This is a genomic window from Pacificibacter marinus (assembly GCF_018860505.1).
GTDB classification, from domain to species: Bacteria; Pseudomonadota; Alphaproteobacteria; order Rhodobacterales; family Rhodobacteraceae; genus Celeribacter; species Celeribacter marinus_B.
In genome coordinates this window covers 1-44,251 of sequence record NZ_JAHKPU010000014.1, presented here as the reverse complement: position 1 = coordinate 44,251, position 44,251 = coordinate 1, and the positions used below count along the sequence as shown (strand labels likewise).

Sequence of the window (44,251 nt, the reverse complement as noted above, 5' to 3'; positions counted from 1 at the left end):
TCGCGATGAGGGACTGTCCCTTTGATAGCATTTACTGCATGTATGGATGCCCCCATTGGTGCAAGAGATTTCTGAACGGTTTGAGCGTGTGATCGGATGCGGTCATGTATCAGGCCTCTCGTTGCAGCGGTTGATACAGCCACGGGCCGGTATGGCGATGCGCGAACCAAAGACAGATCAACAAATCGAGCTCATTGGCTCCTGCAGTGAAACTGTTTTTTCTGGTCCGGATCTTTCCGATCATTTTCCCTTACTGTCCTTCGATCTCCTCACACACTCAAGTCCCGGGTTTTGATGTACGTCGCATTGCGCTTATGACATCGCTGCCGGGTTTCGGTAGTCTTCTTGCTTTGTCACCATAGCCCACAGGCCACGCGCCATTTTATTCGCTAATGCAACGGCGACCAGCATACGGGGTTTGCGTTCCAACATGGAGATCAACCAATCGTTATGAGGTTTTCCAAAGCGCTTAACGGCCTGCAGAACGGCCATTGCACCGGATATCAGCAGCCGTCGAATATCGCGTTGGCCCATCTTTGAGGTCTTACCAAGGCGAGGTTTGCCGCAAGTCGAGGTCTGCTTGGGGACCAAACCCAGCCATGCGGCAAAATCCCGACCTCGGCGAAAGCAGTTCAGGTCAGGCGCAAAGGTTTCTATGGCCAAAGCCGTGATTGGCCCCACGCCCGGCATGGTCTGAGCGCGACGTGCCGCTTCAGCTTCTTTGGCGGCGCCCTTCATCTGTCGATCCAGAGCTGCAATTTTAGCACTGAGATCTTCGATCTGGACGAGGTATACTTTGGCGAGTTCTCGAACGCCCGCTGGCAAGCCAATGTTCTCATCTTCAACTGCGTCGGCCAAGCGTTTGACCTGGATGGCACCTTGTGGCGCAACAATTCCGTGTTCAGCTAGATGGCCGCGCGTCACGCAAGAGGCGTGCTAATCACACGACGCGTTGATCGTTTGGGTGCGCTGACCGACAAACATCTGTCGTGTACGAAACAGCATGGCCCGCGCCTGCTGGGCTTCGGACTTTAGTTCTACAAATCGCATGGTTGGCCGTGATGCCGCTTCAACGATGGCTTCGGCGTCTGCAACATCGTTCTTTTGTCGTTTGACGAAAGGCTTCACGTAGTTAGGCGCAATCAATCGCACAGTATGTCCAAGCTTCTCAAACTCACGGCCCCAGCTATGCGCAGTCGCACAAGCCTACATCGCAACAGTGCATTCCGGCTGTTTGCTCATAAACGCAAGAAGCTGAATGCGTGTCAGTTTTTTTGCGAAAAATAACCGTTCCATTGGCGCAAGCCCCGTGAAGTTGAAACACACGCTTTGCAAGGTCTATGCCGATCATGGCGACTTCTGACATGGATACTCTCCCTTTGTTGATGCTTTCTGAAACACCATAGTGGCACATTACGATGCCGGTTGGTCGGGGGCATCCACGCCATCAACAAAGGAGACTGACTATGCACTGCGCGGCAAGGTTATGCGCAGCATGATCCCGAGAGTGGGACTGAAACGGACGGACGAATTCCGGGAAGATGCGGTGCGGATCGCACTGACCCGTGGGCTGACGCGTAAGCAGGTTGCCGATGACCCACTGCCTGACAGGGTATTGCGCAGCAATGTCCCGAGAAGGTGGGCGTTGGCATGTCGACGCTGAACATTGAGCATGTGTAGCGCCACTGGTCAGTGCACGCATGCGAAAGATCACAGCACATCGCGGCACGGATGTGGTGTCGAAAGAGGATTTGGGACTGGCTCAAGAGAATGATTGACTTCGACGCGAGAACCGTCTTCTCAAGGACTTGATCCGGATATGCAAACCGTCTGGGGGACGGCTTGCCCGGTGAAAGAGGGAGATCTTGAAAAAAGCCACCTATTACCCGGCAGGCGATTACGTAGTAATCTGCCGAGAGGGCAGTTTTTTGCGCCTAAAGCAATGAGATTTAGGTTTGTCGAAGAACATAGAGCCAGCTTTCCAACTAATCGCCTGTGCGATGTCGTTGGTGTCAGCGCGCGCGGCTTACGGGCGTTCCGTAACCGCCCAGCCAACCGCAGGCAGCGATCTGATATGGTGACGTTGGCGCATATCAAAGAGCAATCCCGTCTCAGCTTGGGCAGTTATGCACTGCACGGCAGGGTATTTCCGTAGGAAATGTCCCGAGAGTGGCAGGCCACGGATGACGGAAGAACTGAAAGAGATCGGTTTGGATGTCGGTCACCGCCGTATCGGTCGTTTGATGCGCCAGAATGGCATATCCGTCGTCAGAGCCCGCAAACATAAGGTGACCACAGGCAGCAATCATAAGTTCAACATCGCACCGAACCTGCTGGATCGTGACTTCAACTCTGATGCGCCCAATCAGAAATGCCTTCTCGGGACATTGCTGCGCAATACCCTGTCAGATAACAGGCAGGTGACATCAGTTACATTTGGACACGTGAAGGATGGTTGTACCTAGCGGTCATCTTGGACCTGTATTCCAGGCGCGTGATCGGCTGGGCTGTAAGCAATCGAATAAAACGCGATTTAGCAATCCGAGCGTTGAATATGGCCATCGCGTTCCGGAAACCACCAAAAGGCTGTATCGATCACACGGATCGTGGGTCGCAATACTGTTCCCACGATTACCAGAAAATCCTACGCAAGCACGGCTTCAAGGTATCGATGAGCGGCAAAGGAAATTGCTATGAGTTTAAGTTGGTCCGCGCCAGCGGATTGAATGATCTGGGAGATCATTCAAAGGCGCAAAACGCGGCAGTCTTGCGTCGGGAAAACAGTCTCCCAGACTGTTTTCTGATCCTCCTCACCTTCTTCAAAACCCCTGTCAGGCAGTGATCAAGGCTGAACTGATCTGGCGGCATCCTTGGGAGACAAGACGGAAAGCTGAGATGGCAATCTTTGAATACATCAATGGCCTCGTAAATCCGCGCCGCCGCCACTCAGCACTGGGCTGGAAAAGCCCCGTCGCTTTCGAAAAGAAAGTGGCTTAAACGAGCACTTGGGGCGGCACGAAAGCGTGACAGGTTCAAAGAAATTAAAGAGATATAATTTCAGATACTTAATGGCATCGGCTTGCCGGACCAAGCGCACATGGCTGATGTCCGTCGGCGAGGTAAAAAAGCCAACAAAGCTCTCATATTGACGCTTGATCTTTTCCTCGATGCCTTCGCTATGCTTCATCTCGTTCATGCGCGACACAACGGTCATCATGTCGGGGGCAAGAGAGTCAGCGTTTACCACGGTGGCAGGGGCAAGCTGCATCAAATCGCGACAGGTCCAAGGGCCATTAGTCGTTCGGGTGATGCGATCTGAACACACATATCGATAGAGTAATGGTGTGAAATTTAAAGAACTTGCCTCAGGTGCACGACTGTCGGGTATAAATTAACGTAGGGTAATTTACATATATGGGTACGAGTATTATGAACTTTTCTTCTAAATTTAAAACCTTCCTGATCGGTGCCGCGTTGGTATCTGGGGCGAGCTCCGCTATGGCACAGGATTTTGATGTGTCTCGACTGTCTGTTGACACAGGCGTATCCTCTTTGGGCTTTTTCATCTCTCCTAGCTATGAATACAATGAACAGCTGTCCTCGCGCTTGAATGTGTATCTTGGAGAGTTTTCAGATACTTTTGATGCCGATGGAACGTCCGTAGACGGGACGTTTGATTCATACTCTGCTTCAGTCGTTGCCGACTACCAACCATGGTCCAACGGCATTTTCATCTCTGGTGGTTTGTCATTGGGTGGCTACAAGTTAAGCGGATCAACGACGGAAATTGAATACGAAGGCACCACTTACAACGGTGATTTCGGTATCGATATTCAGCAAAAGAGCAACATAGCACCTGTTATTTCTACAGGTTACAAATACGCTGGCGATGCAGGGTTTTCCGCGGGCTTTGAATTAGGGGCCAAACTTGTTGCGCAAGAACTATCAGTTTCAGGAATTGATACGATTGCATCAGCTTCCGATCAGGCTCAATTGGAAGACGATATCGCACAAATCAACAGTGATTTTGAAGACTTCCCAGTCATTCCATTCATTGCACTGAGTGTTGGTTGGTCGTTCTAAACGGAACAGCCCCTGTGGCTCTATGACCACATAGCTATATCTGCAAGCAAGTTTGCAATACTGGCAGATAAGTTCTGCTAACAATAGAGCTGGCGCATGGCATATGCTTGCGCCAGTTATTCAATAACGTAAGACAATAAGTTTCAGATGTGAGCGTTCAAAAACGGACGTTTGTAGAATGGTCTCGAATTGGCCAAAGGCGTTGCTGTTGCTAAATCTCATTTGATCCCGTGACTCTGTCATTCACTCAGACCAAAATGCCGTACCCAGCACCTATAGCTGTTTCCAGAAAGCTGAAGCGCGGCAAATTAAGCCGTCAGCAACGACAGCTAATGGGATCACGGCGAGAGTCCCCTCAACAAGACCATAATCCACGTGTCGATCAACAGGTCGGATACATATGAGCGACTTTTGAGAACACGCCAGAACTCATTTGCGTACAGCAGCCGGTACATACATCGGGCCGCTTCCCAATGGCCAAAGATTGTATAGCTCAGTAGACGGTCGTGATTGTGCCAAATTGATGATTTGGGCTTTTGGAAATATGGGGAAATATGCTTTAAGCTGGTCAAACAAGAAAGGATCTACCGTATCAATAAGTTTGCCCTAGAGACACTGTCAATAGCTCATCAAGACGTGGTTAAAAACACCCGTCGATGGCTTGAGCAAATGGTCGTAGGACTAAATCTATGCCCATTTTCCTCTAGAGTTATCGCCCAAAACCAAGTGCATTATGCCATCTGTGATGCTATCACCGATGAACAACTTGAGCAGTTCTGTGTGACTGAATTGCAGCGTCTGCTTGGGTCTAACGAAAATGATATTGCCACGAGTTTGCTTATGTTTACTCAAGGTTTAGCAGAGTTCGATGAGTACCTTGCTATACTCGATTGGTTTCAGCAACTGTTGGAGAATGCAGAGCTGGAAGAGCATGTGCAATTAGCATCATTTCACCCTCAATATCAATTTGAGGGAGTGGCTGCGGAGGATCTTAGCCACTTTACCAATCGCTCACCCTATCCAACGATACACCTTCTGCGTCAAGATCAGATGAGTAAAGTTCTGGCTCAGGTTTCGGACCCCGAGAAGATTTATTTAGATAACATAAAGACATTGAACAAACTTGGTCGCCGACAGGTCGAAGCACTCTGCCCATGGGGTAAATAAAGACTGATTGCATGGCTATGGCTCAGTTTTGTGGTGAGCGGCAGAAAAATTCGTGTGACTGCCATCTGAGCCCTTGAAATGCTTAGGCGTTTACCGATCGCTTTGAGCGATTTGTCGCCCCGTTCACATGAACTTTTCCGAACCTTTGCGACGCATATGAAATTGCCTCTTTTGGGAATTCCATTGCCCTGCGGTTGAAAGACAGCTGTGAAAAAGCGTAAGAGGGTATGGCAAGCTGCCGACCGGATTGGCTCAGGTGCTATGAAAAGGTCGCTACCTATCATTCGCTGCGTTTCGCCTGAGATCGGCGGCGCGGCCAGTTCAAAATGTTCAAGAAAATATTGGGGCCGATTGATCTGGCCGCTCAATATGATGCCGAAGTGGTTTTGTCAGCGTTACTGCCGCCACCCCATCTCGATCGCACATAACCCGGATAAATATGACGAAAAGCTTGCCGAACATGCGAAAGGCTCGGTCTTTGTCGTGCGACCGTGAGTGACAATTGCCTGCACGTGATACGACTAGAAACGAAAATAACAAGGGAGGCCATATATGGCCGATGAAACAACGAACCAAGGAATCCCTGCGCCGGAGGGCGCCAGCGATGTCATCGATACAGAATACGAGATAGGACAGAATAACGTCGATGGAGCGCTTGGGCCGTTCGGCTTTGATATCCATAACCCGGTTTTCCTGATTTCCGGGGTGGCGGTCGTGGCATTCGTGTTCTTCACGCTTGCCTTGCCCGAAGTTTCGGCCTCGGCGTTTTCTGCAATGTTCGACTTCACCACCAAGAATTTCGACTGGTTTCTCATAGGGGCGGCGGATATCGTAGTCTTGTTCTCGCTATTGCTGATCGTGACACCTTTCGGATCTGTTAGGCTAGGTGGTCAGGATGCGACGCCCGATTACAGCTATATCGGCTGGTTCGCGATGTTGTTTGCGGCTGGTATGGGTATTGGGCTTATGTTTTATGGCGTGTCCGAGCCCCTTACGCATTTTTCGACCTCGCTTGGCGAAACGGCCTTGGGTGAAAACGGGCTGCGCTCTGACTGGGCTCCGCTTGGCGGGGCGACCGGAGACGAGGCCGGTGCGATCCGTCTGGGAATGGCGGCGACGATTTATCATTGGGGCCTGCACCCTTGGGCGATCTATGCCACAGTTGCTCTGTCGCTGGCGCTTTTCACATATAACAAAGGCTTGCCGCTGACCATCCGGTCGGCATTCTATCCCATCTTGGGCGAACGTGTCTGGGGCTGGCCGGGCCATGTGATCGACATCATCGCGGTCTTTGCCACGCTCTTTGGTTTGGCCACATCGCTGGGTTTTGGCGCGACGCAAGCAAATGCCGGACTGAACGAGCTATTCGGCGTGCCGATCGGCAAGACCACCGAAGTTATCTTGATTTCCGTGATCACTCTGGTGGCGCTGATTTCAGTGCTGCGCGGGCTTGACGGAGGCGTCAAGATACTGAGCGAAATCAACATGGGCCTTGCCGGATTGCTGGCGCTGTTTACGCTGATTGTGGGACCGACCGCGTTTCTTATCGCGTTCTTCTGGGACAGCCTTGTGGCCTATGTCGAATATCTGCCTGCCTTGGCCAATCCGTTCGGTCGAGAGGACGTTAACTTTTCGCAAGGATGGACTGCATTTTACTGGGCGTGGTGGATCAGCTGGTCACCTTTTGTCGGTATGTTCATTGCCCGTGTTTCGCGCGGCCGCACTGTGCGTGAATTCATAATCTGTGTGCTCCTGATTCCCAGCATGGTCTGTGTGATCTGGATGTCGATTTTTGGCGGCACAGCCATTCACCAAGTCATCACCGATGGCTTCGCCGGTGCGCAAGACGCAGGATTGCCACTGCAATTGTTCAAGATGCTGGGTGAACTGCCGTTGGCCTCGATTACATCGTTCATAGGTATCGTCTTGGTCATAGTATTCTTTGTCACCTCATCGGATTCGGGCAGCCTTGTGATCGATACCATCACTGCGGGCGGCAAAGTCGATGCGCCCGTGCCCCAGCGCGTGTTCTGGTGCATTTTCGAGGGTGCCGTGGCTGTTGCGCTGCTGATCGGTGGTGGGTTGGCCGCGTTGCAATCTATGGTGATCTCGACTGGATTGCTTTTTACCGTGGTTCTGTTGTTGATGTGTTATTGCATCTTTAAGGGGTTACAAAGCGAGCGGACAAAGTTGAAGTAAATCTCTTTGAATTCGAGCAACCATGCGGCCTCGGTGAGATATGCACCGGGGCCGTTTTGGGTTTGGGATCGAAAAGCAAACGCTTTTCCTTCTCGAGAATTCAGTTTTCATGTCGAAGCCGGTCATTCATGTGTGTATTGAAGTGGTCCTAATTTTTAGGACAGCTTTGCGGCTTAGCTTAGATGTAATCTCGTTGGTTTCATGCCGCCTTTGGGTTGGTTCTGTGTTGAAGAATGCGTCGTTAGGCGATCGTTTATTGAGTACTGTGTGTGGTCGCTCAGTGTTGTAGAACCTGATCCAGTCTTTGATCACGCGTTTGGCTTGGAACCCGTCCTCCAATTCATGCAGCCCCCGTGAACTGTGATCCCTGATCGGTCATAATCTCGGGCTTGCCCATTGCCTGGCAGGGTATGCGAAGAATGCACAAGAAAGGTATTTTGCGATGGCCTCGTTTAAGGCCTAGAAATAAAAACTGCGTCTCTGCGTCATTTCTGTATCCTATCTTCAAGGTTGGATACATTTTAGCACGCTGTCCAGCTTTGCTGGATCACTTCAGGTCGTCGTGTTGAGGTGCTTTAGGTCGGCTTAAGCGATATAGAGGTCTGTTCCGCGATCAAATTCAACGTAGAAGGTCGAGCCGACGCCGAGTTCGCTGACGTAATCGATGATGGCGTTATGACGCTCGGCGATTTGTTTGCTAATATAGAGGCCGAGTCCAGTACCGCCGACCTTGCGCACGTCAGAGGAATCCACTTGGCTGAACTTGCCGAACACGCGGTCTTTTGCGCCTGCCGGAATGCCCAACCCTTCGTCAACAATAGAAATGCGAATGCGAGTGCCAAGTGTCTCTACGCGCGCTTTAACTGTGCTGCCGTGAGGGGAAAACTTCAAAGCATTGGACAACAGGTTACTCAAAACTTGGACCAAACGATCACGGTCCCCAATGATTAAACATGCCTCAGCGCAGGGCTCTATGGAGACATGGATTCCGAGCTTACTTGCAATCCCTGAGGTTGAGTCCACTGTTTCGCGTAAAAGGTCATTCGCATCGATCGGCTCAAAATCGAACACAATTTCCTCGGATTCGATTTTTTGCATGCTAAGAAGATCATCGATCAGGGCGGCGAGGCGTTGTCCGTTTCGGTTCGCGAGGTTTATGATGGGCTTAAGAGGCTCGGGCAGCACTGTGAGAGCGTCGTTATTGACGAGTTCGAGCGCTCCAATGATCGATGTCAGTGGCGTGCGCAATTCATGACTTACGGTGGCCAAGAACTGTGCTTTGGCCTCCAATGCAGCTTTCGCGCGCTCGCTTTCTTCTTTGATCAGCTTCATCTGCTCAAGCCGCTCTTTGTGGCTGAGGTAGAACTTCATCGAAATATCTATAATGAAGTAAAGCACGAAGATGATCGTGAAAAACTCCAACCAGATTTGAGACTTGATCGAAGGTGTATAACGCACCAAGTCGAAAAATGCGATGAACAGAAACGCAAATCCGTATATTGTGAGCCGCAACAATAGGATACCTAACAGTTGGCTATTGTACATCGCTGCGAAAACGGATGCGGAAAAGAGGAAAAAGAGCGGTGTGAAATGACCCGTTGATGACTGTTGTAGTGCCATGTTTACAATGAAAGCACTGATCGCCAGCGCGCTTATGATTGTATTGATGAATATACGTTTGAGAATCTCTCGGCCAATGATCGGGTCCTGACCATCCCAAGATTTTGATTTTCGTCCAAGGTGTACATCAAGAAATTCGGCGAGTGCTACTAGAAGATAGGTCGCGAAGACTGAGACAACATCGAAGTAAAACGCTGCCAATACAGCCGCAGCAAGAAAGCTCGTCTGCCGTTTCCAAACAAGTTCGCTGAGAAGGGATGCGTAATCCTTGATGTTTTGCTCACGACCGACGGAACTAAACCAGTTAGTCTGGGCCGACCTAAATGTCCTTAGTCCCTGCATTTTCGCCCCCAGCGCTTTACGCCGTGTTCACGCTATAGATGAAAAGTGTTCATAGCTGAAGTGTGTTGGATTCACCCTATCGCTGTATGTGTTGGATTTACTTTAAAGTTGAAATGTGTTGGAAATCGGTCATTTGTAAGGTCAGACGTGACTTTTTTGGTTCCAATTGAAGGCAAAGGGGGAGCCACAGCAAAGACACATGGCACTTCGTAGAGCCCATGCAGCAAAATGCGTTAAACATGGGCTGCATGGACATGATGTGTTGTGGTAAATACTCAGGCGCGGAGGGTATCAAGCGACCTTGGAGCGACCATTCTTTAACGCAACATAATTTCCAGAGAGATTTGGAAACGCAATGTTAGAATGTGGAATATCGTTGATCGGACCAAAAATTGGTGTACGTGCGAGAACCGCGTCGCGCTGCTCCCAAACGTTAGAGGTCAAAAGCTGGAGCGGCTTTGTGAGCCACGGATAGCTACGTGGGCCAACCGCCAAATCATAGCCAAGATAGCGGCGATAGAACGGGGTGTGCTCAACGCGTACCGCGGCAAGGGCTAAATCGATATTATAGGCCATCGTGGCAAGAAATGGGATGCGCATTACCAAAAAATGCAATGGCACACGCTGTTTGCGTGCTGCGGGGTTGATCACAAATCGTGTCGGATCAAGAGCCGTTTCACCCGGCTTTAGATAGTCCAAAATTTCCGGGAACGTTTCCAACGAGGGCGACGAGGGCGACGTCTTGGATATCACATGCAGCCGCATCGCCGCCATAATTTCCCCATCCATTTCAACCGCGACGTGAACGCAGTTCTCGGTGTCGTCATAAGAGTCAGTCATGAGGCCGCGCTCGTTTTCGTCTATCGCTTGCTCGGCAAGATAGCCTTTGTAACGTAGGCGATATACTTTTTCGAGGTCCTGACTCTCGGTCAGAATTTTATAGCGAGAGCGTTTCAGCGCCTCTATTGCTTGATGTTTCATAGTCGGTCCTGTCGTCTTTGCGTGACTACGATATTGCACGACACACAAGTAGGTCGCTGTGGTCGCGGTAAACGGATTGTTGCCTAACGATTTCGAACCCATTTTGGGCGACAAGCGATGCGATTTCCGCTTCGGTATGGGTCCAATAGATGCCTTTTTTCTGAGCCTCTAGGATGCTTTTGTTCTGTTTGGCAATCTCGCGACCTTGCCAAAAGACGCGGAGTGCGCCGATCAGACCGAGCTCTTTTTTTACGCTTGCGAATAGATAGCTGCGCCAGTCGGACACGTTCATGTAGCGGCCGATGTCGATGAGATAGAGACGTCCACCGGGACGCAGCAACTTGCGCAGGTCGGCAAGCCGTTGTTCTTGCGCAGGCATGGCATATAATGCGTGAACGCAAATAACGAGATCAGCTGAGCCTGTCGCGTCAATGTCTTCAAGGGCGCGGTTGTCGTAGCTGATATTTTTGTATGCGGCCAGTTTGGACTGTGCCGATCTGTTCATGTTGGTGTCGGGTTCGACAAAGCATATTTCGCTATCGGGACAGACGCGGGCTGCAATTTCGGTGTAGTTTCCTGTGCCACCGCCGATGTCATAGATCACTTGAGGTGTTTCTATCGTGGTTAGAAAGGCTTCAAAATCTTGCAACAGTGCTTGATATTCAGGGTTGTGCTCGGACAGTAGGTCATAGGTCGCTGAATAGGCACTCCAATCGGCAGATATGGAACGATTTACAACTTTAGAGCGATAGTCGTTTCGGGGAGATGACATCTCAACACCAGCGTGTGACGGCATGGGGGACTCCAGGATTTGGTCGAGAATGACCTGCTACATGACATGTTTGTTAGTCGAACGTGACGCCGCAAATATCGCATTGCAAGCTAATTTGAGACAATGAAGATATTTTCATATGATTGTTTCCCAGCTTATACGCGGCAAGTCATCGATGTCAAAGCTCAATCTAAAGTTGCAATTTAAATCGAAGGCGGGGAGGTATCATTTCGTATATCCCAAGCAGAGCAGGCTATTTCCCGCGCTAACGCGGGAGTTCAGTACTGATAAATATGTCGCGAAAAAGGCAAAAGCGCCGAATTTCAATAGAAGGTTTCACTGAGCCGCCAAAATGCTGCCTCAATTTTAGGCGAAAACGAAGGAGTCGTAGAGGCGAAAACTTGGGGTTGTGATGAGCGTATTGGTAACTTTTAATGATTCAACGGTGCTGTTCGCGGAAGATGATGATTCTGCCGTCTTAGATCTCGTTGCGCATTTTCTCGGGATCGCAACGTATCACAATGATAACAATGCACCGACTGCAATACCCGCGCTTAAAGTTACTGCTAAAACGGTTGATGTCTAAAGCAGTTTCAAGCGGTCTGCGCTGTGAATGGGTTGCTATTCTCACGGCTGACAACATTTAGTGAAATGAGTAGGGGGCCTATTTCTCAGGCGTTAAACGCGAGCATGTGCAGTGGTTCGGCAAAACTGAACTGCATGCTAAGATGATGGGCTGGATACCACTCCTGTCAGAAGCGTAATGTGCCACAGTGGGTTTGATCAAAGCCATTAAAAAGAGAAATTATCCCGCTCGAAGTCAGCCCTGAAGTGCGCCTTGTCCCATTGATTTACATCAAATCTTCTGTTAAGCGGCAAAATCTTAAACAGGTGACATAGCAGCTTGCTTTCCCGAAATCGCCCATGTCGGTTCTTTGAGAATGTCGAATGGTTCGGCACAGGATCAGATAAATACAGTATGCAGGCGCGATCTATGAGAATTGCAAAGCTGACACTAACTGCCTTCTCTGTCAGCCCAGCCTGCGAACACGCGCTCTAGAAAAATGACGGCGTAATATAAAATGATGCCAAGAAATGCGAGTGCGATAAGAACCGCGAACATGAGCGGATAGTTCCCATTGGTTTCGCCTGACTTGAACAATGCGCCAAGGCCACGCCCGTGCGGGCTGACAATTTCCACAAGGTTCGTGCCGATGAACGCAAGCGTGGCCGAAACTTTTAATGCACCAAAAAACTCTGGCAGAGTTTTAGGCAGCGCGATTTTGCGAAAGATCGTGAACCGTGACGCCCCAAGCGCGCGCAAGATGTCGCGGTATTCAGGTTCCAATGTGGACAGGCCAATCCCGACAGAGACGGCGATGGGAAAGAACGAAATCATGAACGCCATTAGGATGGTGTTGAAATCGTGCTGTCCGATAAAAATGAGAGAGATGACAGGTACTAATGTCGCCTTGGGGATTGCGTTAAACCCGATCAGCAATGGATACAGTGCGTCGCGCGCAAGTTTAGAAAAACCGATGATCATGCCAATCAAGGTGCCAACGATAACAGCCAGAAACAACCCGACGATGGTACGCCAAAGGGTCTGCCATCCCATGACGAAGAAGAGTTCTTTGTATTTCCAGAACGCTGACGGCAAATCCGACGGAGACGCCATTTTGTAGTTCGGCCAGCCGTTAGCCCAGACAAGCAGTTCCCAAAGGGCCAAAAAAATTAAGATGGCAATGACAGGGGTGGAGATTTTGCGCAACATCAGACGTGCCCTTCCACATCGCGGCCTTGGGCGATTTTAATCTGGTCGCGCAGAATATGTAGCATGTCTGCGGCTTTTGGGGTGAACAAAGCGTCCAATGTGCGGTCTGCGGGTAGATCCACGTCCATCACATATTGCGTGCGCGCAGGGCGGCCTGAAAGCACGATCACTTGGTCACCAAGAAACACGCTTTCGCGTAGGTCGTGCGTGATGAGAACTGCGGTAAAGGGTTCCGCGGCACGCAAGTCGCGCATCGTTTGCCACAGGTCTTCGCGGGTAAACGCATCCAGCGCGCCGAATGGTTCATCAAGAATAAGGACATCAGGTTTGTGTACAATAGATCGGCACAGTGATGCGCGTTGACGCATACCGCCTGACAATTCGGACGGGCGTTTGCTCTCAAAACCAGTGAGGCCAACCATATCCAGTAGCTCCATCGCCCGAGCGACGCGGTCTTTGGTGGGCATCCTAGGGGCCACGATTTCAAGCGGCAGGATCACGTTGTCCAAAATGGTGCGCCATTCCAGCAGCACAGGATTTTGAAATGCCATCCCGACGGTCTTGCGCGGACCCGTTACACGTTCGCCATGCAGCCAAACCTCGCCCTCGTCGGGTTTCATCAAACCAGCCACAAGTTTGGTAAGCGTGGATTTCCCACAACCCGATGGGCCGACAACGGCTGCAAAAGTGCCTGCGGGCACAGCGATATCCAAACCGTCAAGCACGGGCAAAGGCCCGCTTGCCGTCTGATAGGCGTGCCGTGCGCCTTTAATTTCTATGAGATTTTCGATGGTATCGCCTTTGGTCAGAGATGGGGCCGCCAAAGTGGCGACCCCGTTTTTTGCTATTTCAACATCAGGCTGCCGTCATCCGGCAAGTAGCTGTCATCAAAATACAGAGCGGCATCAGGTTCCGTTTGGAACTCGTAAACCGATTTAGTTTGCTCAATCGCGTTGGCCATGCGGTCAGTATCAATGCCACCGATGCCGTTTTCCATCACGTAGTCGGTCAGGACGTTCCCATCGATTGCCATTTGCAAACGCTCGGTTTCAAGGTCGGCGTCGGCGGCAGGGTTGCGTTCCATCAGGGCCGCGATGGCCGCATCAGGTGTGGCTATGGCATCTTTCCAGCCCATCGCGACCGCGCCAAGAAAGGCTGTGACCACTTCGGGGTTTGCTTCGGCGAAGTCTGTGTTGACGATAATGGCGTTGCCATAAAGGTCGACACCATAATCGGCCATTAGCATCACTGAAATGTCGTCTTCAGGTACGCCCAGACGTTTTAGGTTCAGCGTGGATGAAAACGAAAATCCTGTGATTGCGGCAACATTGCCTTCGGCCAGCATCGGTTCGCGCGTGGGGAAGCCCACAGGTTCGACCGTGATGGCATCGACATCGATACCGGTTTCAGAGGCAAAGATGGGGAACTGTGCCCATGCGCCGTCGGGGGGCGGTGCGCCAAGGACTTTACCCTCAAGGTCGGACGGTTCCGTTACGCCAAGGGACTCACGTCCAATGATGGCGAAGGGTGGCTTGTCATAAACCATCATCACAGCTGTCACAGGCGCGTCAGGGTTCTGGTCGAGAAAGCGCATCAGTGAATTGATGTCGGCAAATCCGATGGGGAACGCACCTGTTGCAACCTTTGGAATTGCGTCCAAAGATCCAGCGCCTTCACTGATCGTGACGTTCAAATCAGCGTCGGAAAAATATCCCGCATCCAAGGCGTGAAAGTAGGGCGCGGATGGTCCTTCGAATTTCCAATCCAACGCGAATGGAATGTCGGTTTCCGCCAACAGTGGAGTGCCAAGTACAGCGATCAGCGCTGCTGGCAGTGCTTTATTAAAGAACATCGTTTATCCTTCAGTTTCAGAGTAAGTTTTTTACTCGTATGAGTATGATTTGGACAACAATACTGGTGAAGTTCCCAGATAAGGCCGCTTCGCACGTAACGGGACTTGCTTGTGCGCGCAAATATTAACCGTAAAGCGCAGATGTGCCTGATTTTTTGGCGATGCGTTAAGTCTGCAAGGCGTAAACCAGAACTTCAAATCCAATCCAGATTTGCGATACTTGCTGCGGGCCTTTTTTCTAAAAAGAGCTGATGAACATGAATACTTGGTCCTCTAATTCGTAAAACAGCCCGTCGCCGATATCCGGCTTGCAACTGTTCAAGCCGAATATTTCAGCTGCGGTTGGAAAAGCGGTCATTGGCTCAAACTTTCCCCGCATTGTTTTGACGCTTGATGACACAAGTCGTTGTGGTGGACGTTATTTGGGGAGTGATTGATATGGTCATCCATCAGTTGCCACCAAATCCAACACTTTTTTCGTTTCGTTTTTGATGACCTGCTCTGTGTTAGTATCTTCAAATATGGCGATTTTTATTGCGGCGTATAAGTGACGCAAGGCTCGCGTCTTAAAGCTGCACGCAAAAACTGATTTGCGCAGATGCATTTTATTTCCAGATAGTTCCAAAACTTGAGCCTAATTTACCGTGACAGAAATGAACCAAAATGAACAAAGAAATCAAAAATGCCATTGTTATGAATAGCAAAAATTAGAAATGACTGCCTACTATGGCAAAGGTCGATGGTTCGAACAGGTGCAAGTCAATCACATCCCAATGGGGTGGCAAAAGCCAACCTAAGGGGCACTTACTTCAGGGTGGAATTGTCTTTTTATGCTTTATCAGGGGGTCTGGCTCGTTTTTTCATGGGGCTTTGAAATAGGTCGGTGCACATCGATACCCATTTTGGTTGCCTAGATTTACCGACGCCGACGTCTGCCTGTGCCGCGACCACCTTCACCGCCGCCCGCATTGAACGATACCTCTGGTAAAGATACCAAAGCGCGCAGACCCGTGAACGGCGCTGTCGCATGGGGGATGGCATTGGCCTCGACAAAGTGTTCTTGGAACCGCGGCTCAATTGCGGTTTCGACTTTGGTGATTTGATGCACCAAGGCCTCGACCTCGCGCCGTGCGGCAACATTCAGCAGCGCGATTTGCGCGCCTGTGCCTGCGGCGTTGCCGGCAGAGACGACTTGATCAAGCTCACAATCAGGGATCATGCCCAACACCATCGCGTGTTTGGGGGAAATATGCGCACCAAATGCACCTGCCAGCACAACACGATCAACGGTGTCTGTGCCGAATTCATCCATCAACAAACGCGCACCAGCGTAAAGCGCTGATTTTGCGAGCTGAATGGCGCGGATGTCACCTTGAGTGACCTCAATCACTGGCCCGCCTTCGGCAGAGCCATCCATCAACAAATAGGCGTGGGTGCGCCCCGTTGGACGACAGCGCTCTGTGCCGGTTTGCGCGGCGGACCCGATCAAACCGCCAGCATCCACAATCCCAGCCATACGCATTTCTGCGACAGCTTCGATAATGCCCGACCCACAAATACCCGTGACGCCCGTGGTGGCAGTTTGCACGGCAAAGTCTGGGTCCGTTGACCATAGATCACAGCCAATCACCTTGAAGCGTGGGTCTTTGGTGATGGGATCAATCTCGACACGTTCAATCGCACCGGGGGCGGCACGTTGACCACTGGAAATCTGCGCCCCTTCAAAAGCGGGGCCTGTGGGGGATGAACAGGCCAATACGCGGGTTTTATTGCCCAAAATGATCTCGGCATTGGTGCCAACATCGACGATCAGCGTTAGCGGATCAACGTTTTGTGGGGCCTCAGACAAGGCCACAGCGGCCGCATCAGCCCCGACATGCCCCGCGATCAGCGGCAAAATATAGATCTGCGATTGGGGGGCGAAATTCAGACCTATGTCACTGGCTGACAGATCCATAGCAGACGAGGTCGCCAAAGCAAAAGGCGCTTGGCCCAGCGGGATCGGATCAAGCCCCAAAAGCAGGTGATGCATCACAGGGTTCATCACGACCACGGTCTCGTAAATATCGGTGACAGCCAGACCGGCCTGCGTGGTCAAATCTTGCGCCAGCGTATTCATCGCATCGCGCACAGCAGTCGTCATATCGGCCGAGCCGCCTTCATTCATCATCGCATAAGACACGCGCGACATCAGGTCTTCGCCAAAGCGAATTTGCGGGTTCATAACACCGCCAGAGGCTTTGACTTCGCCGGTCACCAAATTGGTCAAATGCGCCGCAATCGTGGTGGACCCCAAATCAACCGCGAGACCGTAAAGATCAGGCTCCGCAAATTCAGGCCAAATGCCAACAACTTTCGCAGCCCCAGCGCGCGCGGTGTGAATGGCCAAAGTGGCGTTGTTTTTACCGTCCAACAGTGCTTTTTGCAACAATGCGAGCAGGGCAAAGGGCAGGGTGATGCCGTCGAGATCAAACTGGTTTTTCAATGCGATTTTAGTGCGTTCCCAGTCGCCAGATGGGTCGTGCATATCGGCCTCAGCCACCTCAATGTAGTAAAGCCGCGTTGCTGGGTCCATTTCGATATGGCGCGTTGTGGCGGCTTTGCGCACCACTTGTTTGTGAACTTGGCTCTCGGGCGGTACGTCCAAAACGACATCGCCTGTGACGCAAGCCTGACAGCCCAAACGACGGCCCGTTTTTAGGCCCCGCACGCGATCATAGCGTTCTTCCACGGCGTTAAATTCAGTCAGAGCGTCCTCACCGGCAGTGATGCCATGTTTGGAATGATCTCCGAACGAGGGCTGCACCTGACATTTCGAACAGACGCCGCGACCGCCACAGACGGAATCCAAATCCACGCCAAGCTGACGTGCCGCTGCCAAGACGGATGTGCCGCTTGGCACACGGCCACGCTTGCCAGACGGGGTGAAAATCACCAATGGGTCTTGCGCATTTTGACTGTCTTGGGACGCGTCGCTCATGGGAATCTCTTTTCGGGGTCTATTTCAAATCATTCGGGTCGAGGTCGCGCCACTCGCCATTTTTCAGGCCCGCAATGGTCCACGGACCGATTGCGACACGGATCAAACGCAAAGTCGGAAAGCCAACATGGGCGGTCATGCGGCGCACTTGGCGGTTTTTGCCCTCTGAGATGGTCAATTCCAACCAGCTGTCGGGGACAGATTTTCGGTAGCGCACAGGCGGAGTGCGCTCCCATAGCATTTTGGGTTCAGCCACCCGCCGCGCTTTGGCAGGACGGGTCAAACCGTCTTTCAACTCAACGCCGCGGCGCAGATGATCTATGGCTGCGTCCGAGATCTCGCCCTCAACTTGAGCCAAATAGGTTTTGGCCATCTTGTTCTTCGGATTCGAAATCTTTGCCTGTAGTTGTCCGTCATCTGTGAGCAGTAAAAGCCCCTCAGAGTCTCGATCAAGCCGCCCTGCGGGATAAACCGCAGGCACTTTGACGAAATCAGATAAGGTGGCGCGCTTAGTGCCCTCGGTGCCTTTATCGGTGAACTGCGAGAGCACATCGAAAGGTTTGTTCAGTGCGATCAAACGCGCCATATCAATATCCTTTTAGGTCAATTAACGGCGACGTCGTCCGCCACCGCGACGTCCACCGCCAGAGCCGCCACCCGTCGCGGCGTCTTTGGCTGCATCAGCAAAGGACGCACCGGCTGCCACAGCATCCATGATGCGGCTAAAGCCGATCCATTGACTGCCATCAGGGTCGTGGTTCATCAACAAATTGGCCGCGCGGATGGCTTCCATTTCTTGCAAACGCACAGGGTTCATAATCGCAGAGGTCATGCCCGCGCCGATGGCCATTGGCAAAAACGCTGCGTTGATACCGTGACGTTGTGGCAAACCAAAGGACACGTTTGAAGCACCGCAAGTGGTGTTGACGCCCAATTCTTCACGCAGACGCCGCACCAAAGTGAACACTTGTTGACCAGCCGTGCGCATCGCGCCGATCGGCATCACCAGCGGATCAACCACGATGTCATGGGCCGGAATGCCAAAGTCAGCGGCGCGTTCGACGATCTTTTTGGCGACTGCAAAGCGAACATCGGGGTCTTCGGAAATGCCGGTGTCATCGTTTGAGATGGCCACAACAGGTACGTTGTATTTTTTCACCAATGGCAAAACCAATTCCAAGCGCTCTTCTTCGCCGGTCACAGAGTTCAAAAGCGGGCGGCCTTCTGAGGCTTCAAGTCCTGCTTCCAAGGCGGCGGGCACAGAGCTGTCGATACACAAAGGCACGTCTACAATCGCTTGAACCCGCGCAATCAATTCGCGCATCAAGGGCGGTTCCACAAAGTTGTTGTCCGCATAACGGGGGTCTTCGGCCATTTTGTTGGAAAACACAGCGCCTGAGTTGATATCAAGGATATTCGCGCCACATAAAACCTGTTCCAACGCGTCGCGCTCGACTGTGGAAAAATCGCCAACCTCTAATTCAGCGGCCAGTTTTTTACGCCCTGTCGGGTTGATACGTTCACCGATCACGCAAAACGGCTCGTCAAAGCCAATCACGACGGTTTTTGTTTTGCTCTCAATCACAGTGCGGGTCATGTGGGTCGTCCTTATAGGGGGCTGCTGGCCGCAGGTCTGGGCCAAATCTATTTACAGGCGATTACGCAGTTGGCGCAACGCCGTCATTGTCTATGAGGGTTTTCAGCGTCTCTTTGTCAAAAATCGCATCAAGCTCTGTGGCTTTGGCATCTGCGGCAGCTTGAAGATCGCCCTCTACCGTTCCACCAGATACATCACGCCATTCGGCCATATAAGCATCGCCATCCGTGGCGCCAATGCGCATGGCAACACGGTCTATGGCTTGTTCGAACCGTTCTGGCAAAACTGCGCGGGCGGCTTTGCGACCACGGCCCACGCGGACTTGTGCGGGGATGTCGCGCCAATAGATAATTGTAAGCTCAGACATAGGGGGCCTCAAACATAGGATTGCGTTGGCGCCAAGGCTTAAAGAAAAGGGCGGAGCTGCGCCAGACCCGTGAATGCCTGTGTGGCTGGAAAAATTCTCAAGAAGGTTATGAGTGAAAGCGGGATCAAGCAGTGCAGATCACGAAAAAGGTGAAGACTTGAATGGTTTACTAGGCTTGCAGCGGGCGGGATTTTGCGCATAAGATCAAACCAACTCAAAATGGAGGGCGTGTGATATGGCGCCCAAGCGTCCCAATGGTGCGGGCGTGTTCCCCAAAGCGGTCGAGCCTCTCGCACCTGCAATAGTCGACCCGGCGCAGCTTTATGCCGCGCTGGATCTTGGCACAAATTCGTGCCGCATGTTGATTGCCCAACCCAAAGGCAGTCAGTTTCATGTGGTGGATAGTTTTTCGAAATCCGTCCAGCTTGGCGCTGGATTGGAACAGACGGGGCGTTTGTCTCGGTCTTCTATTTCGCGCACCTTACAAGCCTTGAAGGTCTGCAAGAAAAAACTTGAGAAACATGATGTTAAGCGGATGCGCCTTGTGGCGACCGAAGCTTGTCGCCGTGCTCGAAATTCTCGTGACTTCTTACGCGCTGTGCGCCGCGAGGTCGGGATAGATCTGGAAATCATCAAACCCGAAGAAGAAGCGCGCCTTGCGGTGATTTCTTGCGCGCCTTTGGTGTCTACCAAGACGGATCAGCTATTGGTCGTGGATATTGGTGGTGGCTCGACCGAGTTGGTTTGGATTGATCTTTCCTCTGTGCCACGTATCGAGCGTCCGCGCGCGATCATGCGGTTGCACCGTGGATTTCATAATGCGGACAGCCCTTTCCCACACGCAAAAGTCGTCGATTGGATATCTGTGCCCTTGGGGGTCGCGACATTGAAAGATCAGTTCCGTGATGTCGAAGACGATTCTGCGCGTTTCGCGCTGATGTCTTGGCTGTTTGAGGAAAAACTGGCCAGTTTTGCGCCCTATGCCAATGATGCCTGCCGCGAGGGATTTCAGATCATCGGGACTTCTGGGACTGTCACCACCGTTGCTGCCTCACATTTGGGCTTGCGGCGTTATGATCGCAATAAGGTCGATGGCTTGCGTATGACGTCAGAACAGATTGATCGCGTGATCCGTGACTATCTTGATCTTGGACCAGAAGGGCGCCGTCGTGACCCGCGTATTGGGCGGGATCGGCAAGAATTGATCATGTCTGGCTCTGCTATCTTACAGGCGCTGTTGCGGATTTGGCCGACAGACCGCTTGTCTGTGGCTGATCGTGGGCTGCGCGAAGGGTTGCTGTATGCGCAAATGAGCATGGATGGCGTTTTGGAAGAAACGGTTCCATAGTCTAGATAACGTTTGGAATGCATCACATAAAAAACGCCCCGTAAGTGGGGCGTTTTAAAGTAAAATATAGAAATAATTCTATGGAATGATGCGCGTGTATTTCGTGCCTTCCACTGTGGCGCCTGCAATCAGTCCAGCTTGACCAAAGACCACAGCAATCACGGGAGACAGAGAGGTCGTCGTCTCAGCCGACAAGTTTTCCCCCCGATTGTTAAGCGCATATTCGATATCTGCGCCAGCAGCCCAGCCTGGTGAGCCGCGGAATGTTTGCAAGGCATCATTGGTCATGAAAAACAGCACATGCGCGTATTGTTGGGCCCCAATTTGAAGGCCGATTGAAGCTTGTGTCGAAGAGTAATAGTCAACGGTAACATCATTAACGCGCAAAACACCGCGCCCGTAAGAGCCGCCAAGGCCAAAGCCCGCCTCGGTCACCAGTGGCATCACCAGCATACCAACAGATTTCTCACGCAAATCTTTGGTATTGGGGTAGGTGTTGTAAAGGTATTGTAGCGATGAATCCGCACGCGCGTCGATACGCGGACCGCCATTCCCACTTAGCCCATTGTTACAAGCGGTTAGCAGGCTTGTTGCGCCCAAGCCGATCATGAATGTACGGCGGTTGGCCTTTGATGGTGTTGACTTATTCGTCTGCGCCAATGGTTTGATCATGGAGCTGCCCTTTTTTAATTTTGGTGCCTGCGTTGGCGACACTGTATCCTGATGAATAAGGCTCTTTGGCCTCTTTGTTGACAGAATACAGCGAGTACACAGGCTTTGTCATCGTCCAATCGACATTTGGGCGAAGTTCGGCAGATATTCCCCTGTTTTCAGGATGATTTGCCTCGATATCCGAGCCTATTTCGCCAAAAGTCGCGCCACGTCAGGGGCGAAATAGGTTAAAATCCCATTACAGCCCGCACGCTTAAAGCACATCAAGCTTTCCAGCATAGCTTTTTCGCGATCAATCCAACCATTTTGAGCGGCGGCAGCGATCATCGCGTATTCGCCTGACACTTGATAGGCGAAGGTTGGCACGCCGAAACGATCTTTGACTGACCGGCAAATATCCAAATAGGGCAGCCCCGGCTTGACCATGACCATGTCAGCGCCTTCCATCAAATCGCGCTCGATCAGGCGCAGGGCCTCATCTGCATTTGCAGGGTCCATTTGATATGTCTTTTTGTCGCCCTTGAGCGCACCAGAGGCCCCAACAGCATCGCGAAACGGTCCGTAAAAGGCCGAGGCATATTTGGCCGAATAGGACATGATGGTCACATTGCTGTGACCTGCCACCTCTAACGCACGGCGAATGGCGCCAATGCGTCCGTCCATCATGTCAGACGGGCCGATGATGTCTGCGCCAGCATCAGCCTGCGCCACAGCCATTTTCACCAAAGCTTCGACCGTCAAGTCATTGACGATCTCACCATTCACAACGTATCCATCGTGGCCGTTGATGTTGTAAGGATCAAGCGCCACATCTGTCATGATCGCAAGTTCAGGAACTGCCGCTTTTATCGCACGAATGGCGCGGTTCACCAAATTATCAGGGTCCCAAGCGCCGCTGCAGTCTTCGGTCTTAAGGTCTTGCTCTATATAAGGAAAAAGGCAAATAGCAGGGATGCCCAATGCATAAGCCTCAGCAGCGGGCTTGACCAGTAAATCTACAGTTAGCCGATCAACGCCCGGCATGGACACAATCGGCGTGCGCATATTGTCACCCTCTTGTACGAAAACCGGCCAAATCAAATCTTGCACCTCAAGGGCATTTTCACGCACCAAGCCGCGCAAAGATTCCATTTTGCGGGTGCGGCGCAGGCGTGTCAAAGGGTAGGGAGCAAGGGTGCGGGGCATTGGCTGTCCTTTGGTGTAAGTCACAGATATATTGTATTGTATGAGGTGGCATGGATTTTACCTCTCATCAAGGGTAGGAATCGCCGCAACCGCAGCATAAAGTCGCGCTAGCTGCTAAAAACACGCTTAACGATCAGAAAGAATTGCCGTTTTGAACCTCTACCAAACCATTTTAGAAGTGATCGATATGCGGTCTTTTTCGAACCTGTGGTACTGGATCGCTTTGGCGGTCCTGTGGTCCACCGCCTCTCACTATGTGTTAGGAGTGCCTTTCGACTTTGCGCAGCGCGCTGCAAAAGATGGCGATCATAAAATGCAGGATCTTGAAGTTTTGGTGCGCATCAATGTGGGGCGCATTTTAAACATTGCAGAAGTGTCTGGTTTGTTCATGGTTGGCTTTGCCTGTACGGCTTTGACCACCCTGTTTGCCTTGGGCGTGTTTTACGGGGTTGAATTTGCCCAGGCGATTTTCTTAATGGCCCTGCCTATGAGCCTCGTCGGGCTGATAAATATCAAGACGGCTTTGAAAGTTAGAGATGAACATCCCGTGGGCGATGCGCTGTTCTTTGTTCTGCGACGCCATAGGTTCATTATTCAATTGATTGGTATGATTTCTATTTTCATAACGGCGATGTGGGGCATGTTCCAAAATATCGTGACGGGCCCCTTGGGCGGATAACACGCGGAAAGCATTCATGAGCAACAGCAACCATATTCAAGTTGGCGGCGCGCCCGAAGGTTTTGACGCCTATCTGTTGGCACGCGAAGTTGCCAAATCAGATGGCCCTGTCATTCATATTGCGCGTGATGACAAACGACTTGCGGCAATGCGCACAGCCTTGCGGTTTTTCGCGCCTGACATGCCTGTTCTGGATTTTCCCGCTTGGGATTGTCTACCATTTGATCGGATGTCACCCAATTCTGACATCTCGGCGCATCGGATGGCAACCTTGGCCGCTCTCGCGCATGGTGCCGCCCCCAAGCGATTTGTACTGTTGACGACTTTAGCGGCCGCAACCCAGCGTGTACCGGCGCGCAGCACTTTGGCTGAGGCTGCATTTACAGCACGTGTTGGCGAGCGGATCAACGAGGCCAATTTGCGAGCCTTTTTGGTGCGTATGGGCTTTACGCAAGCGCCGACGGTGGTGGAACCTGGCGATTATGCGATCCGTGGCGGTATCATTGATGTGTTTGCACCAGGGCAAGACTTGCCAGTTCGGCTAGATTTCTTTGGCGACGAACTTGATGGTTTACGCAGGTTTGATCCAAGCAATCAGCGCACAACGACAAGCTTGAAAGAAATCACTTTTACGCCTGTGTCTGAAGTGATTTTGGATGAAGCCTCGATCACGCGTTTTCGTCAAAATTACAGAATTGAATTTGGCTCTGCCGGATCGGATGATCCTGTGTATGAAGCGGTTTCTGCCGGTAAAAAACATGCGGGGCTAGAGCATTGGTTGCCCTATTTCCACGCGCAGCTTGAGACCTTATTGGATTACGCTCCCAAAGCGACAATTTCTCTTGATGATCAGTCAACTGCGGCACGTCTTTCACGTTGGGAAGGCATTCAGGATCAGTACGAAAACCGTGCAGAAGCGCTGAAGAGCAAGGGCCGTATGGATAGTGTTTACAAACCCTGTCCGCCTGAGCTTTTGTATCTCAATGATGCCGCTTGGGAGGCCGAAATCGAAGGCCGCCGCGTGCTACAGTTCCATGCTTTGCCGCAACCAACGGGATTGGGTGTCATCGATGCTGGTGGCTTTATCGGGCGGAGTTTTTCACCCGAAAGGCAACTTGAAAATGTGAATCTTTTCGATAGCTTGGCGCAGCATATTAATGTAAAACGCAAAGAGGGTCAGGTGATTGTTGCCTCTTGGTCAGAAGGTGCGCGAGATCGAATTTCGACGCTTTTGCAAGATCAAGATCTCAACGGTGCCGTTGAAATTGGCGATTGGCGCGATGTGCCCGAGGGGATCGGTGGCGTCTATTTGGCCATTTGGCCGTTGGACGAAGGGTTCGAGGCTAAGGTCGATGCGGGACGCGTCACGGTTATTTCCGAGCAAGATGTGCTTGGGGATCGGCTTATTCGCCGTCCAAACCGCAAAAAGCGCGCTGAAAACTTCCTGACAGAGCATTCCAGCATGTCTGTTGGCGATTTGATCGTTCATGTTGAGCATGGCGTTGGGATTTATCAAGGGCTTGAAGTTGTTTCGGCGCTTGGGGCTGCGCATGAATGCTTGCTGCTTGAATATGCAGGCGGGGACCGTCTGTACCTTCCTGTTGAAAATATTGAGCTTTTAAGCCGTTATGGCCATGACGAAGGCATGTTGGATCGTCTTGGTGGCGGGGCTTGGCAGGCCAAAAAGTCACGCATGAAAGAACGCATCCGCGAGGTTGCCGAAAAACTCATTCGTATCGCTGCCGAACGCCATCTGCGCAAAGCGCCGATCATGTTGCCGCCCGATGATATGTGGGAAGCTTTTTGTGCGCGTTTTCCCTATTCCGAGACCGAAGATCAGTTGCGTGCCATCGAAGATGTGCTTGATGATTTCGAAGCGGGGCGTCCGATGGATCGCCTAATTTGTGGCGATGTGGGCTTTGGCAAAACCGAAGTGGCGATGCGTGCGGCCTTTATTGCGGCAATGTGCGGCGTTCAGGTGGCAATGATCGCGCCGACAACATTGCTGGCGCGTCAGCATTATAGATCTTTTGCGGAACGGTTCCGTGGTTTCCCGATCAACGTACGGCCAATGTCGCGTTTTGTGTCGACCAAAGACATGGCACTGACGCGGGCTGGAATTGCCTCAGGTGAAGTTGATATCGTTGTTGGCACCCATGCGGTTTTGGCCAAGAATGTGAAATTCCACAATATTGGCTTGACGATTGTCGACGAAGAACAGCGCTTTGGTGTCACGCATAAAGAGCGCCTCAAGTCATTGAAAACAAATATCCATGTCTTGACGCTTTCTGCGACTCCGATCCCGCGTACATTACAAATGTCGCTCACTGGTGTGCGTGATTTGTCGATCATTGGCACGCCGCCTGTCGACCGTCTGTCGATCCGCACTTATGTGTCTGAATTTGATACGGTGACGCTGCGCGAAGCCTTGTTGCGTGAACATTATCGCGGCGGGCAGTCCTTTTTCGTGGTGCCGCGCATTAAGGATATTCCCGAAATTGAAGAGTTCTTGCGTAAAGAAGTGCCAGAAGTCAGCTTTGTTGTTGGTCACGGGCAGTTGGCTGCGGGCGAGCTTGATGATCGGATGAATGCCTTTTACGATGGAAAATATGATGTGCTTTTGGCGACCACCATTGTTGAAAGTGGCATTGATATTCCGACGGCCAACACAATGATCATTCACCGCGCCGACATGTTCGGCTTGGCGCAATTGTATCAAATTCGTGGTCGTGTTGGTCGTGCGAAAACCCGTGCCTATGCCTATTTAACCACAAAACCACGCGCGCCTTTGACGGCTACAGCCGAAAAGCGACTGAGGGTTTTGGGAAGTCTGGATACATTGGGTGCTGGATTTACACTGGCCTCTCAAGATCTTGATATCCGCGGTGCTGGGAATTTGGTCGGCGAAGAGCAATCCGGTCAAGTCAAAGAGGTCGGGTTTGAGCTTTATCAAAACCTACTGGAAGAGGCGATTGCCAAGATCAAATCGGGTGACGAGGCTGTTGATTTTGATGATGACGGCCAATGGGCGCCGCAGATCAACTTGGGCGTGCCGGTATTGATCCCTGATACTTATGTGCCTGATTTGGACGTGCGTCTTGGATTGTACCGCAGGCTTTCTGGTTTGCGTACCAAGGTTGAGCTGGAAGGTTTCGCCGCAGAATTGATCGATCGGTTTGGGAAATTACCCAAAGAGGTCAACACTTTGCTGGTGATTGTTAGGATCAAAGAAAAATGCCGCGACGCTGGCATAGCCCGCCTTGACGGAGGCCCAAAGGGCGTGACCATTCAATTCCACAACGACAAATATGCAAGTCCTGTTGGTCTGGTGAGCTTTATTCAGGCGCAAAAAGGTCTGGCTAAGGTCAAGGACAACAAGATCATCGTGCGTCGTGACTGGAAGCGTGACAGCGATAAAATCAAAGGCGCTTATTCAATTGCACAAGATCTGGCAAAATATGCCAAAGAAGTGTCGAAATAGTCTGCTCAAAGTTTGAGTATCTGATTTTGACTGTGGTTGGTGTTTTATCAAGCGGTTGGCCCGCCAAGACCCTGCAACAGTGATCCATGCTTTGTGTCTTGGCGAGAAAAATTCACATTCACTGAACTGTGGCGTCGTCGACTTGCTCCATCAACTCGTCAATCACATTCAGCCAGAGTTCGCTATTTTGTGCCCCAGACACGGCATGCTGCTGCGCCACAACAAACAATGGCACACCGGTGATGCCGCGCTCACGCCCGTGGATATCGCGTGATTTGATCATGTCGACGTCTTCTTGCGTGTTCAGCAATCGGGTCACGACAGAGGCATCCATGCCAATAGAATCCGCAATATCTGCGAGCGTTTCCATATCGCCAATGTCACGGCCATCGACAAAATAAGCCTCGAACAGGGCGTCGACCATCAGTGTTTGCTTTGCCTCAAGACCAGCCCAGTGAATCAAACGATGTGCGTTTAATGTGTTCGGCGTCTTCTGGATTTTACCCAAGTCAGCGGCGGGCAATTCTGCCGCAAGCGTTTCGACGATAGGGCGGTAGGCAGATGTCGCGCCAGCAGTTCCGCCAAATTTGCCTTCAAGATAGGCGCGGCGATCCATGCCATCTTGGGGCATGTCTGGGTTCAATTGAAACGGGTGCCATTCCACAACAAAGGGATGGTCTGGACGTTGTTCTAATGCGGCCTCAAGGCGGGTTTTGCCGATGTAGCACCATGGACAAATGGGGTCTGAAAAGATGTCGAGTTTGATCATGTGAGTGTGTCCTGTGCGGCTCATTTGGCTTCGATTTGTATTTGATCATAGCTAACGACTTTTTGCAAAAATGGAAGCTGAATCCAGAAAAGGAAAATATTCTTCCACCTCACGATTTCACCCAAGTCGGATGTTCTCATTGACCTATATTTAGATATTCACAGGGTTTGCAACTTTGCAAACTTGTCGATATTCCCTTTATGTACTTGAATCGTTCCAATTTCGACCGTGTGAAAAATCTCAAAATGCCGCTGCAAGTGTTACAGTGCGCTGCGCGTGACGCGCCGCCTGTATTGTGTTTAACTCAATGCAATCAAAGAGTTCATCAAGGTTACGATCATGGCATTTTATTCTGACCGCTCATTTTCTTCCTTCCAAGGTCGCGCTCTAGGGCGTTCCAGCGCGTCTATACTGTCACCACGCTTTCGTTTGCCAGCTGTGACGCTTGTCTTAGGTGCTATCGCGTCATTAGTTATTGCCGCAGGGGCATTGGATTGGATGCCGACCGGATCATCTTTGTCGAACGAGTTGAGCAATATTGAATATCTTACAGGCACGACCGACCTCACCGAGTAGTCGGGTGTCACCCAGAATAGGGCCAAGCAAGATACCCCATCGAGCAGTGTTTTCCCAAGACGACTGGCGTTTGGTCCCAAGAACCCCCGAAGATGCGAACAACAGCATCCGGGGGTTTTCTTTTGTTTTGAATTTGGAAAAAGGCCTTAATCGAGGCATCAAGATATGCGCAAATCGCTTGCTGATTAAGGGATTTTCTAGCGATGAAAATTGCCACCAAGGCCGCGATGTTTTCGGTTCAAAGGCGTGATTATTTGACGACTGCGACAGTGGTTTTAACTGCGGTTTTTGCGACCTTAGCTGTCGTCTTGACGCCAATGCGCGCTGCGCCGCAACCAGAGATCGCGACGCATAGGGTGAAACACCAGAATATTTTAACCATTTAAAGCCAGCCTTGGACGGTGCGCGATGCACCTGAAATATCTTCGCCAACCCCCGCGACGGTGCCGCAAGAGGCCAAGGTGGTGAGTAGTATCAAAGCAAGTATGGTTTTCATCAGTCTTTCCAATACCAAACGTCAGGTTGCCAGCCGGGCCAATCGCCATAGATGGGCAAGGTTTCGGGGAATTTTAACTCTTTTACATGGGCAAGACGAGAGGTTTTCCATTGATAAAATGGGATAACATAGCGCCCAGAGGTCAAGACGCGATCCAAGGCGCGCGCAGAGGCGACAAAGACCTCATTGTCGGTAGACGATAGCATCGTATCAACCAATGAATCGATCGCCTCTGACTGGATGCCTATGATATTGCGTGAGCCTACGGTGTTTGCGGCTTGCGACCCCCAATAGGACTTTTGCTCATTGCCCGGCGATAGGCTCATGCCGCGCCGTATATTGGTCATGCCAAAATCAAAGGAGGATACCCGCTCAAGATATTGCGGACTATCGACCACTGAGACAGTTGGCGTGATGCCAATCTGCTTGAGGGCTGTGACGTAGGTATCTGTGATAGATTGGTTTTCGTCATCACCCACTTTGAGTAGAATCTCAAATGTAAACGGAGCACCTGCGGCGTTCTTCATCTCGCCGTCTTGTATGGTCCATCCGGCCTCTTCAAACAAACCCATCGTGCGACGCAGTGTTTTGCGGTCATTTTGCGTGCCATTGGTTTGTGAAAAGCTGTAGCCCTCCACGGCGCCTGGTAATAGGTCGTCCGCAAAGGGTGCAAGCAATTCTGCCACTTTGCCCGTTGCTGGGCCGTCTTGCATGCCCAGAACTGAGTTCGAGAAATACGATGTGATGCGGTCTTGTTTGGAGCCAGTCTGGACTTCATTGATATATTCGAAATTGAACGCCTCGATCAAAGCCTGACGCACCCGCCAATCTTGGAACTGGGGCAGGCGGATGTTCATCGCGAGCCCCGTCATGCCTGACGGACGTTGATGCGGGATGATGGATTTGACAACATCGCCGCGCTCAACAGCAGGGAAATTGTATTGATCTTCCCATGTTTGCACGTTGAATTCGCGGTGCGCGTTTAATTCACCGGCTTTAAAGGCTTCGATGACAAGGCTGGAATCTGTGAAAAATTCCCAACGAATGGTGTCGAGATTGGCCTGACCACGCATAAAGGGCAGGTCTTTGCCCCAATAATCAGGGTTGCGGGTCAATTCGACAAAGCTGCCAGCTTTGAAATCGGAAATCACATAGGGTGCCGATCCAATGGGAATAGTGTCAAAGCCAGATTTGGTGAAATCCTTACCCTCCCATTGGGCTTTTTTCAAAATGGGGCGCATTCCAACGAGCAAGGCCAATTCACGGTTGTCGGTGTTGAAGGTGAACTTGACCGAATGAGGGCCTGTTTGCTCCAACGTTTCAATCTGCCCCCATAAAGACGCATAACGACCATGGCCTTCGGTGCCCAGTTTTTCATAAGACCACATGACATCTTCGACAGTCACAGGGCTGCCGTCCGAAAACTTCGCCTCTGGACGTAGGGTGAATTCGGCCCATTCACGATTCGCGCCGACATCAATCGATTCGGCCAAAACGCCGTAAAGCGCGAAAGGTTCACCGTAAGAGCGTCCCATCAAACTTTCCGCCATCATATATCTTAACTGCCACGGCGTCGTCCCTTTTTGGATGAAGGGATTCAAACTGTCGAAGGTGCCGCCTTCGCCGGTGACGATTTTTCCGCCTTTTGGCGCATCGGGATCAGCGTAGGGTAGGGACACGAAATCTTGTGGTAACGCTGGGGCACCATACATAGCGATGCCATGTTTTGGTTCAGCCAAGGCCATCGACCCCGCAAAACACATCGCCAATGCGGTCGTCGAAGTTAGAATTTTACCGAAAAACTGCGTCGCCATTATTGAAACAATGCCTCCATCCCTGTGGTTTTATTACATCTTAGCTTAGGCCTCTTGGGACGGGGTATCAAACTTTTAGCTTGGATGGCAGCGAAGATACGCGTATAAAGAGGTCACTGCTCGATAGGTTTCTTGCCTGTATGAAACCTGCCTCAATAACTTTGCGCCCGCCTTGTGCGGGCGTTTTTTTTTGCTCGTTTTTTATAAATCCCCAAGCTGGCTTGAGTCATTTTCGCATGCAGCACGGCTTACCTAGCCAATGAAGTCCACCGCAGATGTCATCCAATTGAACACACAACCGATTCTTCCGCATCGCTTTCGATTCCCCTTTGCTTTGCGTGTGCAGCATCTATTCTGGCCCTGACGCATGAAATTGATGCACGACAGGAGGAGTAAAAGGATGACTTTAAGCGGTAAAACAGCGGTGATCACCGGATCAAATTCTGGGATCGGCCTAGGAGTGGCAATTGAACTGGCCAAGGCCGGCGCGGATATCATACTCAATTCATTCACAGATCGCCCTGAAGATCACGCGATCGCCACAGATATTGCGACCCAATATGGGGTGAAAGCACGCTACATCGCGGCGGATATGTCCAAAGGGGCTGAGTGTCGTGCCTTGATCGAACAGGCCGGCGTTTGCGATATTTTGGTCAACAATGCTGGTATTCAACATGTGGCAGCGATTGACGAGTTTCCAAGCGACAAGTGGGACGCGGTTATCGCCATCAATATGAGTTCCGCATTTCACACCACAGCGGCAGCCTTGCCCATTATGCGGGCTGCGGGCTGGGGGCGGGTGATCAACATTGCTTCTGCGCATGGCTTGACAGCCTCTCCATTCAAATCGGCCTATGTTGCGGCCAAGCATGGGGTGGTCGGGTTGACCAAAGTCACAGCCTTAGAGACGGCAGAACAAAACATCACAGCCAATGCGATTTGCCCCGGTTACGTTTTGACGCCTTTGGTCGAAGCGCAAATCCCGAACACGATGAAAAAATACGGCATGGATCGTGACACGGTCATTCGCGAAGTGCTGTTGGAACGTCAGCCGTCAAAAGCATTCGCGACGGTGGAGCAGCTTGGCGGGACATGTGTGTTCTTAGCTTCTGATGCAGCCGCACAGATGACGGGAACAACTCTGTCCATTGATGGCGGCTGGACCGCACTATGACGGAACTATGACCGGTTTCATCTGACTGATGTTGCGCCGCACTTTAAGCTTTGGGCGGCGTAACACCATCTTTGCCGTTTGGATAGACAAGCCCAGCTGAGATCACCAACTTTGCGGCATCCTCAACAGTCATATCTAGAATTTTAACTTCGGATTTTGGAAAGAACAGCAAGAATCCCGAAGTCGGGTTGGGGGTCGTGGGCACGAAGATCGAGATCAGCGGATCACCGTCATCTGCGATGGCCGCAACTTCGCCCTTGGCCGTCGTCGAGACAAAACCAATCGCCCATGTGCCTTTGCGCGGATATTCGACCATACAGGCTTGGTCAAAGGATGTTTCCGTCTGCGCGAATACCGTTTCTGCGATTTGTTTCAATCCATTATAGACCGAACTTACCACAGGCGTGCGATCGACCAAAGACTCTGCCCATTTGATGAACGAACGTCCCAAAAGGCCTTTGGCAAGCCAGCCAACCACCACAGTAAAAACCAAAAAGATGACGACCCCAATACCGCGCACGTTAACGGGCAATTGGTTTAACGGATCATCATATCCTAACAAACGATTGATCAACTCGCCGGGGTGGTATGCGCGGGGCACGAAATTGAGCACCCAGCCATCGAACCAGCCAGTGACAGTCCAGATCAAATAGGCAGTCAATCCAATTGGTGCGACAACCACCAGCCCTGTAAAAAACGACGCCCTAAGGGCCGCAAGCATCGTGCGGCGGGGTACAGGGGCGGATGGGTGTTCGTCGAACGGGTTGGTCATAATCTCAAAACATACCTAAAGGGCGTGATCGCCAGTTAAATGGAACCTAGGCACACAACATGACAGACACAATGATAGGTGGTGCCTAAATTTCCATTTAGGGGCGAAAAAATGAGCTTATGCACATAAAGCGCGCGCAATCTGTGACGCCAAGCGAGCGTTGTTGCGCACAAGGGCGATATTCGCAGTCAACGAACGCCCCTCGGTCAGTTCAAACATGCGTTGCAACAAAAACGGCGTGACCTGTTTGGCGGCGATGCCCTGCGCTTCGGCTTCTGATAGGGCTTGTTCGATATAAGGCGTGATTTCATCAACTGAAATCTCATCAGCCGAAGGGATCGGGTTGGCAATAAGCTGACCACCGGGAAGCCCTAACATGTCGCGCATCACGGCAGATTTCGCGATGTCTGCGGCTGTATCCAAGCGCAAAGGGGCTGTGAATTCAGAAGCATGCGACCAAAAAGCGGGCAGGGAGTCCTGACCATAGGCGATGACAGGAACGCCTTGGGTTTCAAGCACTTCCAAGGTCTTTGGAATGTCCAAAATCGCTTTGGGACCAGCGGCCACAACCGTTACAGGGGTCTGCGCCAATTCTAAAAGGTCAGCCGAAATGTCAAATGTTGTTTCAGCACCGCGGTGCACGCCGCCAATGCCGCCTGTGGCAAAGACTTTGATACCTGCCAGATGCGCAGCGATCATTGTTGCGGCCACGGTGGTTGCGCCGGTGCCGCCTGTTGCAATGCACACGGCCATGTCTGCGCGCGACAGTTTGGCGACGTTTTTGGCTTGGCCAAGGCTTTCCAGTTCTGCGTCTGTCAAGCCAACATGAATAACGCCATCCAGCACAGCAATGGTCGCAGGTGTGGCCCCTTGTTCGCGCACATCAGATTCCACAATACGCGCAGTTTCAACGTTTTGCGGGTAAGGCATACCATGCGTGATAATGGTGCTTTCCAGTGCGACAATAGCTGTGCCTGCCTCTTTTGCGGCTTGGACGTCTGGCGATAAAACGAGAGGAAGAGTGGTCATATATCGGTGTCTCCTGAGACATAAAGCGCAGCTGCATCAATTGCTTGATTGAGGGCATTGATGTGGTTTGCGCCTGCAAGTTCGGCTGCAATATGGGCGGCCATAAAGGTGTCGCCTGCGCCTGTGACGCGGGCAACCATAACGGGGGGCGGTGTTTGGGTGATAACAGTATCGCCTGTGGCCATCGTGGCGTCTTTGCTGCCGTTGGTGACCAAAACGCGGTGTGCGCCTTTGGCGATCAATGCACAAGCGCCGTCACGCGAGTTGTCAAAACTTTGGTGGCACAGCAGGCCTGCCTCTTCCAAATTCACGTAAAGCGTGGCTTTGGGATGTTTGAGCAAAGGCAAAAGGCGTTCGGCTTTGCCGGGACTGGCAGGGGCCACGCGCAGGTCGGCGTGGCGAAACAGCGGCGAGGTGGCGATGTCGCGCAGCAAAGCGGTTGTGAGATTGCCATCCAGCGCAACTGGCCCAGTATAAGGTGCGGCCTCGGATCCAAGTCGCCCGTCAGACAGGGCGCGCAGGATCTTATCGCCGGCGGCTTCTAGTGAGTGCGCATCAGCGATGGCAGCGATCAATCCATTTGCGCCCTCGACCGCCATATATATATCTGTCGGCAAATCGTCTGAACGATATATATAGTCTGTACCAATGTCGCGCACTTGTGCCGCTTTGATCAGCTCGTCACCCTGTGCATCTCGGCCAACGGCCGTCAACAAATCAGGGCTCAAGCCGAAGCGCGACAAGGCCATGGCGATATTCATCGCAACGCCGCCTGGCACACGAATGATCCGTCCTGGCACGTCCGATCCGACCCGCATTGAACGATCTGACCGTCCGATAACGTCCCAAAGGACTGAGCCGATACAAAGAATATGTGTTGTCTGTGTCATGCCGCGTATTGCAGCGATTTTTGACCAAATGGCAAGGGTTTCGCTGCGGCGCGCATTGGAAAACCAGATTGCAGGTCATTTATGTGCCGTTGAGCGCTAAAAAACATCTAAAATCACAAGAAACAGGGCTTATTCTCTTGCGCTAGCAGAAAAGCCACCCTATTAGCTGCGTCACTTCACAGGCGGAGGCGGGCCCTCAAGGGAGAAATCCTTGAACGGTCCACCGGTTGGGGCATTTGCTCTGAAGACCCTCCGCTCAGGTATAAACCGGAAAAGGAACATGAATATGGCTCTTCCAGAATTCACTATCCGTCAGCTGCTTGAAGCTGGCGTTCACTATGGTCACCAAACTCAACGTTGGAACCCGCGTATGCAGGAGTTCATCTACGGTGAGCGTAACGGCATCCACATCTTCGATCTGACACAAACTGTTCCAATGCTTGACCAAGCGTTGAAAGTTGTGCGCGACACAGCTGCCAAAGGTGGCCGTATCCTTTTCGTTGGTACAAAACGCCAAGCTGCTGGTTCTGTTGCTGAAGCTGCTGAAAAATGCGCTCAGTACTACATGAACCACCGTTGGTTGGGTGGCACGCTGACAAACTGGAAAACAGTTTCACAGTCTATTTCGCGTCTCAAAATGATCGACGAAAAACTTGAGTCTGGCGCTGAAGGCCTGACCAAGAAAGAACGCCTTGGCATGGAACGTGACCAAGCGAAATTGCAAGCCTCTTTGGGCGGTATCCGTGACATGGGCGGCGTGCCTGACTTGATCTTCGTGATCGACGTCAACAAAGAAGACCTCGCAATCCTTGAAGCCAACAAGCTCGGCATTCCTGTTGTTGCTGTTGTCGACTCTAACTGCCCACCAGCAGGCGTTGACTACGTGATCCCAGGCAACGATGACGCGTCACGCGCGATCACATTGTACTGTGACCTCGTTGCGCGTGCGGCTCTTGACGGCATGACAGAGCAAATGGGCGCTGCTGGCGTTGATTTCGGTGCCTTCGAAGAAGCACCAGTTGAAGAAGTTGTAGCTGAAGCGTAATCGCTTCAAAAACGTTACACACATGTTACGGGGGCAGGGTACACCCGCCCCCGATCCCATTTCAATTCTAGGAGAACCGGCATGGCAATCACTGCTGCAATGGTTAAAGAACTGCGCGAAGCAACAGCTGCAGGCATGATGGACGCTAAAAAAGCACTTGTTGAGTGTGATGGTGACATGGAGGCCGCTGTTGACTGGCTTCGCACCAAAGGCTTGGCAAAAGCCGCTAAAAAATCTGGCCGTACAGCAGCTGAAGGCCTTGTGGCTGTTGCTGTATCCGGTGGCAAAGGCGTAGCAGTTGAAGTGAACTCTGAAACTGATTTTGTTGGTAAAAACGCTGAATTCCAAGCTATGGTTGGATCCATCGCAAATGCTGCTTTGACTGTGAACACAGTTGAAGAGCTTTCTGTCGCTGATCTTGGTGGTAAATCTGTTGCCGAGACGATCACTGATAAAGTTGCGACAATCGGCGAAAACATGGGCTTGCGCCGCATGGCTGCGCTTGAAGGTGACGTTGTTGTGTCTTACGTGCACAACGCGGCGACTGACGGCATGGGCAAAATCGGTGTTCTTGTGGCACTTAAAGGTGGCGATGAGGCATTCGGTAAACAGGTTGCGATGCACATCGCGGCTGTGAACCCTGCGTCCTTGTCCGAAGCTGATCTTGACGCGGCTGTTGTTGAAAAAGAAAAGCAAGTTCAGATCGATATTGCACGTGAATCTGGCAAGCCAGAAGCTGTGATCGAAAAAATGATCGTGGGCCGTATGAAGAAATTCATCGCGGAATCCACATTGCTTGGTCAAGCTTTCGTTGTGAACCCTGACCTGACTGTTGCACAAGCGGCAACTGAAGCAGGCGCAGAAATCACTGGCTTTGTACGTCTTGAAGTTGGCGAAGGCATTGAAAAAGTTGCTGAAGACTTTGCCGCAGAAGTTGCGAAAACAATGAACAGCTAAGGCATTTTGCTTTAACGTTTATGATTGTATAGGGAAGGGGGCGCAGATTTGCGCTCCCTTTTCTTTTTGAAAAGTCCGAATAGAGGCTATGTTTGCGTTGCTAGGCCATCATCCACCGTCACAAAAAGAAAAACGCAGTCCCCCGAAAGGAACTGCGCTCAAATCACCCTGCTGCACAAACTGTCGGGATGAGGGTTATGTGCAGCTTCACGATCTAAAAGGATCACTTTTGTCTCAATAAACAAGTGACCCAATTGTGCTGGCGGACCAGCAAGACTGGGTAAGCTAAATATAGGCGATCTCCAGTCCAACACCTCAGAAGACAAACCTTCTTTGATAAGGTGATTAATATTCTAACATTGACGCTAGGTAACGAAAGTGGGGAAAACCATACCTTGAGTTCAAAGAAAGCCTAACCGTCACAATAAAAACTAAAGTCTGTAGAACTGGTTCAACAATGACGCTTTTAAAATGGCCTGAGCTGTTGTTTCGACGTCCAAAGCATCACGCGCGAGCTTGAGGTGCTTTTCGACTGTAGCTGTCGTAAGGCCCATGATCTGCGCCACATCGGCAGATGTTTTCCCATCTCCGACCCATTCCAAAACTTCACGCTGGCGTGTTGTGAGCCGTCTTAGGTCAAAGGGGAGCGAAATTATTTTTAGATGAGAAATCTCGCATAACATTCTGATTTCCTGTCCATATTTGTTCCATATGGTATCTGCTTGCTCTTGCGTTCCGACAAATGGTGACATCGATAGCCCGATTGCGCCTTTGGATCGCGTTGTCGCGTTGTTAAAGCCAATCGTATAACCATTTGTCACGCCAAACGAGCGATTGAATTCAACGGTTTCACGCGCTTTGTCATCTAATGTGTCATAAACCTCATCGACATAGGCCCATGAACATACGCCAGCGTTCTGCGCAGCCCAAGTCACTAAGGGCCCATGTTTGTAACGCCCGTCATAGAAATAGCCTTTGACATAGTCTGGCCCAAGATTGGTTAGTACAAGGTGATCGGTGGTATCGCCAAAGCCGCTTTCGGTGTGAAACCGGGTGAAGCCATATAAGGCGTTTTGGAATCCCAAGGATTGAAGCTTTAAGAGTAAGACTTCCCAAACACCTTCAATTGTGGTCGCCGTCAAAATTCTATTGAGTGCTATGTTCATATGTACCTTTAAACTCATTACCAACCTCAAGTACTTTTTACTTGGTTAAACTACGCATGCGCGGCGTGTAGCGCAATAATCGTTAACGGTTTTGCTATAGGAATGCGTTTGTTGTGGTGTTTTACAGATAGCCTCACTCTTTTTCGAAATAAATATAATACATAATACCAATTATAGGATTTAAAGAAGCAATCAATCGGGCGCGCCCCTAGAGGTGTAAATTCATTTAAGAAAACGGGGATCAGGTTTCGCTCACATTTAGCGTGCAATGACGATTTCAGCTTTCAAGCCTCCAAGTTCAGAACTGTGGCCAAGCCGCAGACTGCCGCCATGTTTGCGTGCGATATCTGTTGCAATGGCCAAGCCCAGCCCAACCCCAGATCCACGGTTTTGGTTGCGCGCTGCATCCAAGCGCACAAAGGGTTGCAAGACTTTTCCACGATCCGCCACGTCGATGCCCGGACCATCGTCTTCGACACAAAACACCACCGACCGCTCATGGATGGTCAAGGACACATGAGCAGAGGTTCCGTATCTTAAAGCATTTGAAATCAAGTTATCCAAAGCGCGTGCCAAAGCATCTGGGCGGGCAGAAATTACGTATTTCCCTTGTTCAAGTTGATCACAGGTTATCGCACCACCTGCCCGTTTGGACCGCTCAAAAGCGCCCAACAAGATCGATACAGGATCAACTTTTTGCGGTTCATCCAAAGCGTCTGCACGGGTGAAGGCTAGGAACTCATCCAAAAGCCGCTCCATTTCGGACAAATCCTCTTGCAATGCGTCGATGTCGTCCGCTTGATTTGGATCTGCGTCCAAAAGCGACAGGCTGAGCCGCATACGTGTCAGAGGCGTGCGCAGATCGTGCGATACGCCAGACAAGATCAGGGTACGTTGCTCGATATGGCGCTCAATCCGTGCGCGCATATCGACAAAGGCGGCCCCTGCGGCACGCACTTCGAGCGCACCTGCTAATTTATAGGGCACATTGCGCCCACGTCCGAAAGCCTCAGCCGCGCGTGCCAACCTGCGTATAGGACGCAGCTGGTTGCGCAAAAATGTTGCCGCAACAATCGCCATGACAATACTGGTTAAAAGCGTCACAAGAATTAATTGATGCGGATTTTTGGCAGAGGCTCGCTCACGCGGCACTTTAATTTCAATGTGTTGACCGTTGAGGCGCATCCCAATAATAACGCGACGCATGCTTGATTTTAGATCGACACCTTCAATGCCTTGCACGCGCTCATACAGAATTCTGGTAATTAAAATACCTGAGAAATCGTACCATGCCCGCTGATCGACAACGGATGCCCCATCATCAATGACGCGCGTTTCGAACTCAAGGCGCTTATCCAAGCCGAGCAAAACCTCTGGCAGATCTTGGTCAGGAACATTTTGCAATGCATCGACATAAAACGACACATCCGCGCGCACTCCGCGCATCAATTGATCGGTGATATCGCTAAAATAACGTTGCGAAAAGGCGACCAAAACCACAAGCTGCAACACAACGATTGGCACCAACAAGATGAGCACAGCACGGCCATAAAGACCACGCGGCATGTATTTTTTTAACCATGCAAATAACATAAGCTATTGGTAGCCGTGCAGATCATGCTTGCAAAGAGGAAACGCGAAATGGAACGCCCTGAAACAGTGACTATGCTCATGGCCGGCCTCATCCGCGTGATCGCGCCCAATCCATCGCCGATGACCTATTGGGGCACCAACAGTTATATTTTAGGCACTGGTGAAGCGCGCGTGCTGATTGATCCGGGGCCACAAGATTCTCAGCACCTACAGGCAGTGTTAAGCGCCCTGCCCCAAGGCACGTCGATCTCGCACATCTTGGTGACACATGCGCATAAAGACCACAGCGGCGGCGCACAAGAATTGTCACAGGTGACCGGTGCGCCGGTGATGGCCTTTGGCGATGCTTTGTCTGGACGTTCTGACATTATGACCCAACTTGCCGCCACCACGGAAATTGGCGGCGGTGAAGGTGTAGATATGACATTTATACCGGACGTACTGCTCAAAGATGGTCAACAGATTGAGACGCCTGCGGGGCCAATCACTGCGCTGCACACACCAGGGCATATGGGCAATCATCTGTGCTTTGCGTGGAACAATAGCTTGTTCAGTGGAGATCTGATTATGGGGTGGTCCAGTTCTCTCATTTCCCCACCTGATGGAGATGCCGCGGCCTTTCGCGACAGTTGCCACAAACTGCTGATGCGCCCCGACACGCCACTCTACGCAGGACACGGCGCACTGGTTGAATCAGGTCATGCCCGTATCAATGCATTGCTCATGCATCGCGCCAAACGAGAACAGCAAATCCTGCAAGCACTCAAACACAAACCCTTGGACCTGAAAACTTTAACCAAAGCGGTCTACGGCAACCTTGAGTCCTTTACGCTGAAAGCCGCAGCACGAAATACGCTGGCACATCTTATTGATCTCAAAGAGCAATCAAAGATTAAAGCCGTGCCAGATTTACATGAAATACCTGTTTTTTCACTGGCAGAGAACAAAGTTTAAAAAAAATAGAATTTTGTCATAAATCCCTCTTGCGGCCCTCATTTCTCATAGCTATACACCCCACATATTCCGGCGTAGCTCAGCGGTAGAGCAGTTGACTGTTAATCAATTGGCCGTAGGTTCGATCCCTACCGCCGGAGCCATTTACAACATAAGTTGTTGAAATACCTAGCGAAGTCACAGCGTGGCTTCGCGGGTGTGGCATCGGGGTGTTACATCGCCCTACCCCCACAAGACATGACTTCTTCGTATCCGTCCCAACAGGACCTGACACGAATGTTCAACCAACCTCATCTCTCAAAACGTGGCAATGTTTATCAATGGCGGCGTCGTTTCCGCCGGTTTTCCACAGGAATCGTCGATATCAAGCTCTCACTGGGGACGACAGACCTGCGCTGCGCACATATATTGTCCCGCAGGATCAGTGCGGAAAGCGATATCGTCATGGAACAACTCACCCACCAACAGATCACGCCTGAGATGGCGCGTCGCTGGCTTGCCAGTGTCATCACCAAAGAGCGTGAGAAGATCGAGAAGCTCAAACTGCTGCATCGTTTTGATTCCCGCGATCCCGCTGACGACAATCGCCACGATCAGGCAACGGCGGACGCTTGGGCACAGGTGAATGCGGACGGCCTGCACGGCGCGACGTCTGATCAGCCATTGGTCTCTTTGAATCTGGACATCATCCGCGATGACCTGTCAAGCGAAGCCCGCCAGAACATCATTCAGCGCGATTTTAAGGCGTTAACGGGGCACCCGCGGCTCTCGGCGTTTGATCGTGCGAAGCTGATATCCCTGCTGATCGCTGGGAAATCCGCAGCGTGGAACCGGCACGAAGATGCCTTGGCAGATATCGACACGGCGGCTGATGACCTTTGGGACGGGGCATCTCACTTGCTCGCATCAGAGCCAGAGTCACCTGCCGCTCCCCTGCAGCTTGCCCCTGCCCCCGAGGTAGACACTGACACCCTCGATCCCGACATGATGGCCGTTGTGTCGCGCATGAACGAGATGAAGCGCAGTGAAGGCATCGAGGAAAAGACCCTGCGCCAATATGTGAGCTTTGTTGGCTTGTTTACCACGCTGACGGGCATCAGCGATGTGCGCTTGATCCGGCAGACAGATGCCACAGCGTTCCGCGCTGCCACCCGTGAAGAGATCATGGCCCGCGCGGAGAAACTGCCACCGGAAAAGGTCGGATTGTCTGTCGGCACGATCAATCGTCACCTTGAGCATCTGGGGCAGATTGTTGAGTGGGCCTCTGATGAGGGCATTGCGGTCAATCCGAACCTCAAGCCAAGAAAACTGCGTCGCAAAGACACGGTGCGCGACTGCGATAAAAAGCAAGCGTTCACTGAAGCAGAGCTGCGCCGTCTGTTCAAAACGCCGGTTTGGGTTGGCTCGAAGTCAGAACATTATCAAACAGAACACGGTTCAGAAATCTTCCGCAACGGCATCTATTGGTCGCCCTTGATTGGCGCTTTTACGGGCGCTCGCCGTGAAGAGGTCGCAGGGCTGGCCCCGACCGACATTGTCGAACGCGATGGCATCCCTTGCTTTAACATCGAGGATTCCGAGCTGCGGCGGATTAAGAATATCTCCTCAAAGCGTATCGTGCCGATCCACAGTCGTTTGATCGAGTTGGGTTTTCTGGACTTTGTTTCAAAAGCCCGCGCCAAAGGTCAAATCGACCTATTTCCCGACTTAAGAGAGCCTGCAACAGGCAAGCATGGCCGCAAATTGGGCCGCCGTATGCGTCAGATCATCGACGACGATTTTGGCGTCGAGGGCGCGGGGTTGTCCTTTCACAGCCTGCGCCACTACGTTCAAAGCATACTGGAACATGTGCCCGAGGTGACCGACAAGGTGCTGCGGGATGTTGTCGGCCATGAAGGCAAAGACACACATGAGCGCGTCTATAGCAAATCCACGCCACCTGCCGTGCTGCAAGCGGCGATTGAACGTTTACCATGCGTGATTTGATCAAGAACTTGGGTCCTCAAAGGTCGGACCTGTTTCTGAATTGGCATTCAGGATGCGGGTCAACTCTGCCCGCTGATCCGCCTCCAAATTCTCACTCAGATCAAGAACGTAGGCTGCATCCGCTGCGATCTCTTCGCGTTCCTTGGTCAAAACGCCTTCAACTGCACGGCTGATTGATTGCGCAATCGGGACCAGTTTCGCAATCACAGGCTTCATGCGGGTCGCAATCCGCTTGCGTTCCTCCTTGGCCCTTGGTGCATTCGGCCCCCAATTCAGCTTTTCTTCGCTTGGCTTTGGGGCTGATATCCAACGCAATACGGCGCAGCCAAGCATATCAATGCCCTCCACAAGCGCGTCAACCAAGGCCTCTGTCCGTGAAAGCTCCGCCTTGGCGGTCACAATTTTGGCTTCAACATCAGCCAGTTCAGTCTCAACGATTGCCCGCTTGCTTTTGCCGTCACTCAGCGCCTTGTCCTCATCTTGCCGCGCCACTTTAAGCGACTGAACCTGTTTTGAAATCAAGCCCAAATCTTCACTTTCCTTTTGTGCCAATGACTTCAGCCGATCAAGCTCTTGGCCCTGCTCTGTCACCTCATCAGCCATTTGATCCCTTTTATTGGAGACCTCCTCGGTCTCTTCCAGCACGTCATCCAGCCCCGCTCTTGCCTCTTCTAAATCCGCCTTTACCGCCTGCAATTTCCCAACCTCAACAACTGTATCTGTCTTTACTTGTTGAAGTGTTTCCTCAGCCTCTTCCGCTGCCTGAACACTCATTGCTGACTTTTCTTCTATGGTGACGAGCGCAGCCTCGGCATCAGCCCTCTCTTTGCGGGCGGCATCCGCTGCGCGTTCCTCTTGCTCACGGCGGCGCTCTGCCTTCACCACTTCCCGCGTCGCCGCCTCTTTTCTTTGACGCGCCTCTTTGACCGCGCGTTTGCGCGATTTCCGGATCCCGGCCTTGCCGACGGTCCGCCCATCTTCGACCATCTCTTTGGCTTTGCTCTGTGCAGCCTCCATAATCTCGTTAGATTTCTCATGACCCGCAGCCTGCTGATTAGCCCGCCACTCCGAAGGTGGGATATGGCGGCGCTTTTTCGGCACGTCTTCTCCAGCCTCTTTCGCAACCCGCCGTGCTTCAGCACGCCGTTCACCGCGCGTAATGCCAAGTGCCATGAATGCCTCACCAGCCAAATTTTGGGCATGCTCATAACATTTCAACAACGGGTTCGTGGAAGCCTGCAACACTTTCTGCCGACCGCGATTGGCGGTGACTTTCTCTGTCCAGACCACCGCAATGAAATGGATATGGAAGGCTTCTTCATCATGATGCGCGTTGGCATAGCGCAACTGGCCATCGGGGAAATGTTCCAACAAAAACTCCATCGCGGCTTTCTTGAACGCGGCGACCTTCTCCGCATCCCATTCGGCTTGCCCCGTCCCTCCAAACCATTCCTTGTTGACCGTCAGGATGCCCTCACGCAAAGGGCCACCCGAACACCGCCGCCAAGGATCACTTTCGCCTTCGACAATCAGAGCTTTACGCTCAGCTTTACGACCCCTCTTGCGCAAACCCTCCATGCGTTCACGGAAGTTGTTGCGCTTTGCTTCGGCGACTTCTGCCTTGATCGTCGCTTGCCAATTTGGCTCACAATGAAGGACCTCATTCAGCCCCGACACATCCAGATCAACATGAGAGAGATCACCGCCTTTGCGATGATCATGCATATCAAAGCGGCCAAGGTTATGGGGATGCAGCCCCTTAAACCGAAGGACGATCGGCGGCTTGGGGATGGTGACAGGTTGGGGATTGTCAAATTTGGAATGCACGGACATAGTGAACCTCAGGTTATCTGCTTTCCTCAAGAATGCGGGATAGCCCTGAAAATTCCGGCACAGGTTTCGGAAGTTTTCTGGTCTTGCCCGGTTTTAGT

Annotated in this window: 38 protein-coding genes, 1 tRNA gene and 3 pseudogenes; 17 read left to right on the top strand and 25 right to left on the bottom strand. The window is 51.6% G+C overall.

Features of this window, described 5'->3' with window-relative positions; translation table 11 throughout:
- Positions 1-312: 312 nt before the first annotated feature.
- Positions 313-1,366, bottom strand: a pseudogene (locus tag KO503_RS03020) (IS110 family transposase).
- Positions 1,367-1,507: 141 nt separating this feature from the next.
- Between KO503_RS03020 and KO503_RS03015 the strand changes: the two are divergent.
- Positions 1,508-2,997 (top strand): annotated as a pseudogene (locus KO503_RS03015) (IS3 family transposase).
- Here KO503_RS03015 and KO503_RS18065 read toward each other — a convergent pair.
- On the bottom strand, positions 2,915-3,271 hold the full coding sequence (locus KO503_RS18065) for a hypothetical protein (RefSeq protein WP_436836505.1): 357 nt from the start codon (positions 3,269-3,271) through the stop codon (positions 2,915-2,917). The pseudogene KO503_RS03015 and the gene KO503_RS18065 sit on opposite strands and share 83 nt — an antisense overlap.
- 158 nt (positions 3,272-3,429) lie before the next feature.
- Here KO503_RS18065 and KO503_RS03005 point away from each other — a divergent pair, with 158 nt between their 5' ends.
- The 4 genes from KO503_RS03005 to KO503_RS02990 all read left to right on the top strand — a co-directional run bounded on the left by KO503_RS03005 (position 3,430) and on the right by KO503_RS02990 (position 7,449).
- A complete protein-coding gene (locus tag KO503_RS03005) occupies positions 3,430-4,083 on the top strand; it encodes a hypothetical protein (RefSeq protein WP_215990119.1) in 654 nt (217 codons plus the stop codon).
- 510 nt (positions 4,084-4,593) lie between these two features.
- On the top strand, positions 4,594-5,250 hold the full coding sequence (locus tag KO503_RS03000; RefSeq protein ID WP_252730925.1) for a DUF1415 domain-containing protein: 657 nt from the start codon (positions 4,594-4,596) through the stop codon (positions 5,248-5,250).
- 207 nt (positions 5,251-5,457) lie between these two features.
- A complete protein-coding gene (locus tag KO503_RS02995) occupies positions 5,458-5,745 on the top strand; it encodes a hypothetical protein (RefSeq protein ID WP_215990118.1) in 288 nt (95 codons plus the stop codon).
- Positions 5,746-5,802: 57 nt separating this feature from the next.
- Positions 5,803-7,449: a BCCT family transporter gene (locus tag KO503_RS02990; protein WP_215990117.1), complete on the top strand. Its 1,647-nt coding sequence runs from the start codon at positions 5,803-5,805 to the stop codon at positions 7,447-7,449.
- A gap of 126 nt (positions 7,450-7,575) precedes the next feature.
- On the opposite strand, the gene KO503_RS17980 is transcribed toward KO503_RS02990, so the two are convergent.
- The 4 genes from KO503_RS17980 to KO503_RS02970 form a co-directional block, all read right to left on the bottom strand.
- Positions 7,576-7,788 (bottom strand): integrase core domain-containing protein, encoded by a 213-nt coding sequence (locus tag KO503_RS17980; RefSeq protein ID WP_215990116.1) that lies wholly within the window; start codon positions 7,786-7,788, stop codon positions 7,576-7,578.
- Between the two features lie 246 nt (positions 7,789-8,034).
- Complete coding sequence (locus KO503_RS02980; RefSeq protein ID WP_215990115.1) at positions 8,035-9,411, bottom strand: sensor histidine kinase; 1,377 nt, start codon at positions 9,409-9,411, stop codon at positions 8,035-8,037.
- Positions 9,412-9,702: 291 nt separating this feature from the next.
- The gene (locus KO503_RS02975) at positions 9,703-10,392 is read right to left on the bottom strand and encodes an N-acyl amino acid synthase FeeM domain-containing protein (RefSeq protein WP_215990114.1); all 690 of its coding nucleotides are present in this window, start codon (positions 10,390-10,392) and stop codon (positions 9,703-9,705) included.
- A 25-nt stretch (positions 10,393-10,417) separates the two neighbouring features.
- The gene (locus KO503_RS02970; protein ID WP_215990113.1) at positions 10,418-11,188 is read right to left on the bottom strand and encodes a class I SAM-dependent methyltransferase; all 771 of its coding nucleotides are present in this window, start codon (positions 11,186-11,188) and stop codon (positions 10,418-10,420) included.
- Positions 11,189-11,576: 388 nt separating this feature from the next.
- Between KO503_RS02970 and KO503_RS02965 the strand changes: the two genes are divergently transcribed.
- On the top strand, positions 11,577-11,750 hold the full coding sequence (locus tag KO503_RS02965) for a hypothetical protein (RefSeq protein WP_215990112.1): 174 nt from the start codon (positions 11,577-11,579) through the stop codon (positions 11,748-11,750).
- A gap of 429 nt (positions 11,751-12,179) precedes the next feature.
- Here the strand turns inward: KO503_RS02965 and KO503_RS02960 are convergent, their stop codons facing one another.
- The 7 genes from KO503_RS02960 to KO503_RS02930 form a co-directional block, all read right to left on the bottom strand.
- Positions 12,180-12,938: an ABC transporter permease gene (locus tag KO503_RS02960; protein WP_215990111.1), complete on the bottom strand. Its 759-nt coding sequence runs from the start codon at positions 12,936-12,938 to the stop codon at positions 12,180-12,182.
- The gene (locus KO503_RS02955; protein ID WP_215990120.1) at positions 12,938-13,729 is read right to left on the bottom strand and encodes an ABC transporter ATP-binding protein; all 792 of its coding nucleotides are present in this window, start codon (positions 13,727-13,729) and stop codon (positions 12,938-12,940) included. Before KO503_RS02955 ends, KO503_RS02960 begins: the two co-directional genes overlap by 1 nt.
- A 53-nt stretch (positions 13,730-13,782) precedes the next feature.
- Positions 13,783-14,790, bottom strand: a complete 1,008-nt coding sequence (locus KO503_RS02950; RefSeq protein ID WP_215990110.1) for an ABC transporter substrate-binding protein — start codon at positions 14,788-14,790, stop codon at positions 13,783-13,785.
- A 916-nt stretch (positions 14,791-15,706) separates the two neighbouring features.
- Positions 15,707-17,770, bottom strand: a complete 2,064-nt coding sequence (locus KO503_RS02945; RefSeq protein ID WP_215990109.1) for an ASKHA domain-containing protein — start codon at positions 17,768-17,770, stop codon at positions 15,707-15,709.
- A 19-nt stretch (positions 17,771-17,789) separates the two neighbouring features.
- On the bottom strand, positions 17,790-18,356 hold the full coding sequence (locus KO503_RS02940; RefSeq protein ID WP_215990108.1) for a pseudouridine synthase: 567 nt from the start codon (positions 18,354-18,356) through the stop codon (positions 17,790-17,792).
- A gap of 21 nt (positions 18,357-18,377) precedes the next feature.
- Positions 18,378-19,367 carry a methyltetrahydrofolate cobalamin methyltransferase gene (locus KO503_RS02935; protein ID WP_215990107.1) on the bottom strand — a complete coding sequence of 330 codons (990 nt, stop codon included), beginning with the start codon at positions 19,365-19,367 and terminating at the stop codon, positions 18,378-18,380.
- Positions 19,368-19,428: 61 nt separating this feature from the next.
- On the bottom strand, positions 19,429-19,734 hold the full coding sequence (locus KO503_RS02930) for a virulence factor (RefSeq protein WP_215990106.1): 306 nt from the start codon (positions 19,732-19,734) through the stop codon (positions 19,429-19,431).
- Positions 19,735-19,969: 235 nt separating this feature from the next.
- On the opposite strand from KO503_RS02930, the gene KO503_RS02925 reads away from it, so the two are divergent.
- Positions 19,970-21,082: a Ppx/GppA phosphatase family protein gene (locus KO503_RS02925; protein ID WP_215990105.1), complete on the top strand. Its 1,113-nt coding sequence runs from the start codon at positions 19,970-19,972 to the stop codon at positions 21,080-21,082.
- 78 nt (positions 21,083-21,160) lie between these two features.
- On the opposite strand, the gene KO503_RS02920 is transcribed toward KO503_RS02925, so the two are convergent.
- The gene (locus KO503_RS02920; protein ID WP_215990104.1) at positions 21,161-21,754 is read right to left on the bottom strand and encodes a YSC84-related protein; all 594 of its coding nucleotides are present in this window, start codon (positions 21,752-21,754) and stop codon (positions 21,161-21,163) included.
- A gap of 186 nt (positions 21,755-21,940) precedes the next feature.
- On the bottom strand, positions 21,941-22,939 hold the full coding sequence (hemB, locus tag KO503_RS02915; RefSeq protein WP_215990103.1) for a porphobilinogen synthase: 999 nt from the start codon (positions 22,937-22,939) through the stop codon (positions 21,941-21,943).
- A 151-nt stretch (positions 22,940-23,090) separates the two neighbouring features.
- Here hemB and KO503_RS02910 point away from each other — a divergent pair, with 151 nt between their 5' ends.
- The gene (locus KO503_RS02910; RefSeq protein WP_215990102.1) at positions 23,091-23,618 is read left to right on the top strand and encodes a component of SufBCD complex; all 528 of its coding nucleotides are present in this window, start codon (positions 23,091-23,093) and stop codon (positions 23,616-23,618) included.
- Positions 23,619-23,634: 16 nt separating this feature from the next.
- Positions 23,635-27,099 carry a transcription-repair coupling factor gene (gene mfd / locus KO503_RS02905; protein ID WP_215990101.1) on the top strand — a complete coding sequence of 1,155 codons (3,465 nt, stop codon included), beginning with the start codon at positions 23,635-23,637 and terminating at the stop codon, positions 27,097-27,099.
- A gap of 118 nt (positions 27,100-27,217) precedes the next feature.
- Here the strand turns inward: mfd and KO503_RS02900 are convergent, their stop codons facing one another.
- Positions 27,218-27,868 (bottom strand): DsbA family oxidoreductase, encoded by a 651-nt coding sequence (locus tag KO503_RS02900; protein ID WP_215990100.1) that lies wholly within the window; start codon positions 27,866-27,868, stop codon positions 27,218-27,220.
- Positions 27,869-28,207: 339 nt separating this feature from the next.
- On the opposite strand from KO503_RS02900, the gene KO503_RS02895 reads away from it, so the two are divergent.
- Positions 28,208-28,444, top strand: coding sequence for a hypothetical protein (locus KO503_RS02895; protein WP_215990099.1), 237 nt, complete (start codon positions 28,208-28,210; stop codon positions 28,442-28,444).
- A gap of 203 nt (positions 28,445-28,647) precedes the next feature.
- Positions 28,648-28,830 carry a hypothetical protein gene (locus KO503_RS02890; protein WP_215990098.1) on the top strand — a complete coding sequence of 61 codons (183 nt, stop codon included), beginning with the start codon at positions 28,648-28,650 and terminating at the stop codon, positions 28,828-28,830.
- On the opposite strand, the gene KO503_RS02885 is transcribed toward KO503_RS02890, so the two are convergent.
- Together KO503_RS02885 and KO503_RS02880 are read right to left on the bottom strand one after the other, a co-directional pair.
- Positions 28,827-28,940 carry an entericidin EcnA/B family protein gene (locus tag KO503_RS02885; protein WP_215990097.1) on the bottom strand — a complete coding sequence of 38 codons (114 nt, stop codon included), beginning with the start codon at positions 28,938-28,940 and terminating at the stop codon, positions 28,827-28,829. The two genes, KO503_RS02890 and KO503_RS02885, sit on opposite strands and share 4 nt — an antisense overlap.
- Positions 28,940-30,754, bottom strand: a complete 1,815-nt coding sequence (locus KO503_RS02880; RefSeq protein ID WP_215990096.1) for an extracellular solute-binding protein — start codon at positions 30,752-30,754, stop codon at positions 28,940-28,942. The genes KO503_RS02885 and KO503_RS02880 overlap by 1 nt, the downstream gene beginning before the upstream one ends.
- 400 nt (positions 30,755-31,154) lie before the next feature.
- Between KO503_RS02880 and KO503_RS02875 the strand changes: the two genes are divergently transcribed.
- Complete coding sequence (locus tag KO503_RS02875; protein WP_215990095.1) at positions 31,155-31,928, top strand: 3-hydroxybutyrate dehydrogenase; 774 nt, start codon at positions 31,155-31,157, stop codon at positions 31,926-31,928.
- Positions 31,929-31,971: 43 nt separating this feature from the next.
- On the opposite strand, the gene KO503_RS02870 is transcribed toward KO503_RS02875, so the two are convergent.
- The 3 genes from KO503_RS02870 to KO503_RS02860 all read right to left on the bottom strand — a co-directional run bounded on the left by KO503_RS02870 (position 31,972) and on the right by KO503_RS02860 (position 34,619).
- Entirely contained in the window at positions 31,972-32,700 is a 729-nt protein-coding gene (locus KO503_RS02870; RefSeq protein ID WP_215990094.1) for a DUF502 domain-containing protein, read from the bottom strand.
- Positions 32,701-32,817: 117 nt separating this feature from the next.
- Positions 32,818-33,729 (bottom strand): pseudouridine-5'-phosphate glycosidase, encoded by a 912-nt coding sequence (locus KO503_RS02865; protein WP_215990093.1) that lies wholly within the window; start codon positions 33,727-33,729, stop codon positions 32,818-32,820.
- The gene (locus KO503_RS02860) at positions 33,726-34,619 is read right to left on the bottom strand and encodes a PfkB family carbohydrate kinase (protein ID WP_215990092.1); all 894 of its coding nucleotides are present in this window, start codon (positions 34,617-34,619) and stop codon (positions 33,726-33,728) included. Before KO503_RS02860 ends, KO503_RS02865 begins: the two co-directional genes overlap by 4 nt.
- A 286-nt stretch (positions 34,620-34,905) precedes the next feature.
- Between KO503_RS02860 and rpsB the strand changes: the two genes are divergently transcribed.
- Positions 34,906-35,664, top strand: coding sequence for a 30S ribosomal protein S2 (gene rpsB / locus KO503_RS02855; RefSeq protein WP_215990091.1), 759 nt, complete (start codon positions 34,906-34,908; stop codon positions 35,662-35,664).
- An 81-nt stretch (positions 35,665-35,745) separates the two neighbouring features.
- On the top strand, positions 35,746-36,621 hold the full coding sequence (gene tsf / locus KO503_RS02850) for a translation elongation factor Ts (protein ID WP_215990090.1): 876 nt from the start codon (positions 35,746-35,748) through the stop codon (positions 36,619-36,621).
- A gap of 431 nt (positions 36,622-37,052) precedes the next feature.
- Here tsf and KO503_RS02845 read toward each other — a convergent pair whose 3' ends face one another.
- Both KO503_RS02845 and KO503_RS02840 read right to left on the bottom strand, forming a co-directional pair.
- Positions 37,053-37,787, bottom strand: coding sequence for a helix-turn-helix transcriptional regulator (locus KO503_RS02845; protein WP_215990089.1), 735 nt, complete (start codon positions 37,785-37,787; stop codon positions 37,053-37,055).
- 258 nt (positions 37,788-38,045) lie between these two features.
- Positions 38,046-39,353: an ATP-binding protein gene (locus tag KO503_RS02840; protein ID WP_252730923.1), complete on the bottom strand. Its 1,308-nt coding sequence runs from the start codon at positions 39,351-39,353 to the stop codon at positions 38,046-38,048.
- 75 nt (positions 39,354-39,428) lie between these two features.
- Here KO503_RS02840 and KO503_RS02835 point away from each other — a divergent pair, with 75 nt between their 5' ends.
- From KO503_RS02835 to KO503_RS02825, 3 genes are all read left to right on the top strand, one after another.
- Entirely contained in the window at positions 39,429-40,334 is a 906-nt protein-coding gene (locus KO503_RS02835; protein ID WP_215990087.1) for an MBL fold metallo-hydrolase, read from the top strand.
- 68 nt (positions 40,335-40,402) lie between these two features.
- A tRNA-Asn gene (locus tag KO503_RS02830) sits at positions 40,403-40,477 on the top strand.
- Between the two features lie 133 nt (positions 40,478-40,610).
- Positions 40,611-42,320 carry a site-specific integrase gene (locus tag KO503_RS02825; RefSeq protein WP_215990086.1) on the top strand — a complete coding sequence of 570 codons (1,710 nt, stop codon included), beginning with the start codon at positions 40,611-40,613 and terminating at the stop codon, positions 42,318-42,320.
- On the opposite strand, the gene KO503_RS17715 is transcribed toward KO503_RS02825, so the two are convergent.
- On the bottom strand, positions 42,321-43,493 hold the full coding sequence (locus KO503_RS17715; RefSeq protein WP_252730922.1) for a hypothetical protein: 1,173 nt from the start codon (positions 43,491-43,493) through the stop codon (positions 42,321-42,323).
- Positions 43,494-43,649: 156 nt separating this feature from the next.
- Positions 43,650-43,898, bottom strand: a pseudogene (locus tag KO503_RS17975) (plasmid recombination protein); the annotation flags it as partial.
- Positions 43,899-44,251 lie beyond the last annotated feature (353 nt).

Coding starts and splice junctions, on each gene's coding strand:
- KO503_RS03005 (WP_215990119.1), top strand. CDS start 3,430: ATGAACTTTTCTTCTAAATTTAAAACCTTCCTGATCGGTGCCGCGTTG.
- KO503_RS02990 (WP_215990117.1), top strand. CDS start 5,803: ATGGCCGATGAAACAACGAACCAAGGAATCCCTGCGCCGGAGGGCGCC.
- KO503_RS02980 (WP_215990115.1), bottom strand. CDS start 9,411: ATGCAGGGACTAAGGACATTTAGGTCGGCCCAGACTAACTGGTTTAGT.
- KO503_RS02975 (WP_215990114.1), bottom strand. CDS start 10,392: ATGAAACATCAAGCAATAGAGGCGCTGAAACGCTCTCGCTATAAAATT.
- KO503_RS02970 (WP_215990113.1), bottom strand. CDS start 11,188: ATGCCGTCACACGCTGGTGTTGAGATGTCATCTCCCCGAAACGACTAT.
- KO503_RS02965 (WP_215990112.1), top strand. CDS start 11,577: ATGAGCGTATTGGTAACTTTTAATGATTCAACGGTGCTGTTCGCGGAA.
- KO503_RS02960 (WP_215990111.1), bottom strand. CDS start 12,938: ATGTTGCGCAAAATCTCCACCCCTGTCATTGCCATCTTAATTTTTTTG.
- KO503_RS02950 (WP_215990110.1), bottom strand. CDS start 14,790: ATGTTCTTTAATAAAGCACTGCCAGCAGCGCTGATCGCTGTACTTGGC.
- KO503_RS02945 (WP_215990109.1), bottom strand. CDS start 17,770: ATGAGCGACGCGTCCCAAGACAGTCAAAATGCGCAAGACCCATTGGTG.
- KO503_RS02940 (WP_215990108.1), bottom strand. CDS start 18,356: ATGGCGCGTTTGATCGCACTGAACAAACCTTTCGATGTGCTCTCGCAG.
- KO503_RS02935 (WP_215990107.1), bottom strand. CDS start 19,367: ATGACCCGCACTGTGATTGAGAGCAAAACAAAAACCGTCGTGATTGGC.
- KO503_RS02930 (WP_215990106.1), bottom strand. CDS start 19,734: ATGTCTGAGCTTACAATTATCTATTGGCGCGACATCCCCGCACAAGTC.
- KO503_RS02925 (WP_215990105.1), top strand. CDS start 19,970: ATGGCGCCCAAGCGTCCCAATGGTGCGGGCGTGTTCCCCAAAGCGGTC.
- KO503_RS02920 (WP_215990104.1), bottom strand. CDS start 21,754: ATGATCAAACCATTGGCGCAGACGAATAAGTCAACACCATCAAAGGCC.
- hemB (WP_215990103.1), bottom strand. CDS start 22,939: ATGCCCCGCACCCTTGCTCCCTACCCTTTGACACGCCTGCGCCGCACC.
- mfd (WP_215990101.1), top strand. CDS start 23,635: ATGAGCAACAGCAACCATATTCAAGTTGGCGGCGCGCCCGAAGGTTTT.
- KO503_RS02900 (WP_215990100.1), bottom strand. CDS start 27,868: ATGATCAAACTCGACATCTTTTCAGACCCCATTTGTCCATGGTGCTAC.
- KO503_RS02895 (WP_215990099.1), top strand. CDS start 28,208: ATGGCATTTTATTCTGACCGCTCATTTTCTTCCTTCCAAGGTCGCGCT.
- KO503_RS02890 (WP_215990098.1), top strand. CDS start 28,648: ATGAAAATTGCCACCAAGGCCGCGATGTTTTCGGTTCAAAGGCGTGAT.
- KO503_RS02885 (WP_215990097.1), bottom strand. CDS start 28,940: ATGAAAACCATACTTGCTTTGATACTACTCACCACCTTGGCCTCTTGC.
- KO503_RS02880 (WP_215990096.1), bottom strand. CDS start 30,754: ATGGCGACGCAGTTTTTCGGTAAAATTCTAACTTCGACGACCGCATTG.
- KO503_RS02875 (WP_215990095.1), top strand. CDS start 31,155: ATGACTTTAAGCGGTAAAACAGCGGTGATCACCGGATCAAATTCTGGG.
- KO503_RS02870 (WP_215990094.1), bottom strand. CDS start 32,700: ATGACCAACCCGTTCGACGAACACCCATCCGCCCCTGTACCCCGCCGC.
- KO503_RS02865 (WP_215990093.1), bottom strand. CDS start 33,729: ATGACCACTCTTCCTCTCGTTTTATCGCCAGACGTCCAAGCCGCAAAA.
- KO503_RS02860 (WP_215990092.1), bottom strand. CDS start 34,619: ATGACACAGACAACACATATTCTTTGTATCGGCTCAGTCCTTTGGGAC.
- rpsB (WP_215990091.1), top strand. CDS start 34,906: ATGGCTCTTCCAGAATTCACTATCCGTCAGCTGCTTGAAGCTGGCGTT.
- tsf (WP_215990090.1), top strand. CDS start 35,746: ATGGCAATCACTGCTGCAATGGTTAAAGAACTGCGCGAAGCAACAGCT.
- KO503_RS02845 (WP_215990089.1), bottom strand. CDS start 37,787: ATGAACATAGCACTCAATAGAATTTTGACGGCGACCACAATTGAAGGT.
- KO503_RS02840 (WP_252730923.1), bottom strand. CDS start 39,353: ATGCCGCGTGGTCTTTATGGCCGTGCTGTGCTCATCTTGTTGGTGCCA.
- KO503_RS02835 (WP_215990087.1), top strand. CDS start 39,429: ATGGAACGCCCTGAAACAGTGACTATGCTCATGGCCGGCCTCATCCGC.
- KO503_RS02825 (WP_215990086.1), top strand. CDS start 40,611: ATGTTCAACCAACCTCATCTCTCAAAACGTGGCAATGTTTATCAATGG.
- KO503_RS17715 (WP_252730922.1), bottom strand. CDS start 43,493: ATGGCACTTGGCATTACGCGCGGTGAACGGCGTGCTGAAGCACGGCGG.